The 56,164-nt window shown below is 70.8% G+C and carries 53 protein-coding genes (1 of these 53 cut by a window edge); 30 read left to right on the top strand and 23 right to left on the bottom strand.

Annotated features, from left to right (window positions below; genetic code table 11):
* Positions 1–48 precede the first annotated feature (48 nt).
* A complete protein-coding gene (locus ACFWBT_RS10920; RefSeq protein WP_385698136.1) occupies positions 49–813 on the bottom strand; it encodes a hypothetical protein in 765 nt (254 codons plus the stop codon).
* A gap of 197 nt (positions 814–1,010) precedes the next feature.
* Entirely contained in the window at positions 1,011–1,151 is a 141-nt protein-coding gene (locus tag ACFWBT_RS10925) for a hypothetical protein (RefSeq protein ID WP_385698138.1), read from the bottom strand.
* Positions 1,152–1,384: 233 nt separating this feature from the next.
* Between ACFWBT_RS10925 and ACFWBT_RS10930 the strand changes: the two genes are divergently transcribed.
* Together ACFWBT_RS10930 and ACFWBT_RS10935 are read left to right on the top strand one after the other, a co-directional pair.
* On the top strand, positions 1,385–1,744 hold the full coding sequence (locus tag ACFWBT_RS10930; RefSeq protein ID WP_385698139.1) for a hypothetical protein: 360 nt from the start codon (positions 1,385–1,387) through the stop codon (positions 1,742–1,744).
* A 150-nt stretch (positions 1,745–1,894) separates the two neighbouring features.
* On the top strand, positions 1,895–4,183 hold the full coding sequence (locus ACFWBT_RS10935) for a tetratricopeptide repeat protein (protein WP_385698224.1): 2,289 nt from the start codon (positions 1,895–1,897) through the stop codon (positions 4,181–4,183).
* Between the two features lie 271 nt (positions 4,184–4,454).
* Here the strand turns inward: ACFWBT_RS10935 and ACFWBT_RS10940 are convergent, their stop codons facing one another.
* Together ACFWBT_RS10940 and ACFWBT_RS10945 are read right to left on the bottom strand one after the other, a co-directional pair.
* A complete protein-coding gene (locus tag ACFWBT_RS10940) occupies positions 4,455–5,021 on the bottom strand; it encodes a hypothetical protein (RefSeq protein WP_385698141.1) in 567 nt (188 codons plus the stop codon).
* Between the two features lie 15 nt (positions 5,022–5,036).
* Positions 5,037–6,014 (bottom strand): hypothetical protein, encoded by a 978-nt coding sequence (locus tag ACFWBT_RS10945; RefSeq protein WP_385698143.1) that lies wholly within the window; start codon positions 6,012–6,014, stop codon positions 5,037–5,039.
* 641 nt (positions 6,015–6,655) lie between these two features.
* Between ACFWBT_RS10945 and ACFWBT_RS10950 the strand changes: the two genes are divergently transcribed.
* On the top strand, positions 6,656–7,687 hold the full coding sequence (locus ACFWBT_RS10950) for a DUF6215 domain-containing protein (RefSeq protein ID WP_385698144.1): 1,032 nt from the start codon (positions 6,656–6,658) through the stop codon (positions 7,685–7,687).
* A gap of 132 nt (positions 7,688–7,819) precedes the next feature.
* Here ACFWBT_RS10950 and ACFWBT_RS10955 read toward each other — a convergent pair whose 3' ends face one another.
* Together ACFWBT_RS10955 and ACFWBT_RS10960 are read right to left on the bottom strand one after the other, a co-directional pair.
* Positions 7,820–8,203 carry a VOC family protein gene (locus tag ACFWBT_RS10955; RefSeq protein WP_385698146.1) on the bottom strand — a complete coding sequence of 128 codons (384 nt, stop codon included), beginning with the start codon at positions 8,201–8,203 and terminating at the stop codon, positions 7,820–7,822.
* A gap of 5 nt (positions 8,204–8,208) precedes the next feature.
* Entirely contained in the window at positions 8,209–8,520 is a 312-nt protein-coding gene (locus ACFWBT_RS10960; protein ID WP_385698148.1) for a hypothetical protein, read from the bottom strand.
* An 86-nt stretch (positions 8,521–8,606) separates the two neighbouring features.
* Between ACFWBT_RS10960 and ACFWBT_RS10965 the strand changes: the two genes are divergently transcribed.
* A complete protein-coding gene (locus ACFWBT_RS10965; protein ID WP_385698150.1) occupies positions 8,607–8,807 on the top strand; it encodes a hypothetical protein in 201 nt (66 codons plus the stop codon).
* 167 nt (positions 8,808–8,974) lie between these two features.
* Here ACFWBT_RS10965 and ACFWBT_RS10970 read toward each other — a convergent pair whose 3' ends face one another.
* Both ACFWBT_RS10970 and ACFWBT_RS10975 read right to left on the bottom strand, forming a co-directional pair.
* On the bottom strand, positions 8,975–9,859 hold the full coding sequence (locus tag ACFWBT_RS10970) for a PhzF family phenazine biosynthesis protein (RefSeq protein ID WP_385698152.1): 885 nt from the start codon (positions 9,857–9,859) through the stop codon (positions 8,975–8,977).
* A 444-nt stretch (positions 9,860–10,303) separates the two neighbouring features.
* Positions 10,304–11,449 (bottom strand): Ku protein, encoded by a 1,146-nt coding sequence (locus tag ACFWBT_RS10975; protein ID WP_385698154.1) that lies wholly within the window; start codon positions 11,447–11,449, stop codon positions 10,304–10,306.
* A 53-nt stretch (positions 11,450–11,502) separates the two neighbouring features.
* On the opposite strand from ACFWBT_RS10975, the gene ligD reads away from it, so the two are divergent.
* Positions 11,503–12,384, top strand: a complete 882-nt coding sequence (gene ligD, locus ACFWBT_RS10980; RefSeq protein WP_385698155.1) for a non-homologous end-joining DNA ligase — start codon at positions 11,503–11,505, stop codon at positions 12,382–12,384.
* 37 nt (positions 12,385–12,421) lie between these two features.
* Here the strand turns inward: ligD and ACFWBT_RS10985 are convergent, their stop codons facing one another.
* On the bottom strand, positions 12,422–13,225 hold the full coding sequence (locus tag ACFWBT_RS10985) for a nuclease-related domain-containing protein (protein WP_385698156.1): 804 nt from the start codon (positions 13,223–13,225) through the stop codon (positions 12,422–12,424).
* Between the two features lie 99 nt (positions 13,226–13,324).
* Between ACFWBT_RS10985 and ACFWBT_RS10990 the strand changes: the two genes are divergently transcribed.
* The 7 genes from ACFWBT_RS10990 (at position 13,325) to ACFWBT_RS11020 (ending at position 20,437) form a co-directional block, all read left to right on the top strand.
* Positions 13,325–13,831 (top strand): dual specificity protein phosphatase family protein, encoded by a 507-nt coding sequence (locus tag ACFWBT_RS10990; protein ID WP_385698158.1) that lies wholly within the window; start codon positions 13,325–13,327, stop codon positions 13,829–13,831.
* 226 nt (positions 13,832–14,057) lie between these two features.
* Positions 14,058–14,888 carry a hypothetical protein gene (locus tag ACFWBT_RS10995; RefSeq protein ID WP_385698159.1) on the top strand — a complete coding sequence of 277 codons (831 nt, stop codon included), beginning with the start codon at positions 14,058–14,060 and terminating at the stop codon, positions 14,886–14,888.
* A gap of 8 nt (positions 14,889–14,896) precedes the next feature.
* On the top strand, positions 14,897–16,180 hold the full coding sequence (locus ACFWBT_RS11000; protein ID WP_385698161.1) for an ATP-binding protein: 1,284 nt from the start codon (positions 14,897–14,899) through the stop codon (positions 16,178–16,180).
* Positions 16,181–16,250: 70 nt separating this feature from the next.
* Positions 16,251–16,868: an SH3 domain-containing protein gene (locus tag ACFWBT_RS11005; protein WP_385698163.1), complete on the top strand. Its 618-nt coding sequence runs from the start codon at positions 16,251–16,253 to the stop codon at positions 16,866–16,868.
* 80 nt (positions 16,869–16,948) lie between these two features.
* Positions 16,949–18,325 (top strand): FtsW/RodA/SpoVE family cell cycle protein, encoded by a 1,377-nt coding sequence (locus ACFWBT_RS11010; protein ID WP_385698165.1) that lies wholly within the window; start codon positions 16,949–16,951, stop codon positions 18,323–18,325.
* Entirely contained in the window at positions 18,322–19,791 is a 1,470-nt protein-coding gene (locus tag ACFWBT_RS11015; protein ID WP_385698167.1) for a penicillin-binding transpeptidase domain-containing protein, read from the top strand. Before ACFWBT_RS11010 ends, ACFWBT_RS11015 begins: the two co-directional genes overlap by 4 nt.
* Positions 19,792–19,963: 172 nt before the next feature.
* On the top strand, positions 19,964–20,437 hold the full coding sequence (locus ACFWBT_RS11020; RefSeq protein ID WP_385698168.1) for a DUF3291 domain-containing protein: 474 nt from the start codon (positions 19,964–19,966) through the stop codon (positions 20,435–20,437).
* Between the two features lie 59 nt (positions 20,438–20,496).
* Here ACFWBT_RS11020 and ACFWBT_RS11025 read toward each other — a convergent pair whose 3' ends face one another.
* Positions 20,497–21,600 carry a ferritin-like domain-containing protein gene (locus ACFWBT_RS11025; protein ID WP_385698169.1) on the bottom strand — a complete coding sequence of 368 codons (1,104 nt, stop codon included), beginning with the start codon at positions 21,598–21,600 and terminating at the stop codon, positions 20,497–20,499.
* 140 nt (positions 21,601–21,740) lie between these two features.
* On the opposite strand from ACFWBT_RS11025, the gene ACFWBT_RS11030 reads away from it, so the two are divergent.
* The 5 genes from ACFWBT_RS11030 to ACFWBT_RS11050 all read left to right on the top strand — a co-directional run bounded on the left by ACFWBT_RS11030 (position 21,741) and on the right by ACFWBT_RS11050 (position 25,606).
* Positions 21,741–22,670 (top strand): diiron oxygenase, encoded by a 930-nt coding sequence (locus ACFWBT_RS11030; protein ID WP_385698171.1) that lies wholly within the window; start codon positions 21,741–21,743, stop codon positions 22,668–22,670.
* Between the two features lie 59 nt (positions 22,671–22,729).
* Positions 22,730–23,455 (top strand): TetR/AcrR family transcriptional regulator, encoded by a 726-nt coding sequence (locus tag ACFWBT_RS11035; RefSeq protein ID WP_385698172.1) that lies wholly within the window; start codon positions 22,730–22,732, stop codon positions 23,453–23,455.
* Positions 23,456–23,465: 10 nt separating this feature from the next.
* On the top strand, positions 23,466–23,786 hold the full coding sequence (locus tag ACFWBT_RS11040) for a hypothetical protein (protein WP_385698174.1): 321 nt from the start codon (positions 23,466–23,468) through the stop codon (positions 23,784–23,786).
* A 109-nt stretch (positions 23,787–23,895) separates the two neighbouring features.
* Positions 23,896–25,053 (top strand): NlpC/P60 family protein, encoded by a 1,158-nt coding sequence (locus ACFWBT_RS11045; protein ID WP_385698175.1) that lies wholly within the window; start codon positions 23,896–23,898, stop codon positions 25,051–25,053.
* A gap of 127 nt (positions 25,054–25,180) precedes the next feature.
* Positions 25,181–25,606, top strand: coding sequence for a hypothetical protein (locus ACFWBT_RS11050; RefSeq protein WP_385698177.1), 426 nt, complete (start codon positions 25,181–25,183; stop codon positions 25,604–25,606).
* Between the two features lie 8 nt (positions 25,607–25,614).
* On the opposite strand, the gene ACFWBT_RS11055 is transcribed toward ACFWBT_RS11050, so the two are convergent.
* From ACFWBT_RS11055 to ACFWBT_RS11080, 6 genes are all read right to left on the bottom strand, one after another.
* The gene (locus ACFWBT_RS11055; RefSeq protein ID WP_385698179.1) at positions 25,615–26,160 is read right to left on the bottom strand and encodes a hypothetical protein; all 546 of its coding nucleotides are present in this window, start codon (positions 26,158–26,160) and stop codon (positions 25,615–25,617) included.
* Positions 26,161–26,265: 105 nt separating this feature from the next.
* Positions 26,266–27,519: a styrene monooxygenase/indole monooxygenase family protein gene (locus ACFWBT_RS11060; protein WP_385698181.1), complete on the bottom strand. Its 1,254-nt coding sequence runs from the start codon at positions 27,517–27,519 to the stop codon at positions 26,266–26,268.
* A gap of 31 nt (positions 27,520–27,550) precedes the next feature.
* Positions 27,551–28,189: an ATP/GTP-binding protein gene (locus tag ACFWBT_RS11065; protein WP_266762685.1), complete on the bottom strand. Its 639-nt coding sequence runs from the start codon at positions 28,187–28,189 to the stop codon at positions 27,551–27,553.
* Positions 28,170–28,580 (bottom strand): DUF742 domain-containing protein, encoded by a 411-nt coding sequence (locus ACFWBT_RS11070; RefSeq protein ID WP_385698183.1) that lies wholly within the window; start codon positions 28,578–28,580, stop codon positions 28,170–28,172. The genes ACFWBT_RS11065 and ACFWBT_RS11070 overlap by 20 nt, the downstream gene beginning before the upstream one ends.
* Complete coding sequence (locus ACFWBT_RS11075; protein ID WP_385698184.1) at positions 28,577–29,080, bottom strand: roadblock/LC7 domain-containing protein; 504 nt, start codon at positions 29,078–29,080, stop codon at positions 28,577–28,579. Before ACFWBT_RS11075 ends, ACFWBT_RS11070 begins: the two co-directional genes overlap by 4 nt.
* A complete protein-coding gene (locus tag ACFWBT_RS11080) occupies positions 29,077–32,148 on the bottom strand; it encodes a nitrate- and nitrite sensing domain-containing protein (protein ID WP_385698186.1) in 3,072 nt (1,023 codons plus the stop codon). Before ACFWBT_RS11080 ends, ACFWBT_RS11075 begins: the two co-directional genes overlap by 4 nt.
* 370 nt (positions 32,149–32,518) lie before the next feature.
* On the opposite strand from ACFWBT_RS11080, the gene ACFWBT_RS11085 reads away from it, so the two are divergent.
* A complete protein-coding gene (locus ACFWBT_RS11085; RefSeq protein ID WP_385698188.1) occupies positions 32,519–33,307 on the top strand; it encodes a protein phosphatase 2C domain-containing protein in 789 nt (262 codons plus the stop codon).
* A 49-nt stretch (positions 33,308–33,356) separates the two neighbouring features.
* On the opposite strand, the gene ACFWBT_RS11090 is transcribed toward ACFWBT_RS11085, so the two are convergent.
* Complete coding sequence (locus tag ACFWBT_RS11090; RefSeq protein ID WP_385698189.1) at positions 33,357–33,875, bottom strand: MarR family winged helix-turn-helix transcriptional regulator; 519 nt, start codon at positions 33,873–33,875, stop codon at positions 33,357–33,359.
* Between the two features lie 301 nt (positions 33,876–34,176).
* On the opposite strand from ACFWBT_RS11090, the gene ACFWBT_RS11095 reads away from it, so the two are divergent.
* Positions 34,177–34,995: a lysozyme gene (locus ACFWBT_RS11095; protein ID WP_385698192.1), complete on the top strand. Its 819-nt coding sequence runs from the start codon at positions 34,177–34,179 to the stop codon at positions 34,993–34,995.
* Positions 34,996–35,108: 113 nt separating this feature from the next.
* On the opposite strand, the gene lon is transcribed toward ACFWBT_RS11095, so the two are convergent.
* Positions 35,109–37,523 carry an endopeptidase La gene (gene lon / locus ACFWBT_RS11100; protein ID WP_385698193.1) on the bottom strand — a complete coding sequence of 805 codons (2,415 nt, stop codon included), beginning with the start codon at positions 37,521–37,523 and terminating at the stop codon, positions 35,109–35,111.
* 298 nt (positions 37,524–37,821) lie between these two features.
* On the opposite strand from lon, the gene ACFWBT_RS11105 reads away from it, so the two are divergent.
* The 7 genes from ACFWBT_RS11105 to ACFWBT_RS11135 all read left to right on the top strand — a co-directional run bounded on the left by ACFWBT_RS11105 (position 37,822) and on the right by ACFWBT_RS11135 (position 46,921).
* On the top strand, positions 37,822–38,484 hold the full coding sequence (locus tag ACFWBT_RS11105; RefSeq protein ID WP_385698195.1) for a GNAT family N-acetyltransferase: 663 nt from the start codon (positions 37,822–37,824) through the stop codon (positions 38,482–38,484).
* A 531-nt stretch (positions 38,485–39,015) separates the two neighbouring features.
* Positions 39,016–39,294: a hypothetical protein gene (locus tag ACFWBT_RS11110; protein WP_385698197.1), complete on the top strand. Its 279-nt coding sequence runs from the start codon at positions 39,016–39,018 to the stop codon at positions 39,292–39,294.
* A gap of 451 nt (positions 39,295–39,745) precedes the next feature.
* Complete coding sequence (locus ACFWBT_RS11115) at positions 39,746–40,423, top strand: spermidine synthase (RefSeq protein ID WP_385698226.1); 678 nt, start codon at positions 39,746–39,748, stop codon at positions 40,421–40,423.
* A gap of 113 nt (positions 40,424–40,536) precedes the next feature.
* Positions 40,537–41,274, top strand: a complete 738-nt coding sequence (locus ACFWBT_RS11120) for a response regulator transcription factor (RefSeq protein ID WP_266762665.1) — start codon at positions 40,537–40,539, stop codon at positions 41,272–41,274.
* A gap of 62 nt (positions 41,275–41,336) precedes the next feature.
* A complete protein-coding gene (locus tag ACFWBT_RS11125; RefSeq protein WP_385698199.1) occupies positions 41,337–42,473 on the top strand; it encodes an ATP-binding protein in 1,137 nt (378 codons plus the stop codon).
* A gap of 281 nt (positions 42,474–42,754) precedes the next feature.
* Positions 42,755–46,552, top strand: coding sequence for a multifunctional oxoglutarate decarboxylase/oxoglutarate dehydrogenase thiamine pyrophosphate-binding subunit/dihydrolipoyllysine-residue succinyltransferase subunit (locus ACFWBT_RS11130; RefSeq protein ID WP_385698201.1), 3,798 nt, complete (start codon positions 42,755–42,757; stop codon positions 46,550–46,552).
* Positions 46,553–46,735: 183 nt separating this feature from the next.
* Positions 46,736–46,921 (top strand): DUF6104 family protein, encoded by a 186-nt coding sequence (locus tag ACFWBT_RS11135; protein WP_030190019.1) that lies wholly within the window; start codon positions 46,736–46,738, stop codon positions 46,919–46,921.
* 241 nt (positions 46,922–47,162) lie between these two features.
* On the opposite strand, the gene ACFWBT_RS11140 is transcribed toward ACFWBT_RS11135, so the two are convergent.
* On the bottom strand, positions 47,163–48,002 hold the full coding sequence (locus ACFWBT_RS11140; protein ID WP_385698203.1) for a hypothetical protein: 840 nt from the start codon (positions 48,000–48,002) through the stop codon (positions 47,163–47,165).
* A 165-nt stretch (positions 48,003–48,167) separates the two neighbouring features.
* On the opposite strand from ACFWBT_RS11140, the gene ACFWBT_RS11145 reads away from it, so the two are divergent.
* Both ACFWBT_RS11145 and ACFWBT_RS11150 read left to right on the top strand, forming a co-directional pair.
* Complete coding sequence (locus ACFWBT_RS11145; protein WP_385698205.1) at positions 48,168–49,166, top strand: DUF4097 domain-containing protein; 999 nt, start codon at positions 48,168–48,170, stop codon at positions 49,164–49,166.
* Position 49,167: 1 nt separating this feature from the next.
* Entirely contained in the window at positions 49,168–50,247 is a 1,080-nt protein-coding gene (locus ACFWBT_RS11150) for a helix-turn-helix transcriptional regulator (RefSeq protein ID WP_385698207.1), read from the top strand.
* 255 nt (positions 50,248–50,502) lie between these two features.
* Here ACFWBT_RS11150 and ACFWBT_RS11155 read toward each other — a convergent pair whose 3' ends face one another.
* From ACFWBT_RS11155 to ACFWBT_RS11170, 4 genes are all read right to left on the bottom strand, one after another.
* Complete coding sequence (locus ACFWBT_RS11155; protein ID WP_385698209.1) at positions 50,503–51,072, bottom strand: Clp protease N-terminal domain-containing protein; 570 nt, start codon at positions 51,070–51,072, stop codon at positions 50,503–50,505.
* Complete coding sequence (locus tag ACFWBT_RS11160; RefSeq protein ID WP_385698211.1) at positions 51,072–51,281, bottom strand: helix-turn-helix domain-containing protein; 210 nt, start codon at positions 51,279–51,281, stop codon at positions 51,072–51,074. Before ACFWBT_RS11160 ends, ACFWBT_RS11155 begins: the two co-directional genes overlap by 1 nt.
* A gap of 197 nt (positions 51,282–51,478) precedes the next feature.
* The gene (locus ACFWBT_RS11165) at positions 51,479–52,444 is read right to left on the bottom strand and encodes a zinc-binding dehydrogenase (RefSeq protein WP_356461337.1); all 966 of its coding nucleotides are present in this window, start codon (positions 52,442–52,444) and stop codon (positions 51,479–51,481) included.
* Positions 52,445–52,734: 290 nt separating this feature from the next.
* Positions 52,735–53,958, bottom strand: coding sequence for an NADP-dependent malic enzyme (locus ACFWBT_RS11170; protein WP_385698213.1), 1,224 nt, complete (start codon positions 53,956–53,958; stop codon positions 52,735–52,737).
* 538 nt (positions 53,959–54,496) lie between these two features.
* Here ACFWBT_RS11170 and ACFWBT_RS11175 point away from each other — a divergent pair.
* On the top strand, positions 54,497–55,453 hold the full coding sequence (locus ACFWBT_RS11175) for an ABC transporter substrate-binding protein (protein WP_385698215.1): 957 nt from the start codon (positions 54,497–54,499) through the stop codon (positions 55,451–55,453).
* Positions 55,454–55,491: 38 nt separating this feature from the next.
* A protein-coding gene (locus tag ACFWBT_RS11180) for an amino acid ABC transporter permease (RefSeq protein WP_385698217.1) crosses the window boundary here: on the top strand, positions 55,492–56,164 show its 5' portion. It continues 269 nt past the right edge of the window; the window shows 673 of its 942 coding nt (coding positions 1–673); its start codon is at positions 55,492–55,494; the stop codon falls past the right edge of the window.

Raw genomic sequence — 56,164 nt, forward strand, 5'->3', positions numbered from 1 at the left:
GCCGTTACCGCCGGCTCGGCCCCCACCAGCCCGCCAGCACCGCGGACATCACTTCACCACGACGTTGTCCCCGGACGACGTCGACGGCCCGGTGGTGGCGTTGCCGTAGTACACCCAGCGCCACGTACCCGTCTTGGAGGCCTTCACGGTCGTCCTGAGATCACCCGAGCCGTTCGCGTACACCTTCTTCACCGTGGTGTAGGAGGCGGTGCCGGCAGGCTTGAACTGCAGGCTCACCAGGCGGCCTCCGTAGGAGGCGTACTTCCTGGTCTCCCAGTTGGCCCGCGTGACCTTTCCGGTCACGGTGATGGTCCTGTCCTTGGACACCGGTTCGGGCGAGGCGTTGACGGTCAGGCGGGAGTTGCGCTTGACGTGGACCGTCAGCCCCTTGTCGTCGGTGTCACCACCGCCGCCCTCGAAGTACACCTCGGCCCCGACCTTCCAGGCCCCGGCCTCGCTGTTACGCATGTCCCACACGCTCGGGTCGAAGTACATCGTCTCGTTGAAGTCGCAGACGCCCGAGCTCACCTTGATGCAGTCGCTCGTCTCGACGGCGTGCCACAGCCGATCACCCGCACCACCGCGGTACAGGAACACCGCTGGCCACTTCCACTTGTGAGTGGTCGCCATCCGGAAGGAGGCGGGCGCCGCGACCTCCTTCGACACCCCGATCACAATCGGCTTGCCGCCGTTCACCTGGACACGGGTGAACGAGACCCCGCCCTCGGCCGCCCCGGCCGGCACCGCGGCCATGGCCGTGAACACCGCCGCCGCACCACCGGCCACGACGACTCTCCAGACCTGCTTCCCCACCTGATCCCCAATCTCCTTACGAAAATGCACCGAAGGCTCATCCCTCCAGCGCCCTACAGACAGCCGGCATCCACACGGGGTTGTACACCCGCGAATCACAATGGGGCATCAGACGATCTCCGCCTCCCGCGAGGCGGAGAGGCGATCCAGTACCTCAGCACCGAAGTCGCGCCGCTCCTGCGCGGTCAGTACACCGATCAAGGTAGGACCTGCCGGCCGCGGCGGCCGGAACGACCGGGATCGCGGACGGCGCCTACCTGGGTATCGCGTGCGTGGTCGCCGCCGAACCGGTCGTCCAGTTCGGCGAACATGTCCGCAGTGGTCTTGATGGCGGCCACGTCTCCGGGGCCGACACGGATTCCCTCCCGGCGCTGCCGAGGAACGGCCGGCTCGGGCGCCACCAGCCACCGGAGGGACGCAGTTCCCGGCCAAAGTCACTCCACCGGCCCCGCGGTGCCACAGTGCCCGTGGGTGGCCGGGCCGGATTCCGGCTTCTTCGGGTTGGTGCGGGCGTCGGCGTGCCAGCATGAATTGCTTGCGCGTGTGTTGGCGAGATGGCTCGGGGGCGAGTGTGCAGGCTGCGGTGCGGTGGCTGGTGGCGGTGGCGGGGTCGCTGGTGGCGTTTGGCGCCGTGGCGGTTCCATGGGCGGTGTCGTCGGAGGGGGGCGACGATCCGTGGGATGTGATCGGTCCGGTGGCCGGTGTGATCGCGGCGGGGGTTCTGGCAGCGCTGGGCTGGTGGGCGTCGCAGGCCGGCGGGTCGGGGACCCGTCGGGTTCGGCAGTCCGCGCGCGGCCGGGGCGGTGTCCGGCAGACAGGGGGCAGTGTGGGGAGCGGGGCGCCCGCTGGTGCGGTGGGTGAGGACGTGCGGCAGAAGGCCCGCAGCGACGGCGGCGGCGACATCGATCAGGTCGGCGGGAACCGCAGCTGAGTCAGGGGGCCGGTCGTGGAGCGTTCGGGGCAGCGCCGTATCTGGCAGCAGGCACGGGCGCAAGGAGATGCCATCCAGGTCGCGGGGGACATGCATGTGCATCCCCCAGCGGGCGGTCCCGGGCCCCGGGAACCGTCCGCCTGGCCGCGCGTGTTGGGAGCCATACCGCCGAGATCCTCCGGGTTCCAAGCTCGGGCAGAGGCGGCCCGGTTGCGTTCTTGGCTGGATGACGGAAGCGAGACGGGGGTGACGGGGCAAGTACTGAGCGGGCTGGGAGGGGTGGGCAAGACGCAGTTGGCGGCGGACTACGCCCGCTCAGTTCTGCACGCAAGGAAAGTCGACGTCCTGGTGTGGGTGAATGCGGCGAGCCGCGACGCGGTGTTGGTGGCCTTTGCTCAGGCGGGCGAGGTGCTGTGCCGGGCTGATGCGCGTGAGCGCGAGCGTGCCGCGGAGATGTTCCTCGGGTGGCTGGAGGCGGCTCCCGGGCACCCTCGGTGCCGCTGGCTTGTGGTGCTGGACGACGTGGTCGATCCCGGCGACCTGCACCGGCTGTGGCCACCACCCCACCCTCACGGGCGGACGCTGGTAACCACGCGGCGCCGGGACGCCGCTCTGGTCGGTGACGGTCGCCCCCGCGTCGACGTGGGCACGTTCACCTCCCAGGAAGCCACCTCGTACCTGACCAAAGCTCTGGACGTTCCCGAACGCCCCGCACAGCCTGTCGAGACTGCTGCGCTTGCCCGCGATCTGGGATTTCTGCCGCTCGCCCTGTCCCAGGCCGCTGCCTACCTCGTCGATACGGGGCAGGGCATCGCTGACTACCGGGCTCTGCTCGCAGACCGCACGCGTACCCTGGCTGACGCCGCCCCCGATCATCTGCCCGACGACCAAGAGGATGCAGTCGCGGCTGCCTGGTCCTTGTCCGTTGAACGGGCCGACTGCCTGCGCCCAGTTGGTCTCGCGCGGCCGATGCTGTGCTTGGCCAGCATGCTTGACCCCAACGGCATCCCCCAAGCCGTCTTCACCAGTACCTCGGCCTTGGACTACCTGGCGCTGACTCGAGCGCACACCCACCCCGGTGGCGTGCCTGCCCCGCATGCACCCGCTGGCGCCTCCTCAGCTCCGACGGCTCAGGACGCCGTTCTGGCCCTGCGCGCCGCGCATCGTCTCAGCCTGCTTGACCACACGCTGGACGACCACGTCAGAACCGTACGTGTACACCAGCTCGTCCAACGCGCCACCCGGGACAGTCTCCCTGCCGATGCCCGCCGTCACATGGCCCACGCGGCGGCTGACGCGTTGATGGACGCTTGGCCCGAGTCGGAACTCGACACCCGCTTCGCGCAGGCGTTGCGCGCCAACACCAGCGCCTTGGCACACCTGGCCGAAGGCGCAGATCTGTACTCCGACGGTGTTCACCACGTGCTCTACCGCGCCGGGAGAAGCCTCGGTGAGTCCGGGCAGTTCGCCGCAGCCGTTGACCACTTCCGCGCCCTGCACGAGAAGGCCGACCACTATCTCGGCGCCGACCACCCCGACACCTTGGCCGCCCGGAACAACTGTGCGTCGTGGCGTGGGGAGGCGGGGGATGCGGCGGGCGCCGCGGACGCCTTTGCGGAGCTGGTGTCCGACCGGCGGCGCGTGCAAGGCGCCGACCACCCCGACACCCTGGCCGCCCGCCACAACCTGGCTCGGTGGCGGGGAGAGGCCGGCCACATGGCCAAGGCGGCCGCCGCGCTCGCAGAGCTCGTGGAGGTTCAGTCGCGTGTGCAGGGTGCTGATCACCCCAACACATTGGCCGTCAGACACAGCCTGGCTCGCTGGCGGGGAGAGCTGGGGAATGCGGCGGGGGCCGCTGATGCTTTGACGGAATTGTTGGCGGACCAGTTGCGTGTGCAGGGTGCTGATCACCTGAATACATTGGCTGTCAGGCACAGCCTGGCTCGCTGGCGGGGAGAGCTGGGGAATGCGGCGGAAGCCGCAGACGCCTTGACGGAACTGTTGGCGGACCAGTTGCGTACTCAAAGCCCCACCCACCCGAACACGCTGGCCGTTCGGCACAGCCTGGCTCGCTGGCAGGGCGAGGCGGGGGATGCGGCGGGGGCGGCAGAGGCGTTCGCGGCGCTGGCGTCCGACCGACGGCGCGTGCAGGGCCCCGACCACCCCGACACCCTGGCCGCCCGCCACAACCTGGCCTATTGGCGGGGGGAGGCGGGGGATGCGGCGGGGGCGGCAGAGGCGTTCGCGGCCCTGGCGTCCGACCGACGGCGCGTGCAAGGCCCCGACCACCCCGACGCCCTGATGACCCAACGGGAAGTCCTGGCTTGGACGGAAAGGGCGAAGGGCGGTGGCATGCCGGAGGTCGAGGATCGGTTGCGGCTCCACGGGTGGGCGGCGCGGCTCTGGGCGAAGAGGCCGGCCCGGCCGACCCGACCGTGAGGGCTGTTCCTCTTGAATCGGGACCGGACCGGGAAAGGACCCTCGCCGCGGAATCGGGTCAGCCGACCGACGTGATGTCGGCTGCGCCGTCGGCCTCGCGGAATCCACCGGCCGGGGCAGACCGCGGGTCCCGAGTGCGGTCGGCTGAGCCATCGCCCGCCTCGCCGACGAAGAACTTCACCAGCTCAACGCCGTCCGGCCCGCGCGTCCAGTCGTCATCCCCTGACGAACCAGGCCGCCGTTGAGATCAACCATGGGCGCTCTCCCGAGGTCACGGGTGTGGCGTGGGCTGTGGGGACCGAAGCGCGGCAGGGGTGTCTCTCCACAGCGGGTGCTGCGGGTCATCGACCCACACCTGGAAGGACTCCCACCAGATCGTCACTGGCGCTTTCGGCGAATCAAGCTCGTCGGAACGGCCCAGCACGTTCACGTTGTAGATAGCGGCCCACAGGAGAACCAACGCGAAGGCGGCCATGGTGGAGACAGCGGCAAAGCCTTTGATGCGCCTGGCCAGAGCTCGCCCGGATGCCGTTGTCCAGTCCGTGACGTTCTCCACCCATTCACCGTACAGACGCAACGCCAGAGGAATACCCGATCCCTGGTCGATGAGCCGCATCGTGTACGCATACTCCGGGGCGAGCAACACGGTCCCGATGAGCCACGCGAGCTTCGGGCTTGTCCAGGCGACGATTTCTCCCAGCGGGGACACAACCCATCGCGCAGTGAGCCGAATCAGTACGACCCAGGCGATGATCAGTAGCGGCATGCGAATCGGATAGACGAACCACGAGAAGGCGTCCTGCCACACCTCCCACAGGTCCTTGAAGGGTTCGATCACTGGCGGCCGATCCCTCTATTCGTCCACGCGGTGTGCACGCTTTCCCTGGCCGCCCTCGTCGGGATCCGCGCTCTCGTTTGCATCGTCGAGGTCTTCGCCGCGGTTGTTGCGCCGGGCCCGACGGGCCCGAGGCTCCGGTCGCACCCGGTCGAGCTGGAGGGGGTCACCGGCGGGACGCGGCAGGGGTAGTTCGTGAGCCCCGCCCGGCAGAGACACGCCCAGTTGGGCCAGCAACTCGTGGACAGCCTGCGCCCGCTCGTGCTCCTCGCTGCCTTCCAGCGCATGCATAGCCTTGGCGACCTCCAATTGGGCGAGCAGCGCGAAACGCTTGTCATCGCGCATGTTGCGGTAGATCTCCAGGGCAACCTCTGGATTCTGGCTCATCACATGGGCGGTGATCCCGGTGTCGCCCTCCTCCAGGACCTCGGTGGCTTGGCTGCGCCGCATCTGCCCCAGCGCTCCGGCACGGAGAATCTCGGTGGCTCCAGGATCGGGACGCAGATCAAAGCTGATGTCCACGACCTCCAGCAGACCATCACCACTCTCACCGGTGAACTGCTCGCGCTCGAGGCGCTCCTCCAGCTCCCTCACGGCGTCGTACGCGCAGTCCTTCGCAGCGGTGCTGAGGCGAGGCACAATCAGGCGCCTGAGCAGCCGCTGCACATCGAATCGGCCCCGCTCCACCGCCAGTTTGGCATCGGCAATGCGCCAGTCGACATCGATGGTGCCGTGAAAGCGCAAGCCCTTGTCGGCGCTGTCGAGTTCAACAGCGAAAGACATGCTCTCCACCGCGACGTTGACAACCCAGTACTCGCTCGTGGGCCGGAACCACCGCTGTCCCGATGTAGGCAACTCCCCTTTGGGCAGACAGTGGAGCGCGGTGCCGAGGAGGACCACCACACACTCGCCCGCCCCGGGGCGGGCTGCTCCGGTGATGAAACGGGGGCGGTCCACGGGAAATGGGCCGCGTACGGGTCCGTTCGGGACGGCCACGTCAACTCCTCAGTCGGTGTTGTCCTTCAGCGCGGCGCATGCCGGGTCCGTGACGCCAAGACCGCAAGCCGTCGTTGGCCAGGGCGCGTAGCGCGAAAGCGGACGTTCTCTGGGCCGGACCTCTCCCACACTTGCACGTTGCTCTCGTCCTGACAGTTGCGTGTTCCGATTCGGATTCCGGCTGCCGATCGATCACGGTAGCGCCGAGTTCGTGACCACCACTCGTAGCTTTCGCGGACTCCCATTCCTGTCCCGGATCTGCTCCCATCGTGACCAGTTTCATCCGTGCCACGCCCCCTCTTGCGTGGCGGATGAGGGCGCTCGTTCCCTCGGCGGCGGGTAGCGAGCCGGCTGACGGCTCCGCTACTGCACAACCCACGCCTCCATGGTTCATGCCGTGCGTGGCATACCCCTACAAGGGCCGCAATAGCCCGGGGCGTAGATGGTGTTCCGCTGGGTGGTGTAGTCGGTCGGAGTGCCCGGAACGCCATGGACCGATTCCCGCGGTCGGTGCCGGACCTCACCCGGCGCCCGTTCACCCTGCGCCACACGGACAACTCTTGCTTCGGCAGGCCCTGCACGTGCCCGGAACTGTGGCTTCCGTCATGGCGAATGTGATCTTGTCCTGATGAGATCGCCGGATGCTCGGTTTCCTCCTCCGTCTCCTGCCCTTCTGGGTCCGCGAACCCCTGCTCATCGCGGTCGGGTCGGTTCTCGGCGTACGCATCATGTATCTCGCCTTCCGCGATCACGATCGGGTCGCGGCCGGTCTCGGCGTGGTGTTCATCGTGTTCACCGCAATACGCGTCTACGTGGTGATCCGGGCCCTGCGCGCACGCCGGAACCCGAGTCCGGCAGCCTCCGCGGACGGGGCGGCAGTCGACGCTGCCGCCCACACTCAAGCCCAAGCCCAAGCCCAGGCCCAGGCCCAGGCCGGAACCGGGCCGCGGCCCGGCCCGAAGACTCCGGAGAAGGAGCACAACGCATGGAGCCAGGCCGTCGCGGCCGTGGCCGTGTTCGGGGCAATCGCGGCCGTGCTGTGGCTGTCCCCACGCTTCGTGCCGTCCGACGACAACGCCGCGCAGCCCGCCTCGTGTTCGGGCGGGGCGCACGAGAAGCTTCCGAAGGCCTACAAGGACACACCCCGGCCTGTGACCGGTGAAGAGCTGTGCGAAGCGCTCAACCGGCCGGATCTGGCCGAGCTCCTTGGAACGCCCGGAGAGACCGCGACCTCTGTCTCCAGCACCAACAACACCGCTCTTCTGACTGCTGGGAGGGTCGCCCAGCCGGAGGCCGAGGTCACGTTCGACACGTACACCGTGAACGTCTCGGCCACTTACAACGAGCTGACGACCGACCAGTACGTGAACCTCATGAAGTTCGGGGACGAGCAGGACATCAAGACGCTTACGCTTCTCGGCCGGCCCGCGGTCCTCTTCTCGGATCACACCATGAAGATCGAGATCAATCTCGGGAGTGGTGGCGGATCCGGCGGACCGGTCGAACAAGGCCCGCTGGCCAGGACGCTGTCCATGGCCCTGGACCGTGATGACCGAGGCGGCTACTGCGACATCACCGTGTGGAGCAAGTCCGGAGCCCTCCCGAACGACAGCGCTCTCCTCGACGTCGCCGAGAAGGTCCTTGCGAGGATCCCCGAACGACCTGTCCGCTGAGACGCCGAGAACAAGCGCGAGTTCGGGTGCCGACAGTGACGGGCGAGCCCCGGCCACCTCGCTCGAAGGTCGGTGGTCTGCCACCTCGCTCGAAGGTCGGTGGTCTGGTGGCTCGGTGGCGGGGCGTGTGGGTCAGAGCGGCTGGAGCCGGGTGTGCAGGAGGCAGAACTCGTTGCCTTCCGGGTCGGACAGGACGTGCCAGCTCTCGGTTCCGGTCTGGCCGACGTCGGCCGGCCTGGCACCGAGGGAGAGCAGCCGTTCCAGCTCGGCGTCCTGGTCGCGGTCGGTGGCGTTGACGTCGATGTGCAGTCGGAGTTTCCCGGTCCGCGGGGCGTTGCTGGGGCTGAGGATGAGGGTGGGCTGCAGGCCCCCGAAGCCGACGTCGGGCGGCCCGATCTCGATGCTTCCGTCGTCCTCCCGGCCGAGTTCGACGTAGCCGAGGACCTCGCTCCAGAACGCGGCCAGCCGGTCGGGGTCGGCGGCGTCGATGACCAACTCGCTGATGCGGCATGCCATGCCCGTCAGTGTACGGAGGCGACCCGGCCGAGGACGTTCCGCCGCGAGCGCGCAGCGTTCGCGTCGCCCTCCAGCACGCGGCCCACGATCGGTTCCCTGGGGCTGCTCCCAGGAGGAGTGCCGGAGTACCTCGTGGAGGCGCCGGCTGTCTCGCCGTAGCCCATGGGCGACAGGCGACGGACGGCTTCAGGAGCCGTCCGAAGCGCCCTCGATGCCCGCTCGCGCAAGGTGCTCATCTCCTGGACGAAGGTGTCCGCGAGGTCGGCGAGTGCCGCCCGCTGCGGGCCGTACGAGCAGGCATTCTCAGGCCCGTGCAACCGCGGGACCCGGCGCCCCCTCCTACTGAGAAGATCGAGTCGCGCCTACGGAGAAGATCGAGGCGCGAACCATCAGGGGGAGATCCATGACCGTCATCGTGCTGCTCGGAGTTCTGCTGCTCGTCGTCGCGGGATGCGTGTGCGTGTACCGGGATGCCAGGGGTGGTGCCCCCCGATGGGTCCACGTCGTGGCGGTCGTGACGATCGCGGCCGGCGAGGTGCTGAGCAGTTCCAGCAAGCGCGGTCGCAGCAGCGGTGGTGGTGGCGGTGGTGGCGATGACGACTGAGCTCCGCCCGAGTGGCGCCCGAGGGCTTCTGAATCTGCGGGCGGCTGCCTCCTGGACCCGCTTCGCCCTCGCGGGCCGGGCGATCCGTACCCGTCGGTCAGTCGGTCTGCCGATCTGCCGCCCGCCGGTCGATCCGCCGCCCTTCGGTCCGGCCCCCAACCGCGTGGCTAGGCTTCGGACACCGTCCGCTCCTGGTCGACCCGCGCCGTTCCTCCCAGTCGGATCCGCTGCCCCTGGTGGCCGGAGGAGTATGCCGTCGCGCTGATCGTGGCGGGGTTGCCGAGTGCGTCGCCCATGTCGATGGTGAGCTCGGCTGTGCCCTGTCCGGCCAGGTGTGCGGCGAGGCAGGCGCCGCTGTTGGCGTTGGCGATGTCCTCCGGGACGCCGATCGACGGTGCGAACATACGGGCCGCCAGGGAGCCGGAGGGCGACGGCGGGGAGTAGGCGTACGCGCCCAGCAGGCCGAAGCGGTCGCAGGCGTCGCGGAGCCGGTCGAGGTCAGGGGTCAGTGCGGCGAGGGCCGCGCGGTCGGGAACGGGCACCAGGAGCCGTTCCCTCCCCAACGCGGCGACGCGCACGTCGGAGCCGGACTCGTCCGGCACCAGACCCAGGGCGGACAAGGCCAGGGTGCGTTCGGTCTCGGTCGGTTCGCGCAGGCCGACGGGGCCGGGGTCGAAGGCGGCGGCGAAGTGGACGCCACGCGGTTCGGACCAGCCGTCGAAGACGCGCGTCGATGTCCGCACGGTGGCCCGGCGGGGTGCTGGGGCGCCGTTGCGCGACGCGAGGTACGCCAGTGCGGCGACCGTGCCGTGGCCGCAGGCCGGCAACTCCCCCTCCGCGGTGAAGAATCGCAGGTCCACGATCGGTTCGCGGGTCTCGCCGGGGTGCACGCGGACGAAGACGGCGTGCGACGTACCCGATTCCACCGGCACCCGGCGCCGCTCCGCGTCACGCAGGCTCAGCGGCGCCTCCTCCAGCACCACCGCCGTGGGGCTGCCGCCCGAGCCGTCACGCAGGCAGGCACGGACGAGGGTCACGGACGGCCCTGTCACAGTTCGCCCTCCAGCCTGGCGTGCCCGGTCGTCCTTGAGCATGGCGTGGCCCGGTCGTCCTCCAGCGTGACCTTGCCCGGTCGACCTCCATCACGGCGTGCCCCAGTCGCCCTCCACCACGGCGTGACCCTCCGGTCGATCTCCGGTATGGCGCGGCCCGTTCGCCCTCCAGCATGGCGTGGCCCGGTCGCCCCGCACAACGCGGCGTGGCCCGTCTTCGCGCCCCTCTCCGCAGTGGGCACCCTCAGGGCACGGAAAGAGGCGGCCTCAAGGGCCTGTGCCGGCGGAAGACACCGAGCCCCATCCCGAACGCCTGAGCGCCGGAGTCCGGCACCGGGCGTCGAACACCGGAGTCCGACACCGGGCGCCTGAGCGCCGGAGTCCGGCGCCGGGCGTGAGGCACCACAGTCCGGCGACGAGCCCCGGACGTCCGGCGCCAGGGCGTTACGCGGACGCCCGCTTACGCGGTGCCGTCTTCTTCGTGGTCGTCTTCTTGGCGGCGGCCTTCTTGGCCGACGTCCGGGAGCCGGCCGTGCCGCCGGTCGACTTCGCGGTGGCACCGTCGGCCGTCTTGGCGGTCGTCTTGGCGGTCTTCTTCGCTGTCGACTTCTTCGCCGTCGACTTCTTGGCCGCGGCCTTCTTGGCCGCCGCCTTCTTCGCCGTGGACGTCGACTTCTTGCCGCCGACCTCCTTGGGCGCCGTACGGGCCGGTCCGCCGGCGGCGGACTTGCGGGACGGCAGGTGGGTGACCTCGGCGTCGTCGCCGGTCCCGGTGGTCTCCTCGGCCTCGTCGGTCTCCTCGCCCCGCGATTCCTTGGCCGCGCGCACGCTCTTCTCCAGGGCGGCCATCAGGTCCAGCACCTTGCCGCCGGACTTCTCCCCGGAGGGGGTGGCGGGTGCCTCGTGGCCCTCGGCCTTGGCGGTGACGAGTTCCTCGACGGCCTCGCGGTAGTCGTCGTGCAGGTCCGCGAGGTCGACCTCGCCGAGGGTGTCCATCAGGGCGTCGGCCAGGTCGAGTTCCTTGTCGCGGACGGTGACGTCGGCGTCCGGGGCGACCTCGTCGGTGGCCCGGATCTCGTCCGGCCAGAGCAGGCCGTGCATGGCGATCACGTCCCCGACGACGCGCAGCATGCCGAGCCGCTCCCGCCCGCGCAGCGCGAATTTCGCCACGGCGACCTTCTGGCTGCGCTTGAGGGCCTCGCGCAGCAGGACGTACGGCTTGGCGGCCGGGACGCCGTTCGCGGAAAGGTAGTACGCCGTGTCCATCTGGAGCGGGTCGATCCGGTCGGCCGGGACGAAGGCCACGATCTCGATCGTCCGGGCCGTCGGGATGGGGAGCGAGGCCAGATCCTCGTCCGTGATCGGGATCAGTGTGCCGTCCGCGTCCTCGTAGGCCTTGCCGATCTCCGCGGTCGAGACCTCGCTGTCCTCCAGTTCGCAGACCTTGCGGTAGCGGATGCGGCCGCCGTCGTCGAGGTGGATCTGGCGGAAGGAGATCGAGTGGCTCTCCGTGGCGTTCACGACCTTGATGGGGATGCTGACCAGGCCGAAGGAGATGGCGCCGTTCCAGATGGATCGCACGTGCAGCACCCTTCCGATCACTTTGAGCCGTTTTTGTGCCTTTTTCGTGGGATTCTCATCGTATGACGCCGATCACGGAGGTGGAGGGCAGAAGGCTCGCGCTCACCAACCTGGAGAAGGTCCTCCATCCGGCCACCGGCTTCACCAAGGGCGAGGTGCTGCACTACTACGCCACCGTGGCGGACGTACTGCTCCCCCATCTGCGTGACCGGCCGGTCTCCTTCCTCCGGTATCCCGACGGGCCGGACGGACAGGTCTTCTTCACCAAGAACGTGCCGCCCGGTACGCCCGCCTGGGTCAGAACGGCCGAGGTGCCGCGCACCGAGGGGCCCGCGCGCATGGTCCTCGTCCAGGACCTGCCCTCGCTCATGTGGGCGGCGAACCTCGTGACCGAGTTCCACACACCGCAGTGGACGATCGACACACCCGGGATCGCCGACCGGATCGTCTTCGACCTCGATCCGGGGGCGCCGGCGACGGTCGTGGAGTGCTGTGAGGTGGCGTTGTGGCTGCGCGAGCGGCTGGCCGCCGACGGGATCGAGGCGTACGCGAAGTCGTCCGGGTCGAAGGGGCTGCATCTGCTGGCCGCCGTCGCGCCGACCCCCTCCGCCGATGTCAGCGCGTACGCGAAGGAACTGGCCGTGGAGGCGGAGAAGGCGCTGCCCCGGCAGGTCGTGCACCGGATGACGCGGAGCCTGCGGCCCGGGAAGGTGTTCGTCGACTGGAGCCAGAACGCCGGGCGCAAGACGACGGCCACCCCCTACACGCTCAGGGCGCGGGCGGAGCCGACGGTCTCGGCGCCCGTGACCTGGGACGAGGTCGAGGCGTGCGGGACCCCGGACCGGCTGGTCTTCCGGGCGCCGGACATCGCTTCCCGCGTGCGGGAGTTCGGCGACCTGCTGGCCCCGCTGTTCGACCCGGAGCGCGCGAGCCCGCTGCCCTGAACGCCCCGGCGGAGCTCACGGAGCGTACGCGTCCGGCTCACACCCGCAGCCAGGTGTGCCGGTCCCGGGCCATCGCGTGCAGGGCCTCCACATCGGCCGGCTTGAGCACCCCGCCGAGCCGGGCGAGGCCCGCGAGGTCGGTGTCCCGCAGGACGCGGACCCCGCGCGGTGGTGCCGGCGCGTCGAGGCCGGCGGGGTCGGCCACGGCGAGGACGGCGTGGACCTCGGCCGTCAGGGCATGGGACGCGCGGTCGGCGCCCGCGCGGACCCGGCGGAGCAGCGGGTACGGTTCACGGCGCCCGACGGCGACCATCGGGTGGGCGACCCGGACGCGCTGCTTGCGGGCGTACAGAGCGTGGACGCAGAAGAGGCCGGCGGGGCCGATCGCCAGGTGGTGGACGCGGTCTCCGCCCGGGAGCGGGATCGAGTGCAGGGTGTGCCAGCCGCCCCCCTCCAGCCGGTCGAGGGCCGCGCCCACGGCCTGCTCGGCGGCGAGTGCGCGGCGGCGCGGGTCGGGGCGCAGCCGGTGCGCCGGGCCCGGGTCGCGGTCGAGGGCGATCAGCAGGGCCTCGCCGGGCCGGTTCGGCGCGAGATCGTCGTCCGGGTGGAGTGTCAGCCGGGCCAGCTCGGCCGGGGTGGGGACGGGGGGCGGCCCGACCGTCACCGGGCCGGTCAGGAACGGGCCCAGCGCATCGAGCACGTCCTCGCGCCGGTCCTCGCTGAGCAGGTTGACCCGGGCCGCCTCACGGTCGTACCAGGCGACGTTCCTCCCGTCGGTCAGGCACACGTACAGGCGCTCCTGTCCGTGGCGCCAGGCCGGTATGACGCGCAGTCGGTTCATGCACCATCACCCCACGACCATGGGAACAGGCGGGGTGCTCCAGGGGCAAGAACCCGGTTACCTTTGGGAGCAGTTGGGGGAGTTGGGTGGGAGGCCCCGTTGCGGACTCGCAGGAAGTATCCGGATGTTCCGTCCCCGGACAGCCCGTGGAGCGAGATCGTGCCCGGCCTGTGGATGGGCGGCCACGAGTTCGCGGGGCGTTCGGGACAGCCCGAATCCGCCGTCGTACGCGATGAGTTCGACCTGGTCCTGTCGCTGCTGCGGCTGCCGGGGCACGGGCCCGACCCGGGGGTCGAACACTATGTGTGGCCGATACCGGACGGGCCGTTGGACGGTACGCAGCTCACGGGGGTCATGCGGCTCGCGCGGGCCGCCGACGACGCGCTGGAGGACGGGCGCCGGGTGCTCGTCCGCTGCTATCACGGCTACAACCGCTCGGGGCTGGTCGTCGCGCACGCACTCGTCCTCGCGGGGCACACCACCGACGACGCGATACAGCTGATCAGGGCCCGACGCTCGCCCTGGGCACTGCACAACGAACTCTTCGTGGAGTACCTGCGGGCCGGGCTCACCACGGCTCGCCTCCTTGAGGAACTCGCGGAGTAGGAGCGCTCGGGCGCCTGGCCACGACCCGGGGGAACAAAAAGGACTTCCGTGTGAATGGTGAATAAGGTGTACGGGGCGACGGCCGGTCGTTCCGCGCCGTGCCCGATGGCCCGGCGCGGGCCCTCGTGGACGGCCACCGCGCCGACGGCAGCACTTCCTTCGCCGATCTCGTGCGGTAGCGGCGCGGCACCGCCCGCGGACGGGGCGGCCCGGACACAGGAGCGCAGTGACCCACAGCCGCCTCGCGCGCGGGACGGGCGACCCCCGGCGCGCCGTCCTCGCTGCCGCCGTCGCCGCCGTGCTGGCGGCGTCCCTGGCGGGGTGCGGCGACTCCGGCGCTCCGCGCGCCGCGGGCGCGACCTCCACCGCCGTCGGCCCGACCAGACTGTGGCCGCAGCTGCCGCCCGCCTCGACCCCCGCCATCGACTACGGCGAGGCGGACACCGAGACCGTCAAGGGCGTCACGGCTCCCGGCGACGACATCCACCAGGTCGATCCGGTGGCCGTGGTGCGCGCCGAGGTCGCCGCCCATCCGGACGACTACAGCGGGCCGCACGCGATGTACGCCCAGACGGTCCAGCAGCTCAAGGACTGCGGGGAGGGCGGCACGCGGGGCGGGAAGTGCCCGGTCCTCCAGGCGTACTACCGGGATCTCACGGGCGACGGGAAGGACGACATGGTGCTCGGCATCCGCTTCCCCGCCCACCAGTTGGCGGTACGCGTGTACGCGTTCCTGCGCCACCGGCTGGTGCAGGTCATGGGCACCTCGGACAGCGTGGTCAGCGTGGAACTCGCGGGCCGTGACGTGATCATCCGCTCGCCCTCGACCCTGCCGGGATACGAGTTCCGTACGGTCTGGTCCTGGGACCCGCACCAGAACGCGATGCTGGCGGCCCGCGACGAGATCCTGCGGGTCGGACCGCCGACGCCGCCGGGCCGACCCACGTCGGCACCGCCGACCTCCCCCTCCCTCACCCTCTCCCCCTCCGCCTCCGTCCCCGTCTCCGTCTCCGTCTCCGTCTCCCCCACGCTCTCCCCGTCCGCGAGCGGCTCATGAGGCGGTTCATGAGGCGGCCCCTGCGCCTGCCTCGGTGGACCGCCACCCTGACCTGGAAGGCGGCCGCGTTCATCGCGGTGATGTGCTGCGGACTCGCCGCCCTGCTGGGCGTCCTCGTGCATGTCTCGGTGACCGACCAGACCGTCGGCGAGGCGCGCGGCCGCGCGCTGGACCGGCTCACCGACGTCACGGCGGCCTACGAGGCGGGAGACCGGCTGCCGCCGGGCGCGGGCGTCGACCCGCCCGGGCTGCCCGCGCGGCTGCGGGAGCTGGCGGTGCACGGGAAGCGCGGTTCGATGGTCGGCGACCACGACACGCACCCCACGATGTGGGCGGCCGGGCCCGCCGACGGTGGACGCGCGCTGGCCGTCCAGTACGACTACGCCCAGGGCGCCCACACCATCGACGCGCTGGACCGGGCGATCGTGTGGTCGTCGGCGCTGGCGATCGGCGTGACGCTGCTGGTGGGGGCGTTCGCGGTGACCCGGGTGACCCGTCGGCTGCACGCGACGGCGCGGGTGGCGCGCCGGATCAGCGGAGGCGACCTGGACGCGCGCGTCAACGACCCGCGCGCCCAGGATCCGAAACGTCCGCAGGACGAGGTGGCCGCGGTCGCCGGCGCGCTCGACACGATGGCGTCGTCGTTGCAGGGCAAGCTGCTGAGCGAGCAGCGGTTCACCGCGGATGTGGCGCACGAGCTGCGCACTCCGCTGACCGGGCTGCACGCGGCTGCCGAACTGCTCCCGCCGGGGCGGCCGACCGAGCTGGTGCGCGACCGGGTGGCCGCACTGCGCACCCTCACCGAGGACCTTCTGGAGATCTCCCGTCTGGACGCCCGCAGCGAGCGTCTGGAGCTGGACTCGGAGCCGTTGGTGCCGCTGGCCGAGCGGGTGGTGCGCGCGTCGGGGTCCGACACCGCGGTCCGGGTGGTGCGGGGTGCGCGGGTCGAGACCGACCGGCGCCGGCTGGAGCGGGTGCTCGGGAATCTGGTGGCCAACGCCCACAAGCACGGCAGAGGGCCCGTGGTCCTGACCCTGGACGGCCCGGTCGTCACCGTCCGGGACCACGGGGACGGCTATCCGGACTACCTCGTGGAGCACGGGCCGCAGCGCTTCCGCACCGAGGGCGGTTCCAAGGGCCACGGCCTCGGCCTGACCATCGCGCTCGGCCAGGCGGAGGTCCTGGGCGCGCGCCTGGCGTTCGCCAACGCCCCGGACGGCGGAGCGGTGGCGACGCTGACGCTCCCTCAGAGCGGACGGGAGGAGCCCGGCGTCTCCGATGGCGGAGTGTGAACTGCGCTCTCCGGCTCCCGATCCTAATGTGGCGATAAGTCAGGTTCACCCCCTTTCCGGAGGAGCCCCCATGGCCCTGCGATCCACGTACACCCGAATCGGTATAGCGCTCGCCGCCGGCAGCCTCGTCGCCCTCGCCGCGGCCACCCCCGCCCTCGCCGACGGCGAGGGGGGCTCCGGAAGCGGTGGCATCCACGAGTGGAGCAACGGCGGCGGAGACGGCGGCACCGGCCAGACCTGGAACAACGGCGGTGGCGGCGGCGACGGCCGCGAACCGGCGACCGGTGGCGGCGGTGACGGCGGCAACGGCCAGACCTGGAACAACGGCGGTGGCGGGAACGGCCAGACCTGGAACAACGGTGGCGGCGGCAACGGCCAGACCTGGAACAACGGTGGCGGCGGCAACGGCCGCGAACCGGCGACCGGCAACAGCAACAGCCAGAACAACCCGCGCCTGTACAGGGGCAGGATCAGCGCCAGTGACGGGCTGCCCCTGCGCAGCGCCCCGACCCGCGGCAGCCAGCTGATCCGCGTCGCGCGGCACGGCGAGATCGTCTCCATCTACTGCAAGACCTCGGGCCAGAACGTCCAGGGCAACCCCCTCTGGTACCTCCTCACGGACGGCACCTGGGCCTGGGGCGCCGCCCGGTACATCGACAACATCGGCCCGGCCCCCCGCTGGTGCTGACACCCCCGAAGGCGAACCGGAACGGCCTGTCCGTCTTCACATAACGGGACATCGGGTCGCCCGCTTGCTACGTTCCGGACATGATCCAGCCCGGAATGTCCGGAACGGCCGTGGCGGCGGACCCGGCCCCTCCCGCCGAACGCCTGCCCAGGCGCCGTGGCATCGAGTTCACCCTCATCGTCGTCGCCGTCCTGCTCTGCGTGTACGGCTACTGCGCTGTCGGTCTCGCCAAGAACGGCACCCTCCCGCCCGGCGCCGCCGGTTACGGCGCCGGGCTCGGCGTGCTCGCGCTGCTCGCCCACGTCGCCGTGCGCCTCCGGGCCCCGTACGCCGACCCGCTGCTGCTGCCCATCGCCGTCCTCCTCAACGGCCTGGGCCTGGTGCTGATCTACCGGCTCGACCTGGAGACCCCGGCCGACCAGGCGGCGCCCATCCAGCTGATCTGGTCGACGCTCGGCGTCACGTTCTTCATCGTCGCGGTGCTCTTCCTGCGCGACCACCGGGTCCTCCAGCGCTACACCTACGTCTCGGTGGTCTGCGCGCTCGCCCTGCTCGTCCTGCCGATCTTCTTCCCGGCGGTGAACGGCGCCCGCATCTGGATCCGGATCGCCGGATTCTCCATCCAGCCGGGCGAGTTCGCGAAGGTGCTGCTCGCGGTGTTCTTCGCCGGCTACCTCGCCGCCAACCGCAACGCGCTCGCCTACAGCGGTCGCCAGATCTGGCGGTTCCGCCGACTCCAGCTGCCCACCGGCCGTGTCCTCGGCCCGATCGTGGCGATCTGGCTGCTGAGCGTGCTGGTCCTGGTCCTGGAACGGGATCTCGGCACGTCGCTGCTCTTCTTCGGCCTGTTCGTGATCCTGCTGTACGTCGCCACCGGCCGCACCGGCTGGATCGCGGTGGGGCTGCTGCTGGCCTGTGTCGGCGCGGTCGCCGTCGGCCGGCTGGAGCCGCATGTGCACAGCCGGGTGCAGGACTGGCTGGACCCCTTCGCGTCGATCGCCGCGGGCCAGGGTTCCAACCAACTCGCCCAGTCCCTCTTCGCGTTCGCGGCCGGCGGGACGCTCGGGACGGGCCTCGGGCTCGGCCACTCGATCCTCATCGGCTTCGCCGCCAAGTCCGACTTCATCCTGGCGACCGCAGGCGAGGAGCTCGGACTGGTCGGCCTGTCCGCGATCTTCCTCCTCTACGCCCTCCTCGTGGAGCGCGGCTACCGCGCGGGGCTCGCCCTGCGCGACCCCTTCGGCCGGCTTCTCGCGATCGGCCTCGCCTCGATCGTGGCCCTCCAGGTCTTCGTCATCGCGGGCGGCGTGACCGGCCTGATCCCGCTGACCGGCATGGCGATGCCCTTCCTCGCCCAGGGCGGCTCGTCGGTCGTCACCAACTGGATCATCGTGGCGCTGCTGATCCGGATCAGCGACTGCGCCCGCGGTCAGTACGACGGGACGCCGGCGCCATGACCAAGTACATCCGCCGGGCCATGGGCCTGTGTGCCGTCCTGCTGGTCGCCCTTCTGGTCAACGCGACCCGCGTCCAGGTCGTCCAGGCCCCGTCGCTCGACCACAACCCCGCCAACCGCCGTCAGGCGATCGCCCGTTACGGCCAGCCCCGCGGCGACATCGTCGTCGACGGCCGCGCGGTCACCGGCTCCAAGGACACCGGCGAGCAGCTCCGCTACGAACGGACCTACCGGGACGGCCCGTTGTACGCGTCCGTCACCGGCTTCGCCTCGCAGCTGTACGGGACGACGCTGCTGGAGAGCACCGAGGACGGCGTCCTGTCCGGCGCCGACCCGATGCTCGACCCGTTTCCGCTGCTGAACGACGTCACCCGGGCGCGGAACCCCGGCGGCGCGGTCGTCACCACGCTCGACGCGGCGGCGCAGCGCGCGGCCTACGAGGGGCTCGGCCCCCGGCGCGGGGCGGTCGCCGCGATCGAGCCGTCCACCGGCCGGATCCTGGCACTGGTCTCCACGCCGTCGTACGATCCCGCGGAGCTGTCCGGGACGGGGCCGGCCGCGTCGAAGGCGTGGGCGCGGCTGAACGGCGAGGACGACAAGCCGATGCTCAACCGGGCGATCCGGCAGACGTATCCGCCGGGGTCGACGTTCAAGGTGGTGACCGCCGCGGCGGCGCTGGACGCGGGCGTGGTGAGCGATGTGGACGAGCCGAGCAGGTCGCCGAACCCCTACCGGCTCCCCGGCACCACGACGAGGCTCACGAACGAGATCGAGGGCTGCGAGGACGCCTCCCTGCGGTACGCCTTCACCTGGTCCTGCAACACGGTCTTCGCGAAACTGGGCGTCGACGTCGGGCTCGACGCCATGACGAGGACGGCGGCGGACTTCGGCTTCAACGACCGCAGGCTGCGCATCCCCTTCTCGGTGGCGCCCAGCAATTTCGATATGCGGCTCGACAACGCGCAGTTGGCGCTCTCCTCCATCGGCCAGTTCGACACCCGCGCGACTCCGCTGCAGATGGCGATGATCTCGGCGGCCGTGGCCGGGGACGGCACGGTCAAGACGCCCTACCTGGTGGAGAGGACGACCACACGGGGTGGCGGAACGCTGGCCACGACCGGACCGCGGACCCTCCACCAGGCGATGAGCCCGTCGACGGCGCAGCGCATGCGCGAGCTGATGACGGACGTGGTGGAGGACGGCACGGGAACCGTCGCCGCCATCCCCGGCGCCACCGTCGGCGGAAAGACCGGCACCGCCCAGCACGGCATCGGCAACTCCGGTACCCCGTACGCCTGGTTCATCTCCTGGGCGCGGGCCGACGACTCCATGGAGCCCGCGGTGGCCGTCGCGGTCGTCGTGGAGGACGCGGCGGCGCGCCGGGGGGACATCACCGGGGGCGGGTTCGCGGGGCCGATCGCACGGGCGGTGATGGAGGCGGCGCTGGGGTCGCGACGGGGTGGGTGAAGGGGACGGCCGGGAGGCTGTTGAGGGGGTGGAAAAGGGGATGGCCAGGAGGGTGGACAAGGGAGTGGCGAGGGGATGGGTGGGGGACGGCGAGGGCGCGCGGGGAGGGGGCTTTCTCTCACTGCGTGAGACGGGGGTGTGACCGCCGCCCCGGCCGACCTAACGTTCGGTCATGACTCTATCGACAGCCTCGTACGAGCTCGCCCAGGTCAACATCGGCCGCCTCAAAGCACCTTTGGACGCACCCCTGTTGAAGGACTTCGTCGAAGCCCTCGACCCCGTGAACGCCGTCGCGGACGCGGCGGACGGATTCGTCTGGCGCCTGCAGAGCGACTCCGGCAACGCCACGGACGTTCCCGTCCTCGGCGACGAATGGCTGATCATCAACATGTCCACCTGGCGCGACGCGGACGCGCTGACGGCGTTCATGTACCAGGGGCGGCACCGTGAGCTGCTGACCCGCCGTCGTGAGTGGTTCGAGCGGCTGGAGGAGGCCATGGCCGTGCTCTGGTGGGTCCCGGCCGGCCACCGCCCGACGGTCGCGGAGGCGGAGTCGCGCCTGCTGCGTCTGCGTGAACACGGGCCCACACAGCACGCGTTCACCCTGCGGACGCCCTTCCCGCCGCTGGCGCCGGCCCTGCCCTAGGCACCCCCGGGCACGGCACCCTCGGCCGCTCCGGGGCCTCTACGGATCCCTACGGATCTCTACGGAGCCCCCTTCTCGATCATCTCCTCGACCTCCGCGACGCGTTCCCGTTCCTCCGTCGCGAACCGTTCCGCGTCCAGCTGTTCGGCGATCTCCTCGTCCTGGGCCATCAGGAGGTCCAGGTTGGAGTTGCCCATGTCGAAGACGCCCATGTCGACGTAGGCCTGCTGGAGGCGTTTGCCCCACAGGCCGATGTCCTTGACGCAGGGGACGATGCGGCTGAAGAGCAACTGGCGGAAGAGGTGCAGGAATTCGGAGTGTTCGCTGTACTCCTCGGCCTCCGCCTTCGGGATGCCGAAGTTCTCCAGGACCTCGACGCCGCGCAGCCGGTCCCGCATCAAGTAGCAGCCCTCGATGACGAATTCCTCGCGTTCCCGCAGTTCGGCGTCGGAGAGCTGCTTGTAGTAGTCGCGCAGGGCCATGCGGCCGAAGGCGACATGCCGCGCCTCGTCCTGCATCACATAGGCCAGGATCTGCTTCGGCAGCGGCTTGTCGGTGGTGTCCCTGATCATCCCGAAGGCGGCCAGGGCCAGACCCTCGATCAGGACCTGCATGCCCAGGTAGGGCATGTCCCAGCGGGAGTCGCGCAGGGTGTCGCCGAGCAGGGCCTGGAGGTTGTCGTTGATCGGGTAGAGCATGCCGATCTTCTCGTGCAGGAAGCGGGCGTAGACCTCCGCGTGCCGGGCCTCGTCCATGGTCTGGGTGGCCGAGTAGAACTTGGCGTCCAGGTCGGGGACCGATTCGACGATCCGCGCCGCGCAGACCATGGCCCCCTGTTCGCCGTGCAGGAACTGGCTGAACTGCCAGGAGGCGTAGTGCTTGCGCAGTTCGCCCTTGTCCCGGTCGGTCATCTTCGCCCAGTGCGGGGTGCCGTACAGGGTCATCGCCTCGTCGGGGGTGCCGAGCGGGTCGCGGGGGTCGACCTCCAGGCCCCAGTCGATGCGCTTCTGGCCGTCCCACTGTTTGTCCTTGCCCTTCTGGTAGAGGGCGAGCAGCCGGTCACGACCGTCGTCGTACTCCCAGCTGAAGCGTGCCGCCCCCGAGGCCGGTATCTGCCAGAGGGGATCTCCCGAGTCCGTGGCGTACAGCTCATGCGTCGGCATACTTCGCAGGCTCACACGGAGTAGACGCGTCGTCAACAAGTCCGGCACAGGGGATTGACGAGCTTGCTGACAAGCAGTCTCATAAGTGGTGACCGCCGGTAACTCCTGAAGCGATCCCGTACGACGAGGTGGGAACAGCCATGACGACGGTGCCCGAAGCCGATGTGCTCCGTGACGCGCTCGGTCTGCTCAAGGACCGGGAGCAGGTGGCCGAGCGCCTCCTCGACTCGTCCGCCAAGCACTCCTTCGACCCCGACAAGGAGCTCGACTGGGACGCGCCCTTCGAGGAGGGCAAGTGGTTCTGGCCGCCCGAGCTGGTGTCGCTGTACGACACCCCCCTGTGGCGGCGGATGGGCGAGGAGCAGCGGATCGCCCTCTCCCAGCACGAGGCGGCCGCGCTGGCGTCGCTGGGCATCTGGTTCGAGATCATCCTGATGCAGCTGCTGGTGCGGCACATCTACGACAAGGCGGCTACGAGCGCGCATGTGCGGTACGCGCTGACCGAGATAGAGGACGAGTGCCGGCACTCGAAGATGTTCGCCCGGCTGATCACCCGCGGGGGCACCCCGTACTACCCGGTGAGCCGGGCGCATCTCAACCTGGGCAGGCTCTTCAAGACCATCTCGACCACACCTGGTTCCTTCACGGCCACGCTGCTCGGTGAGGAGATCCTCGACTGGATGCAGCGGCTCACGTTCCCGGACGAGCGGGTGCAGACCCTCGTCCGGGGTGTCACGCGGATCCACGTCGTGGAGGAGGCCCGGCACGTCCGCTACGCCCGGGAGGAGCTGCGGCGGCAGATGGTCACGGCGCCGCGGTGGTCCCAGGAGTTCACCCGGATCACGTCGGGCGAGTTCGCCCGCGTCTTCTCGGTGGCCTTCGTCAACCCCGAGGTCTACACGAACGTCGGCCTCGACAGGCGCGAGGCCCTGGCCCAGGTCAAGGCCAGCGGGCACCGGCGGGAAGTGATGCAGACCGGGGCCAGGCGGCTGACCGACTTCCTGGACGACATCGGGGTGCTGCGGGGAGCCGGGCGGCGGCTGTGGAAGTCGTCGGGGCTGCTGGCCTGAGCGGCTCCCGCGGGGTCGGTGCCGGGCTGCCCCGGACCAGGGCGGTTACGCTGCCCGACATGACCTCGCAGGCTCCTATCCCCGCATACCGTCGGCTCAGCGTCGAGGAGCGGCGCAGTCAACTGCTCGAAGCCGCGCTGTCCCTGTTCGCTCAGCGGGTGCCCGAGGAGGTCTCGCTGGACGATGTGGCGGAGGCGGCCGGGGTGTCGCGGCCGCTGGTGTACCGGTACTTCCCGGGCGGCAAGCAGCAGTTGTACGAGGCCGCCCTGCGGTCCGCCGCCGAGGAGCTGGAGCACTGCTTCGCGGAGCCTCCGGAGGGGCCGCTCACCGAGCGGCTCTCCCGGGCCCTGGACCGGTACCTCGCGTTCGTGGACCAGCACGACGCCGGGTTCAGCGCGCTGCTGCAGGGCGGGAGCGTCATCGAGACCTCGCGGACCACGGCCATAGTCGACGGGGTCCGCAGGGCGGCGGCGGAGCACATTCTCGATCATCTGGCGGTGAGGGATCCCGGGCCCCGGCTGCGGATGACCGTACGGATGTGGATCACGGCCGTGGAGGCCGCCTCGCTGATCTGGCTCGACGAGGACAAGGAACCGCCGCTGGACGAGCTGCGGGACTGGCTCGTCGAGCAGTTCGTGGCCGCGCTCGTGGCGAGCGCGGGGCGCGATCCGCAGACCGCGGCGGTGGTCCGGGCCTCGCTCGCGATGGAGAGCCCGGACGGCATCGTGGGGGCACTGGTCCGCCGGGTGCTGCCCGTTGTCGGGGATGCGGCCCACCTGCTGTGACACTGGTCCGGTGAAGAGCGAAGACACCCCCTTTGTCGGCGGCCCGCTGGACGGGCGCGTCCTGCCGGTCCTCCTCGGGATCACCGGTCACCCGCCGAAGACGTACCGGGTTCCGGTGCCCGACGCGGACGGCGGGAAGCCCACCGTGCTGGTCTACCGGCGCGTCCAGGCGGCGACGAGCAAGCGGCTCGGGCTGCACCAGGGGTGGAAGTACGAGTACGCCCCCGAGGGCGACGCGTCGGAACGCCGGTTCAAGTGGCCCTGGTCATCGGGCACGCACGGCAGCCGGGGCAGGAGCGACGCCACGCCGGACGGCAACGCCGACGAGTGACCTTCTTGGGCCGAAGCGGTCACCCGGCGCGCGCCCGGGACGCGGTCGCCCCATCCTGCCGGTGCGAGACGGGTGGTGGACGGACCACCCCGGCACCGGAGGTGATGACGTGTCAGCAAGGCTTCTGCGTCTGGTCTGTACGGGGGCGATCGCGGCCGGAGCGCTGCTCTCGCCCGCGCCCGCCGTGGCCGTTCCGGAGCCCGGCCCGGGTTCCGGAACCGATGCTCAGCGGTCCGTAGCCTCGCTGCTGACGGATCTTCAGCGGCTGTACCGGGACGCCGAACGCGCCACCGAGACGTACAACGGGACCGCCGAGAAGCTGAAGAAGAAGCGCGCGGAGGTCGGCAGGCTCGACGCCGGACTCGCCAGGGCCCGCCTCTCCCTGCACGACAGCCGCGGCGCCGCGGGGCGGCTGGCCCGGCAGCAGTACCAGAGCAGCGGCGAGATCTCCACGTACGTACGGCTGCTGCTCGCCCGGGATCCGCAGCACGCCCTCGACCAGGGGCACCTGATCGGGCAGCTGTCGCTGGAGCGGGCCGAGACCGTGCAGCGGGTGACGGGCAGCGAGCAGCGGATCGACGTGCTCGCGCGCGCGGCCCGGAAGGCGCTGGACGGTCAGCTCTCCCTCGCCGCACGGCAGAAGAAGGAACGGGACGAGGTGCGCGAGCGGCTCGACGACGTCCAGAAGCTGCTCGCCTCACTGACCGCGGAGCAGCTCGCCGAACTGGACAGGTTCGAGAAGTCGGGGACGGCCACGGCCCAGAAGAAGATCATGGCGTCCGGCGCGCTCAGCAGCGTACGGCCGCCGTCGCGGGAGGGTGAGGAGGCGCTGCGCTACGCCGTCGAGCAGATCGGGAAGCCGTACGAGTGGGGCGCCGAGGGCCCGGCGGCCTACGACTGCTCGGGACTGACGTCACAGGCCTGGGAGCGGGCGGGCCGGCCCATCCCCCGCACCAGCCAGGAACAGTGGGCCCGGCTCCCGAAGATCCCGCTGAACGAGCTGCGTCCGGGCGATCTGGTGATCTACTTCCCCGAAGCCACGCACGTCGCCCTCTACCTGGGGGACGGGATGGTGGTGCAGGCACCGCGGCCCGGGTCGAAGATCAAGGTGTCGCCCATCGCGGCGAACCCGCTGCTGGGCGCCGTGCGTCCCGATCCGGACGGGTCGCCCCTGGGGCACTTCACGCCGCCGAAGCTCCCCGAGGGCGCCACGGAGGGACCCGACGAGGGCTACGCCTCGCTCACGCCGGACACCGGGACGAGCTAGTGCCGCGACAGGCAACGTTCGCCCCGTCGCGACTCCCGTCACGCACTCTCGCCGCACCGGCCAGGACCGGCGCGGCCGGAAGCCCGCCGGGATCGAACGGAACGCGAACCCCGGGCGTCCTGGGACCATGAAGACATCGCACCGAGCCGCCGCCCTGCTCCTGAGCGCCGGGCTGCTGCTCACCGGCTGCTCGTCCCTGACCGACACCCCGACCGCCGAGGGGTACCACGGCCCCACCCTGCCCGCCCGCCCCGGCGTCACGCGGGACGCCTGGCAGGAAGGGCCGGCGAAGCCCGTGCAGCACAAGCCGTACCCGTACGACATCTCTACGCACTGCGGGGTCAAGTGGGTCGAGTTCGGGGGCCGTTGGTGGGTGCTCGACACGGTCTTCCCCGGCGTCGAGCAGGTCAAGGGGAAGCGGCCCTCGCCGTACACCCAGTGGCTCTCCGGATACATGACCCTGATCGGCCCGGACACCGCGAACTTCGACGCCGCCGGGATGCCCACCCTGCAGTTCGTCCCGGCGAAGAAGAACCCGCCCGGCTGCGAGTAGAGCTTCCCCTACCCCCGGGCGATCGCCAGGAGCCAGGCCACCGGGAGGGTGAGGATGCCGAGGGCGATGGCGCCGATCAGGGAGGCGAGCCAGACGAAGACGTAGTTCTCGCCACTGAGGAGGCGTCCCCGGCGGGCGGAGGTGAGCAGCCAGTGGCCGGGCAGGCCGAGGGTGGCTGCCGTCCAGCCGGCGAAGGTGACGTATTCGGAGGCGGCGAGCGGCGAGGGCTCGAAAACCGCGTCGCCGACGAGTCGGACGTCGCGCCGGGTGCCCGGCCGGAGGTCGTCGGAGGCGGAGCGGAGCAGGATCGGCCGCGCCGCCGTCGCACGGGCGGACGAGGACGCGGAGGACGGCGTGTACGTCCCCCGGCACTGGGTGTCGGTGTCCTCCATCCCCTCGTAGCAGCCGGCGACCACGAAGGTGCCGGTCGGTCCCGCGATGCCGGTCAGCGCGGCCAGCCGGGCGCCGAACAGCAGCCAGACCACGGCCACGCATCCCACAAGCCACAGCACGGCGAGCCCGCCGACCGCCCGCCAGGACCACGTCGGGCCCATCCGCTCCATACGACGCCCCCGCCACCCGGTCATCCGTCCGAGGGCGCCCTACCCGGCAGCGACACCGCGGAACCGCACAGGCGTGCGGAGCAGGTCAGACGCAGGTCATGCTCCGGCGACCGACGCCAGGTACGCGCCCGTCTTCTCCGGGTCGAAGAAGAAGTTCTCGAAGTCGGCCGGGTTGTTGAAGCCGTTGGCGAAACGGTCGGCGACGGGCGGGAGTTGGCCCGCGGCGCCGATCAGGTTGAGGACGTGCTCCGGCGGGACGCCCAGCATCGCGTTGGTCCACTTGGTGACGTGCTGCGCGGTGTCCCAGTAGCGGTCGAACGTCGCCTGCATCCACTCCTCGTCGAAGGGCTTGTCGCCCTGCTCGACGATCGAGGCGAGGTAGGCGGCGGCGCACTTGGCGGCCGAGTTGGAGCCCTGACCGGTGATCGGGTCGTTGGCCACGACGACATCGGCGACACCGAGGACCAGTCCGCCGCCGGGAAGGCGGCCGATCGGATTGCGGACGGTGGGGGCGTACCGCCCGGACAACGTGCCGCCCGCGTCGGTCAGTTCGACGTTGGTGGCCCGCGCGTACTCCCAGGGCGTGAACCGCTCCATGAGCTCCAGGGTCAGGGAGAGGTGCTCGGCCGGGTCCTTCACGCCGTTGAAGACGTCGAGCGGGCCGCCGGGTATGCCCTCCCAGAAGAGGATGTCGGCGCGTCCCGAGGTGGTGAGGGTCGGCATGATGAACAGCTCACCGACCCCGGGCACCAGGTTGCAGCGGACCGCGTCGTAGTCGGGGTGCTCCGGACGCGGGCCGAGGCCGTGCACATAGGCCACCGCGAGGGCGCGCTGCGGCTCGGTGTACGGGGAGCGGGAGGCGTCGCGGCCGAACATCGAGACGAGTTCGCCCTTGCCCGCCGAGACGAGGACCAGGTCGTACGCGCGGGAGAAGTAGTCGAGGTCGGAGACCGCCGCGCCGTGGATGACCAGCTGGCCGCCGCGCTGCGCGAACGTCTCCATCCAGCCGGCCATCTTGACCCGCTGGTCGACCGACTGCGCGTACCCGTCGAGCTTGCCGACCCAGTCGATCGCGCGCTGCGAGGGGCCCGGGTCGAAGGAGCCCGGGGCCGCGACCGAGACGCCGAGCCCTTCGATCTTCGGGGCCTGCGACTCCCAGAAGTTCAGCTGGAGATCACGCTCGTGCTGGAGGGCCGTGTCGAACATGCACTGCGTCGACATGACCCGGCCGGACCGGATCTCGTCCGCCGTCCGGTTCGACATCAGGGTGACCTCGTACCCCTGCGACTGGAGGCCGAGGGCGAGCTGGAGTCCGGACTGACCGGCTCCGACGACGAGTATCTTCCGCATGCGGGTTGCTTCTCCTAGGACTTGGGCGTCCCTATTCGGGGCTGACGTCGAGCGCGTGACCGACCAGGGCGAGCAGGGTCTCGACGACCGAGATCCGGCGGCGCGCGTCCATGATCATGACAGGTATGTGCGGAGGAACCGTGAGGGCTTCGCGCACGTCGTCCGGCTCGAACCGGTCGCTGCCGTCGAAGTGGTTGACGGCGACGACGTACGGCAGTCCGCAGCTCTCGAAGTAGTCGAGTGCCGGGAAGCAGTCCGAGAGACGGCGGGTGTCGGCGAGGACCACCGCACCGATCGCGCCGCGCACCAGGTCGTCCCACATGAACCAGAACCGCTGCTGGCCCGGCGTACCGAAGAGGTAGAGCACCAGGTCGTCGTCGAGCGTGATGCGCCCGAAGTCCATGGCCACGGTGGTGGTCAGCTTCTCCGGCGTACCCGTGAGGTCGTCGGTGTCCTCGCTCGCCCGGGTCATCAGCGCCTCCGTCTGGAGAGGCGTGATCTCCGAGACGGAGGTGACGAGCGTGGTCTTGCCGACGCCGAAGCCGCCCGCCACCACGATCTTCGTGGCGATCGGCGCGCGCGTGCGGTCCGTCTGCCAGGCCTGCAGATTCTCCTCGTCGTCGAGGAGGGGGGCGACGCCAGGTTCGGCGTCAGAGACGACGGAGTCCACTCAGCACCCTTTCCAGCAGAGCGCGGTCCGGCTGTCCCGGGCCGTGACCTGTTCCGTACACACGGATCTTTCCCTGGTCCGCCAGGTCGCTCAGGAGCACTCGGACCACTCCGAGCGGCATCCTGAGGAGGGCGGCGATCTCGGCCACCGTACGCATCCGGCGGCAGAGTTCGACGATGGCCCGCATCTCGGGCATCACCCGGGTGGTGAGCGAGCCGTTGGTCAGCTCCTTGCGCGCCTCCGGGGCGTCCAGCGCGGCCACGAACGTCTCCACCAGCAGGACGTGGCCGAAACGCGTCCGTCCGCCGGTGAGCGAGTACGGGCGTACCCGGGCGGGCTTGCGGTCGCCGCCGCGCACGGGGAGCCTCGAAACACCGTTCGACACGGTCATCGGGTACTCCCGAGCGCCTCGGCCTCTAGGGATTTTCGGAGCTCGATGCGCAGCTCGGGGGTCAGGACGTGTCCGGCCCGGCCGACGAAGAGCGCCATGTGGTACGCCACCACGCTCATGTCGCAGTCCGGGGAGCCGTGCACTCCGAGCAGCGAGCCGTCGCTGATCGCCATGACGAAGAGGCTGCCCTCGTCCATCGCGACCATCGTCTGCTTGACACCGCCGCCGTCCATCAGCTTGGCGGCGCCGATGGTGAGGCTGCCGATGCCGGAGACGATGGTGGCGAGGTCCGCGGCGGAACCCTTGGGGCCGGTGGGCCTGGTGCTGTCGGCCGTCCGCGCCTCGGCGTTGCGGCCGGGGTCGGAGGAGAGCAGCAGCAGGCCGTCGGAGGAGACGACCGCGACCGACAGGAGGCCCGGCACCTCCTCGACGAGATTGGTCAGCAGCCAGTGCAGGTTACGTGCTTCGCTGCTCAGGCCGAAGGTACTGGTCGCGGTCAACTGCTTGCCTCCTCGACTGTGCCCCCCGATGCTTCTACGTCCTGTGCGTTGAGCAGGTGCGCCGAGGACGCGGGTCCTGCGGGAGCGTGTGCGGCGGCCACGGGTTCCGACGGGGTGGGTGCGTCGGGCGTGGGGGTCTCCGCCGTCCGGTCGGCGATCTCGGCCTCCACGTCGCGACGGCCCTCGATCGCGCCCCGGTGGAAGCCGCCCAGCCTGCGGCGCAGGGCATCGGCGTCCACGCCGCCCACGCGCGGCCGCGGGGCCGCGGCGGGGGCGGAGATCTTCGGCGTCCGCTTGGGCAGGCCCTTGTCGGTGAGCCGGGGGTCATCGTCGGGCGCGCGCTCGTGGCTGTCGGGGCCGATGGCGTAGGGGTCGGTGCCGGCCTCCGCACGCGGGGCCGGCACCGGAGCGGGCTCGGCGACACCGGGGGCCGTCCCAACCGCGGCGAAGCCGGGAGCGGGCTCGGCGAGGTCCGCGGCCGCCTGCGGGGCGAGGCCGGGGTCCGACTCGGGCGGGACTGCCGCCGTGGCTTCCGGGGCGAGGGACTCGGGTGCCGGGGCCTCGGGTGCCGGGGCCTCGGGTGCGGGAGATGCCGTGCCGGAGGTGTCCGGTGCGAGGGCTTCCGGCGCGAGGTCCGGGAGCAGCAGCTCCATCGTGGTCTCGGGCGTGAGTTCGGGCTCCGGCTCGGTGGCCGGCCGGGGCTCGCGGGGTGCCGGGACGACCGGGGTCTGCGCGGCCTGCTCGGGCGCGGTCACGGGCGCCTGCCCGGGAGCGGGGTCCGCCTCGGGCCCGGCGTCCCGTACGGCCGCCTGGGCCGCCGCGATCAGCGGGTCCACGTCACCGGCCGGGATCGACGCGGCGAGGACCGAACGGCCGCGCAGGACGTTGGAGTTGGCCTCGGCGTCGGCGCCGGGCAGGGCGACCTGGGGAGCGGCGCCGACAATCCGGGTGGTGGCGGGGACGGTGGACGCGGGCGCGGCTGCCAGCAGCGCCTTCGGGAGGACGACCACGGCGGCCACACCGCCCTGCTTCTGCTCGCGCAACTGCACCCGTACGCCGTGCCGGTGGGCGAGCCGGGCCACCACGTACAGGCCGAGCCCGAGTCCCTCGCCGCTCTCCTGGTCGTACGTGTCCTCCGGATCGAACTCGTCGAGGCGGGCGTTGAGGTGGCTCATCCGCTCGTCGGTCATGCCGATGCCCTCGTCCTGCACGGAGAGCATCACCTCGCCGCTCTCCAGCAGCCAGCCGGAGACCTCGACGGGCACGTCGGGCGGCGAGAACGAGGTGGCGTTCTCCAGGAGTTCGGCCACCAGGTGGCTGAGGTCGTCGGCGGCGAAGCCGGCGATGTGCGCGTGCGGCGGCAGCGCGGAGATCCGCACCCGCTCATAGCGCTCGATCTCGCTGACCGCGGCCCGTACGACATCGACGAGCGGCACCGGGCCCGCGTGGTGCTGGACGTGCTCGGCGCCCGCGAGGACGAGGAGGTTCTCGCTGTGCCGCCGCATGACGGTGGCGAAGTGGTCGAGCTTGAAGAGGGTGGCGAGGCGGTCCGGGTCCTGCTCGCGGTCCTCCAGGCCCTCGATGACGCCGAGCTGGCGCTCGACGAGGCCGAGGGTGCGCAGCGCGAGGTTGACGAAGGTGCTGTGAATGGTGCCGCGCACCTGCTGCAAGTGGGTTGCCGCCTCGGCGAGTTCGCCGCGCAGCTTGTCGCGCTCGTCGGCCATCAGCTGGCGCTGGCCGATGAGGTGCTTGCGGTCGCCTTCGAGGGTGCCGATCCGCTCGTGGAGCGTGGCGGCGTGCGTGTGCAGCGCGTTGACGGAGCGGACGACCTGGGCGAACTCGTCGTTGCGGCCGGTGAACTTGACCGGTTCGTGGGAGTCCGGGTCGGCGGCGAGCCGGGCCGAGCCGAGGCGCAGGACGGCGAGCGGCCGGGTGAGGGTGCGGGCCATGGCCATCGCGACGCCGACCGCGACGAGCAGCAGGAGACCGAGGGCGGTGACGCGGATCTCCAGCGCGGTGACGTCGTCGTCCCGCAGCAGTTCGAGGTCCTTCGTGCGGTGGTCGTTGAGGGAGGCCTCGGCCCCGCGCATCAGCTCGATCCGGGCGGACAGCGCGGCGTCCAGCTTCTTGGTGCCGGTGTCGAGCGCGGAACCGGAGAGCTTCGGCTGGCCGGTGAGGCTCGCCAGGTACTTGTCGGCGGAGGCGACGTCGGGGCCGGTGACGGTGGAGTCGTAGGACGCCACGGCCTTCTTGGGCGCGGTCTCGCGGAAGTCGGCGATGGCCGCGTCGGAGCGGAGGCGGGCCTGCTGGGCGGCGGCGCTCAGCGCGTCGCGCTGCTTGGTGTCGGCGTCCGACGAGGTGTTCGTGGTCGTCGCCAGACCGGTGATGGGGTCGATCACGGTCTGGGTGGTGCGCGGGATGCCGAGGGCCGCGAGGAGCAGTCCGCGGGCGGCGGCGGACTGCTGGACGGCGGTGTCCAGTTCGGCGAGGGCGTGTGCGCCGGAGCCCGCGCGCAGCGGCGTCCGGTCGGCCAGGTCCTCGGCGAGGGCATGGAGTTCGGTGATGGCCTCGGAGTACGCCTGGTGCGTTTCGAGGGCGGTGCTCTTCCCGGTGAGCGCCGCTCGTCTGAGGGCCGCGACGGCGTCGAGGTCCTTCAGCAGCGCGGCGGGGGCGTCGTCGTCGGCGCGCAGTTCGTCGACCTGCCGGTCGACCCGGGCGCTGCGCTGTTCGGAGGGCGCCTTGGCCTTGGGCCGGCCCGCGGCGACGTACGAGGTGACGTCGTCGCGCTCGTCGGCCAGCGCGTGCGCGAGGGTCAGCGCCTGCTGGGTGCGCTGGGAGAGCGTCACCAGGTGCTGGGAGTCGTTCAGTTGTTGCGAGGCGGACAGCACTGTGGGCGCGCCGGCTCCGGCGATGGCGGCCGCGACGACCGCCACGGCCACGATCAGCCGGTTGCGCACGTGGGCGGTCCTGCCCCGGCCCGTGGAGTCGACGGCGTCGCCGACGGCGCCACCCTCTGTGGAGTTGGAGGCCGTCTTCTTGCCTGTGCGCCTCGGCCGCGTCTTCTGCACCGGTGCTCGCATTCCTGACTCGTGTACCCATTTGGGGCCCGGGTGACGTCCCGTCAATCGCGGCGTACGCCCGGTACGGCTCCCGACCCTCCCAGTGCCGGTGGGCAGTGGTCCCGCATCATCTGACCCGCCACCCGAAGGAGTGAACATCGGAGGGGAGTTGGCGGGCAAGTTTCCGGAGCGCGCGCGAGGGGCTTGCGCGGCGGGCCGGTTGGACGTCGGGGACGGGCTTTGGCAGTATTCGCCGCCACGCGTTGCCGGAGTCGATCATTCCATGCCAAACCTGGCGCCTGAGCTGCTGGTCCGCGCGATCGTGCGACCGTTGCCGCCGTTTCGGGGACCTTGTGAAGGGCTCGTGCAGACTGACGGGATGCGCACTGAACTCGTCTCGGAGCCCGGTGACCCGGACCGCCCCAATGAGGACTTCGCATCGGTCGGACTTCCCGCTTCAGGACAGGGCGGTTCACTGGTGGTGCTGGACGGGGTGACACCCCCGCGCGGCGGCTACGGCTGTGTTCATCCGGTCGCCTGGTTCTCCACCCGGCTCGGCGGGGCACTGACCGAACTGTCCGTTTCGCAGGGGGATTTGCCCCTGCCGGAGGTCCTGTCGCGGGCGATCGGCCGGGTGGCCGAGGCGCACGCCGGCACCTGTGACCTTTCTCACCCGCGCACACCCCAGGCAACCGTCGTCCTCGCACGGTGGTCCCCGTCCGACGTCGAGTACCTGGTGCTCTCCGACTCCGCCCTGCTGGTGGAATCGCCCGCCGGTGAGGTGACCGCCCTGCTGGACGACCGCCTCTCCCGCCTCCCTCGCTCCTCGCTCGCCACGGACGCCGTCGCCGACGCCACCGTCCGCAACAGGGAGGGCGGCTTCTTCACGGCGGCCGCGGACCCCTCGGTGGCCGCCCGCGCGGTGACAGGCACACTCCCCCGCGCCTCCGTCCGCGCCCTGGCGGCCCTCACGGACGGCGCCACCCGCTGGGTGGAGCGGTTCCACGGGGGCGACTGGGCCGACCTGTTCGCCCTCGTCCGCGACGAGGGGTCCCCCGCCCTCGTCGAGCGCGTCCGGGGTCTGGAACGCGCGGACGCGCCGGAGGGGTCGCGGCCTCGGCGGGGCAAGAGGCACGACGACGCGACGGTGGTGTTCGTGGAGCTGTGAGGCGACACGGGGGGCCGCGAGAGGACGGGAACGGCGGCCGGCCGGTGGGCTACTTCTCCATGCCGAGGTTCAGCTGGTGCAGCAGCCGGGCGAGTTCCGCGACCTCGTTCTGGTCCCAGTGGGCGAGTTGGCTGACGTAGCGGGCGCGGCGGGCCTCGCGGACGCTGGTGACGCGGCCGCGGCCCTCCTCGGTGAGGTGGACGAGCCAGGCGCGGCCGTCCGCGGGGTCGGGTTCGCGCGCCACGAGGCCCAACTCCTCCAGGGCGCGCAGCTGCCGGGACATGGTGGCCTTGCCGACGCCGATGTAGGCGGCGAGTTCCGTGGCGCGCTGCCGTCCGCACTCCTCGAGGCGGACGAGCAGTCCGTACGCGGCGGACTCCAGGTCCGGATGGACCTCGCGGGCCATCTCCCCCTGGTTGGCGCGGGCGCGGCGCAGGAACACGGTCAACTCGCGTTCCAGGGAAAGGAACTCGCGCTCCGCGCCGCCGTGCGTCGCGGGCCGGTCCACACCATTTCCCGACACGTCGGATGCGACCGGACGTCCGCCGTCGTTTCCGTGCTCGTGCACGTCAGCACCCCTGACCCGGTTTCCCGATCCTGAAAGTTTCTGCCAGAACTCGCCGTTGCCGCAGCTCCGCCAGTATTTCGCAGGCGTAGACCAACGGCAGCCTCCGGCCCCTCTTCCCACGCCGTCGTCTACGTGCGTAGCTTCTTTATCAGAACCTTATTCGCTGGCATGCGCACGCCACCCCAGGTCAAGGACGACCTGATCCCCCCTTCGGCACGCGTGCCCGCGCTCTCCCCCCACCGAGCTCCGGCGAGCTCCACCGAGCCCCTCCGGAGTTCCATCGCCCTTCGGAGGCACGCACATGCCCGTGCACAGATCCGGAACGGCCCACCGCCTGCGCGTGCTCGCGGTAGGAACCCTGCTCGCCGCCTTCTCCCTCCTGTACTCCCTCCCCTCCTCCGCCGCCGACACCCCCGCCCGGGGTTCCGCCCGGATGGGCATCGGGGTCATCGCCCATGACGGCCAGGACGGCACGCCGTCCACCGGTGACGCCACCCGGACGGAAGGCGTGGACGTCTCCGGGTACCAGGGCAACGTCGCCTGGTCGACGCTGTGGAGCAGCGGGGTCAGGTGGGCCTACACCAAGGCGACCGAGGGGACGTACTACACGAACCCGTACTTCGCCCAGCAGTACAACGGCGCGTACAACGTCGGCATGATCCGAGGCTCGTACCACTTCGCGACCCCGGACACCACGACCGGCGCCACCCAGGCCAACTACTTCGTCGAGCACGGCGGCGGCTGGTCCAGGGACGGCAAGACCCTGCCCGGCGTCCTCGACATCGAGTGGAACCCGTACGGGGCCGCCTGCTACGGCAAGACACAGAGCGCGATGGTCAGCTGGATCAGCGGCTTCCTCACCCAGTACAAGGCCCGCACCGGGCGCGACGCGGTGATCTACACGGCCGCCACCTGGTGGACCCAGTGCACCGGCAACTACGGCGGCTTCGCCTCCGCCAACCCGTTGTGGATCGCGCGCTACGCCTCCGATCCGGGGACGCTCCCCGCGGGCTGGGGCTACTACACGATGTGGCAGTACACCTCGTCCGGCCCGACGGTCGGGGACCACGACAAGTTCAACGGCGCCCTGGACCGCGTGGTGGCCCTCGCCAACGGCTGACCCGCGCAGGACGTGCGGCGCGGGCACCTGACGTACCGCGCACGCGCCTGACGTACGGCGAAGGCCCGGGCCTCCCTCACGGGACCCGGGCCTTCCCCTCCGATGGGCGTCCGTCACGCCGCCACCGGAACCTCCGGCACGGCGCCGTTCGTCGCCGGCGCGAGTGCCAGCTCCAGGACCTGGCGGACGTCCGTGACGGCGTGGACGTCGAGCTTGTCCAGGACCTCGGCCGGGACGTCGTCCAGATCGGCCTCGTTGCGCTTCGGGATGATCACGGTCGTGACACCCGCCCGGTGCGCGGCGAGCAGCTTCTGCTTCACACCGCCGATGGGCAGGACACGGCCGGTCAGCGAGACCTCGCCGGTCATGGCCACGTCGGTGCGGACCAGCCGGCCCGACAGGAGCGACGCCAGGGCGGTCGTCATCGTGACGCCCGCGCTCGGGCCGTCCTTGGGGACGGCGCCCGCCGGGAAGTGGATGTGCGCTCCCCGGTCCTTCAGGTCACCGACGGGCAGTTCGAGCTCCGCTCCGTGCGAGCGCAGGAAGGAGAGCGCGATCTGTGCCGACTCCTTCATCACGTCGCCCAGCTGACCGGTGAGGGTCAGACCCGCCGCGCCCGTCTCCGGGTCGGCCAGCGACGCCTCCACATAGAGGACGTCACCGCCCGCGCCGGTCACGGCCAGACCGGTGGCGACACCGGGCACCGCCGTACGGCGCTCGGCCGGGTCCTGAGCGGACTCGGGCACATGGTGCGGGCGCCCGATGAGCCCGCGCAGGTCGGCGTCGGTCACCGTGAACGGCAGCTCCCGCTCGCCCAGTTCGTGCTGGGCCGCGACCTTGCGCAGCAGCCGGGCGATGCCCCGCTCCAGATTGCGCACGCCCGCTTCCCGGGTGTACTCCCCGGCGAGCCTGCGCAGCGCGCTCTCCGCGAGGACGACCTCGTCCTTCTCGAGACCGGCCCGCTCCAGCTGACGCGGCAGCAGGTGGTCCCGGGCGATGACGACCTTCTCGTCCTCGGTGTAGCCGTCGAGGCGGACCAGCTCCATGCGGTCGAGCAGGGCCTCCGGGATGGCTTCGAGCACATTGGCCGTGGCCAGGAACACGACGTCGGAGAGGTCGAGTTCGACCTCCAGGTAGTGGTCGCGGAAGGTGTGGTTCTGCGCCGGGTCGAGGACTTCGAGCAGCGCCGCAGCCGGGTCGCCCCGGAAGTCGGAGCCGACCTTGTCGATCTCGTCGAGCAGGACCACCGGGTTCATCGACCCGGCCTCCTTGATGGCGCGGACGATCCGGCCGGGCAGCGCGCCGACGTACGTACGGCGGTGTCCGCGGATCTCGGCCTCGTCCCGTACGCCGCCGAGGGCGACACGGACGAACTTGCGGCCCATGGCGTGCGCAACGGACTCGCCGAGCGAGGTCTTGCCGACGCCGGGCGGGCCGACGAGCGCGAGCACGGCACCGCCGCGCCGGCCGCCGACGACTCCGAGACCGCGCTCGGAGCGCCGCTTGCGCACGGCGAGGTACTCGGTGATGCGCTCCTTCACGTCCTCCAGCCCGGCGTGCTCGGCGTCGAGCACGGACTGGGCGCCCTGGATGTCGTACGCGTCCTCGGTCCGCTCGTTCCACGGCAGCTCCAGGACGGTGTCGAGCCAGGTCCTGATCCAGCTGCCCTCGGGCGACTGGTCACTGGACCGCTCCAGCTTCTCGACCTCCTTGAGGGCGGCCTCACGGACGTTCTCCGGAAGATCGGCGGCCTCGACGCGGGCGCGGTAGTCGTCGGACTCGTCCTCGCCGTCCTCGCCCTTGAGGTCGCGCAGTTCCTTGCGTACGGCTTCGAGCTGGCGCCGCAGCAGGAACTCGCGCTGCTGCTTGTCGACGCCCTCCTGGACGTCCTTGGCGATGGACTCGGCGACATCCTGCTCGGCGAGGTGCTCGCGGAGCTGCTCGGTGGCGAGCTTCAGCCGGGCCACGGGGTCGGCGGTCTCCAGCAGCTCGACCTTCTGCTGGACGGTCAGGAACGGTGAGTAACCGGAATTGTCGGCAAGGGCGGAAACATCGTCGATCTGCTGCACCCTGTCCACGACCTGCCAGGCGGCGCGCTTGCGCAGCCAGCTGGTGGCCAGGGCCTTGTATTCCTTCACCAGGTCGGCGACCCGGCCGGGCAGGGGGTCGGGCACCGTCTCCTCGATCCGGGTGCCCTCGACCCAGAGCGCGGCACCGGGACCGGTGGTCCCCGCGCCGACCTGCACGCGCCCGCGCCCGCGGATCAGCGCGCCCGGGTCGCCGTCGGCCAGCCGGCCGACCTGTTCGACGGTGCCGAGCACTCCGGTGCTCGCGTAGGTCCCGTCGATGCGTGGCACCAGGAGTACCTGAGGCTTGCCGGGCGTTGACCGGGCAGCGGCCTGGGCGGCCTCCACCGCGGCACGCACATCGGTGTCGTTCAGATCCAGCGGAACCACCATCCCGGGCAGCACGACCTCGTCGTCGAGCGGCAGCACGGGCAGGGTGAGTGATGCGGACGTCGAAGCCATGATCTCCCCTTCGGCAGTCAAGTTGAGCTATGCCGACTCAATGCACGAAGGTCCCCCAATGTTCCCCTGGGACTGTTCGCTCTGAGCGATCACTTCCGACCGGCCGCAGCCCCCCGCGCATCACCGCTGGTCATCAGCGGTCCGCGGGGTCGGATCCGGTCGAGCGGGAGGCCGCCGCCCGAGCGCCCTTCAAGGGGGTGGCGCGACGCCGGGCCGCCCTGGCATCATCACCGGGCAGGTAATGGTCTACGTCCTGTAGTGGCCATTACATGACCGGAAGCGAGCGCAGGGGGCAGCGGTGGACAGGATCGTGCGGGCGTGGGTGGACGGATGGGTCGTCTCGCGCGGGGCGGCGCCGCCCGTCGTCGAGGGATGGGGGTACACGATCGACGTGGGACAGAAGGGGCACGTGACGCGCCATGTCCTCGGGGCGACGAACGACCGGGTCGAGGAGGCCCCGGTCCGCAAGGTCGCGGACGCGGTGACCGCGGCCGGAGTCTGGCTCAAGGTCTTCGCCGAGCCCTCGGACGTCCGGCCCTGGCTCGGCGCGGGCTGGTGGATCGACCCCGAGCCCGGCTACCTGATGTCCGTGCCCCTGACGGACGCGGGCGGCGCCACCCCGGACGATGCCCTTCCCCCCGGCTACCGGCTGCGCACCTGGACCCGCGGTGGCGTCACGCGCGCCCTGGTCACGGCGTCGGACGGCTCCTGGGCGGCCCGCGGCCAGATCGCCCCCACGGGCGGGACGGCGGTCGTCGACCAGATAGAGACGTCGGTGGAGCACCGGCGGCGGGGGCTCGGCCGCTTCGTCGTGCGGACCCTCACCCGCGTCGCCGCGGACCAGGGCGCCGGGACCGGAGTCCTGGCGGGGACGCCGGAGGGGCGGGCGCTGTACGAGTCATTGGGGTGGCGGGTGGAGGCACCCCTGCTGAGCGGGCACTTCGTCGGGGACCGGCCCTAAGGGCTGTCCCGTACTCCCCGGTGGGTCAGCGCACGGTGTCAGATGCGGTGCATCGCAGGGCGGAGGGTCGTCCTCATACGGGGGGAAATGCGGGTGACCCGACAACGCGGCGTGGGGGTCCCGCCCTGCTCGAAGGGCTTGGGAGAGTGCCGTAGCTGTCGTCGTGCGTCCGCCGGGGATCCGTAGCTGTCGTCGTGCGTCCGCCGGGGATCCGTAGCTGTCGTCGTGCGCCCGCCGGGGATGACGGGACGGCCCTGGGAACTGGATTCCTCGAACGGCGTACGCACGTCTCTCCGGAAGAGACGAGTCGGTGGTGTGGGTCTCCCCCGTGACCAGGGTCGGGCTCACATGGCGAGCCGACCTGGTGCGCGGCGGCTGGCACGGACGATCGTCGTACGTCGCCGGCGGCTCCGGTCACCCGTCACCCCCTCGCCGTCCACCAGGGCGGCACCTCCCGCGACGCGGGCTGCACGGCCGCTCGGGCTGTTGATCGGGATGCGAGGTGGCCGCCTGCCGTTGGAAGGTGGAGTCATGAACCATCACCACCCCCAGCACACGATCGACATCGACAGCCGGCTCGTCACCACCGGCGCCGTGCTCACCGTGACCGGTGCCGTAGTGGCGTGCACCGGCATGGTCATCGCGGCGGTCGCCGTGTTCTCCGCAGGTCGGCGCCTGATCCGCGACATGGATGTGCCCCCGGCCCAGCAGGCGGCCATCAAGTGGCAGCAGGCCAAGGAGGCGTCCCGAGCGGGCATGCAGGCCTGGCAGTCCGCGTCCGACGCCCAGAACGGCTCGCTCACCAACTAGCGGGCCCCGCCCACGTCTCTTCGAGGGACAGAGGGCCGCGCGGTCGCTCTGTCCCTCCGGGTCGCCTCCCCGGCTCTTCGACTCCTTCTTCCACGCCGGCTCACTCGCCTTCCCCGAGGACGGGTTGAAGGACATCCCGCGACTGCTGAACGCGGCGCCCGGACGGGTGTGCGTCAACCTCGAACGGCCTGTCGCCCTCCCCGAGATCGCCGACCGGGCCGCCGCCCCGATCGCCGACCTCGGCGCGAGCGGCACGGCGCCCCTCGACGTCGCCTTCGGGTGGGCGACGACCCAGGCGCGGCCGCCCATCGGCCCGCCGCGCTCGTTGGCGGCGGCGCGGGCGTCGCGTCCGACGTGCCCGACGACACGCGGGATCCGGCGTTCCCCTGGGAGCCGGGCCCCGGGCGAAATTCCGGCCGGCCGTTCCGGTGAAACTGCCAGGATGGCGGCCATGACTGCCTCGTACGACATCCCTGTGGTCATCGACCGCCGCCAAGGCCCGTACGGCGAGGTCGTGTTGCGGCGCCACGGCGCGCTGCTGCAGATCATCGCCAACGGGTGCTTCCTGATGGACACGTCCGACGGGCGTTCCGAGCGACTGCTCGTGGACGCGGCGTACGACGCCCTGGACGGGCGCCCCGAGCCGAGTGTGCTGATCGGCGGGCTCGGCGTCGGCTTCTCGCTCGCGCACGCGGCCGCCGACCCACGCTGGGGGCGCATCACGGTGGTCGAGCGGGAGCGGGCCGTCATCGACTGGCACCGGGACGGCCCGCTCGCCGGACTCACGGCCCGGGCGCTCGCCGACCCGCGCACGGAGATCGTCGAGTCCGATCTCGTCGAGTACGTCAATGAGATCTCCGACACGTTCGACGCGTTGTGCCTCGACATCGACAACGGACCCGGCTGGACGGTCACCGAGGGCAACGCGGGCCTGTACGGAACGTCCGGACTGGCAGGCTGCGCAAGGATGTTGAAGCCGGGCGGCGTGCTCGCCGTGTGGTCGGCGCAGCCCTCTCCGGAATTTGAAGGATCCTTGCGGAATGCCGGATTCCAGCGGATCCGTACCGAAGAGATCCCTGTTGCCCGGGGCGTTCCCGACGTGGTGCACCTCGCGGTAAGGCCTGGATAGCCGAGGCACGGCGACTGCCCGTACCCTGCTTGCCTGACGCGGATCATTCAAGCGTCAAGCGCAGTCATGGGATCACCCCACGGATTCCGGAAAGCACACTTCAGGGGCGGGCGATGGAGCAGACACACACCTCCCAGAACGGCACGGCGGCGACCCAGGGCGCTCAGCGCCGGGTATTGGTCGTCGAGGACGACCCGACGATCGTCGACGCCATCGCGGCCCGCCTGAGAGCCGAGGGATTCCTCGTGCAAACCGCGGGCGACGGTCCGGCCGCCGTCGACACCGCCGAGGCCTGGCAGCCCGATCTGCTGATCCTCGACATCATGCTGCCCGGCTTCGACGGACTGGAGGTCTGCCGCCGCGTGCAGGCCGCCCGCCCGGTGCCGGTGCTGATGCTCACCGCGCGCGACGACGAGACCGACATGCTGGTCGGGCTCGGCGTCGGTGCCGACGACTACATGACCAAGCCGTTCTCGATGCGTGAGCTGGCCGCCCGCGTGCACGTCCTGCTCCGCAGGGTCGAGCGCGCGGTGGTCGCGGCCTCCACGCCGCGCAGCGGCATCCTGCGCCTCGGCGAGCTGGAGATCGACCACGCGCAGCGCCGGGTCCGGGTGCGCAGCGAGGACGTGCACCTCACTCCCACCGAATTCGATCTCCTCGTCTGCCTCGCGAACACGCCGCGTGCCGTACTCTCGCGCGAGCAGTTGCTCGCCGAGGTGTGGGACTGGGCGGACGCCTCCGGCACCCGCACCGTCGACAGCCACATCAAGGCGCTGCGTCGCAAGATCGGTGCCGAGCGGATCCGTACGGTGCACGGCGTGGGCTACGCACTCGAGACCCCGACTCCCTGAGCCGGGGCTCCGTCGGAACGTCGGGACCCGCGTGATCGGGACCTGCGTGAGGGGCTGATGTGATGAGCGGACTCGGAGAGAGAGGACGCGGGCTCGGCGAGCGCGCGTCCGGGGAGCGCAGGAGCGCGGGCCCCTGGGGCGGTGTACGGCCCTTCTCGATCAAGACCAAACTGGGCGCGCTGGTCGTCATCTCCGTGCTCATCACCACGGGTCTGTCGATGATCGCGGTGCACACCAAGACGGAGCTCCGCTTCATCACGGTCTTCTCGATGATCGCCACCCTGCTCATCACGCAGTTCGTGGCGCATTCGCTCACCGCGCCGCTGGACGAGATGAACGCCGTGGCCCGCTCCATCTCGCACGGCGACTACACCCGGCGGGTGCGTGACGACCGGCGGGACGAGCTGGGCGACCTGGCCCAGACGATCAACCTCATGGCGGACGAGCTGGAGGCCCAGGACCGCCAGCGCAAGGAACTCGTGGCGAATGTCTCGCACGAGCTGCGCACCCCCATCGCCGGCCTGCGCGCGGTCCTGGAGAACGTCGTGGACGGCGTCTCGGCGGCCGACCCCGAGACGATGCGCACGGCGCTGAAGCAGACGGAGCGGCTCGGGCGGCTGGTGGAGACCCTCCTCGACCTGTCCCGGCTGGACAACGGCGTCGTGCCGCTGCGCAGGCGCCGCTTCGAGGTGTGGCCCTATCTGTCCGGTGTGCTGAAGGAGGCCAACATGGTCGCCTCCGCGCGCGCGGACATCGCCTCGGGCTCCGGCAGCCACACCCGCACGGACGTCCACCTGCACCTCGACGTGTCCCCGCCGGAGCTGACCGCGCACGCGGACCCGGAGCGGATCCACCAGGTCGTGGCGAATCTCATCGACAACGCCGTCAAGCACAGCCCGCCGCACGGCCGGGTGACGGTGAAGGCGCGGCGCGGCGCCTACCCCGAGTCGCTGGCCCTGGAGGTCCTGGACGAGGGGCCCGGAATTCCGAAGTCGGAGTGGCACCGCGTCTTCGAGCGGTTCAACCGGGGCGGGGTGCCCGCGCCGCACGGTCCGGGCAGCGACGGCGGTACGGGTCTGGGCCTGGCCATCGCCCGCTGGGCGGTCGATCTGCACGGCGGACGCATCGGCGTGGCCGAATCCCAGCGGGGCTGCCGGATCCAGGTCATCCTTCCGGGACTCCCTCCTCTGCCAAGTTGACGTAAAGTTCGAACCGGAGCCGCAAGATCCGTCGCTGTCGCCGCCGGCGTACACGTGTGATCAGGCACAGGGCCGCGTGAGTCACGCCGTGCCCCCCGGTCGACGTACCCATTCCGAAGCGGAACCCCGCTTGTTTCCCGCCATTTCCACAGCCGAAACACGGATTCCGATGTGACTTGCGCGACGTTGGACGGGCCCGGCCTGACCTTCTCGGCCAGGGAGGCGTAGCCTTTATTCCCGCTGTCCATCACCTTGTGAAGCGGAAGAGGGCGGTTGCCGCCGTGTCGTCACAGTCCCCCAGTAACTCGAGCATCTCGACCGATGACCAAGCCGCCGGGAAGAACCCCGCGGCCGCCTTCGGTGCCAACGAGTGGCTCGTCGACGAGATCTATCAGCAGTACCTCCAGGACCCGAATTCGGTAGACCGAGCCTGGTGGGACTTCTTCGCCGATTACAAGCCCGGCGCGGCCGCAGTACCCGCCGCCTCGGGTGCGGCGGGTACTGCGGCCGCGGGGGCCGCAGGGACCACCACGTCCGCGCCGGCCGCCCCCGTGGCGCCCGCGGCTCGCCAGGCTCCTCCCCAGGCCGCGCCCGCGCCCGCTCCGGCAGCCGCTCCCGCGGCTCCGAAGCCCGCCGCTGCGGCCCCGGCTCCCGCGAAGGCCGCTCCGGCCGCCGCGCAGCCGAAGGCCGCTCCGGCGACCGAGGCGCCGGAGGGCCCCGAGTACGTCACCCTGCGTGGCCCCGCCGGTGCCGTCGCGAAGAACATGAACGCCTCGCTGGAGCTGCCCACGGCCACGTCCGTGCGCGCGGTCCCGGTGAAGCTGCTCTTCGACAACCGCATCGTCATCAACAACCATCTGAAGCGCGCCCGGGGCGGGAAGATCTCCTTCACCCACCTCATCGGGTACGCGATGGTGCAGGCCATCAAGGCCATGCCGTCGATGAACTGGCACTTCGTGGAGAAGGACGGGAAGCCCACCCTCGTCAAGCCTCCGCACGTCAACTTCGGCCTCGCCATCGACCTGGTGAAGCCCAACGGTGACCGCCAGCTGGTCGTCGCGGGCATCAAGAAGGCCGAGACGCTGAACTTCTTCGAGTTCTGGCAGGCCTACGAGGACATCGTCCGCCGCGCCCGTGACGGCAAGCTGACGATGGACGATTTCACCGGCGTCACGGTCTCGCTGACCAACCCCGGCGGCCTCGGCACCGTCCACTCCGTCCCGCGTCTGATGCCCGGACAGTCGGTCATCATGGGCGTCGGCTCGATGGACTACCCGGCGGAGTTCCAGGGCACCTCCCAGGACACCCTGAACAAGCTCGGCATCGCCAAGGTCATGACGCTCACGTCGACCTACGACCACCGGGTCATCCAGGGCGCCGCCTCCGGCGAGTTCCTGCGCGTCGTGGCGAACTCCCTGCTCGGCGAGACCGGCTTCTACGACGAGGTCTTCGAGTCGCTGCGGATCCCCTACGAGCCGGTCCGCTGGCTCAAGGACATCGACGCCAGCCACGACGACGACGTCACCAAGGCCGCCCGTGTCTTCGAGCTGATCCACTCCTACCGGGTCCGCGGCCACGTCATGGCCGACACCGACCCGCTGGAGTACCGCCAGCGCAAGCACCCCGACCTGGACATCACCGAGCACGGCCTCACGCTCTGGGACCTGGAGCGCGAGTTCGCCGTCGGCGGCTTCGCGGGCAAGTCCCTGATGAAGCTGCGCGACATCCTCGGTGTGCTGCGCGACTCGTACTGCCGCACCACCGGCATCGAGTTCATGCACATCCAGGACCCGAAGCAGCGCAAGTGGATCCAGGACCGCATCGAGCGCCCGCACACCAAGCCGGAGCGCGAGGAGCAGCTGCGCATCCTGCGCCGTCTGAACGCGGCGGAGGCCTTCGAGACCTTCCTGCAGACGAAGTACGTCGGCCAGAAGCGCTTCTCCCTGGAGGGCGGCGAGTCCGTCATCCCGCTCCTCGACGCCGTCATCGACAGCGCCGCGGAGTCCCGGCTGGACGAGGTCGTCATCGGCATGGCCCACCGCGGCCGCCTGAACGTCCTCGCGAACATCGTCGGCAAGTCGTACGCGCAGATCTTCCGCGAGTTCGAGGGCAACCTCGACCCGAAGTCGATGCACGGCTCCGGCGACGTGAAGTACCACCTGGGCGCCCAGGGCACCTTCACCGGCCTGGACGGCGAGCAGATCAAGGTCGCGCTGGCCGCCAACCCGTCCCACCTGGAGACGGTCGACCCCGTCATCGAGGGCATCGTCCGCGCCAGGCAGGACATCATCAACAAGGGCGGCACGGACTTCACCGTCCTGCCCGTCGCCCTGCACGGTGACGCGGCCTTCGCCGGCCAGGGTGTGGTCGCCGAGACGCTCAACATGTCGCAGCTGCGCGGCTACCGCACGGGCGGCACGGTCCACATCGTCATCAACAACCAGGTCGGCTTCACCGCCGCCCCGGAGTCGTCGCGCTCCTCCATGTACGCCACCGACGTGGCCCGCATGATCGAGGCGCCGATCTTCCACGTGAACGGTGACGACCCCGAGGCCGTCGTCCGTGTCGCGCGGCTGGCGTTCGAGTTCCGTCAGGCGTTCAACAAGGACGTCGTGATCGACCTCATCTGCTACCGCCGCCGCGGACACAACGAGTCCGACAACCCGGCGTTCACGCAGCCGCTGATGTACGACCTGATCGACAAGAAGCGCTCGGTGCGCAAGCTCTACACCGAGTCCCTGATCGGTCGCGGCGACATCACCCTCGAAGAGGCCGAGCAGGCGCTGCAGGACTTCCAGGGCCAGCTGGAGAAGGTCTTCACCGAGGTCCGCGAGGCCGTCGCGCAGGCGCCCGAGGCTCACGTCCCGGACGTCCAGGCCGAGTTCCCGGTCGCCGTGTCCACCGCGGTCTCCCAGGAGATCGTGAAGCGGATCGCCGAGTCCCAGGTCAACATCCCGGACAACGTCACCGTGCACCCGCGGCTGCTCCCGCAGCTCCAGCGCCGTGCGTCGATGATCGAGGACGGCACGATCGACTGGGGCATGGGCGAGACCCTCGCCATCGGTTCGCTGCTCCTGGAGGGCACGCCGGTCCGGCTGTCCGGCCAGGACTCGCGCCGCGGCACCTTCGGCCAGCGTCACGCGGTGCTGATCGACCGGGTCACGGGCGAGGACTACACCCCGCTCCAGTACCTCTCGGACGAGCAGGCCCGCCTGAACGTCTACGACTCGCTGCTCTCCGAGTACGCGGTCATGGGCTTCGAGTACGGCTACTCGCTGGCCCGCCCGGACGCGCTGGTGATGTGGGAGGCGCAGTTCGGCGACTTCGTCAACGGCGCCCAGACGGTCGTCGACGAGTACATCTCGGCCGCCGAGCAGAAGTGGGGCCAGACGTCCGGCGTCACCCTGCTGCTCCCGCACGGCTACGAGGGCCAGGGCCCGGACCACTCCTCGGCCCGGATCGAGCGCTTCCTCCAGCTGTGCGCGCAGAACAACATGACGGTCGCCCAGCCGACGTCCCCGTCGAACTACTTCCACCTCCTGCGGTGGCAGGTGCACAACCCGCACCACAAGCCGCTGGTGGTCTTCACCCCGAAGTCGATGCTGCGCCTCAAGGCCGCGGCCTCGAAGGCGGAGGAGTTCACGTCGGGTCAGTTCCGCCCGGTCATCGGCGACGACTCGGTCGACGCGGCCGCCGTGCGCAAGGTCGTGTTCTGCGCCGGCAAGCTGTACTACGACCTGGAGGCCGAGCGGAAGAAGCGCGGCTCCACGGACACGGCGATCATCCGTATCGAGCGCCTGTACCCGCTGCCGGGTGCCGAGCTCCAGGCGGAGATCGCCAAGTACCCGAACGCCGAGAAGTACCTGTGGGCCCAGGAGGAGCCGGCGAACCAGGGTGCCTGGCCGTTCATCGCGCTCAACCTGATCGACCACCTGGACCTGGCGGTCGGCGCGGACGTCCCGGGCGCCGAGCGCCTGCGCCGCATCTCGCGTCCGCACTCCTCCTCCCCCGCCGTCGGTTCCGCGAAGCGGCACCAGGCGGAGCAGGAGCAGCTGGTGCGTGAGGTGTTCGAGGCCTAGGCCCGCGGCACGGCGGTACGCATCGCCTGTACGACGACGGAGACCCGGTTCCCTTCGCAGGGGGCCGGGTCTCCGGTTTGTGCCGGGCGGGGGCCGGTCCCGCTCCGGGCTCGGGGAGCCCCGCGCCCCCGCCTATCCTTTTGTCCAGCGTTTCTTTTCCCTTTCACCGACGGAGCACCCGCCATGTACTTCACCGACCGCGGCATCGAGGAACTTGAGAAGCGGCGCGGCGAGGAAGAGGTCACCTTCGAGTGGCTCGCCGAGCAGCTGCGTACGTTCGTCGACCTCAACCCGGACTTCGAGGTACCGGTGGAGCGGCTGGCGACCTGGCTGGCCCGGCTGGACGACGAGGACGAGGACGAGGAGTAGACACTCCGGCGCCGCTTCTCGGGGTGGGGTGGGGGGGGTGTCGGGTCCGCTCCGGGCGGGGCGTCCGGGGCCGGTGCGGCAGGGCGCCGCGCCTGCGTGGCCACGCGTCCATGCCTGTGTGGCCAAGCGTCCGCGCCCGCGTGGCGGGGCATCCGAACCCGCGCGGCAGAGCGACCGGTCCCCGCGCTGGGGCGGCTCGATCCCCGGGAGAGCGGGCCCGCTCCGGGGAACCGCGGTCGCGTCAGTCGAAAGCGCGCAGACGGTCGTACGCCAGGCCGAGGACGCCGCGGAGCATCAGGACCGCGCCGGCGACGATCCAGCCGCCGCTGCGGCGCCGTACGCCCCAGGCGGTGAGCGGGAGGCCTACGGCCAGCTGGGCCGCGGCGAGGGTGCGCGCCCTCGGACCGCGCAGCCAGGGCCCGAGGCCGCCGCTCTCCACGACGTCGAGTTCGGCGCCGACGGCGGCACGCCAGCCGGTCCACTCGATCTGCTCGGCGTCGGGCCGGATCCAGGCCGCGTCGCGGAGCCGGTCCGCGGACCGGCCGGGTTCGAGCCCGGCCGGAAGGGCCAGCCCCGCGCGCGTGAGGACCGCGAGCAGCCCGCTCACGCGCGCGTGGGCGTCGGCCGCCGGATCGGGCTGCGTCAACGGTTCCAGGGACTGCATGTCGAGCACCGGGTCGAGGCCGAGGCGTGCGGCGAAGGTGCGCATCGCCTCGTCCTCGCCGACCGGGGTGCCGTTCGCCAGCCATTCGTAGCCCACGGTGCGGCGGAAACCCGAGGCCAGGGTGAAGCCGCTGCGGTCGGTGTCCCACCACAGGGCGAGGACGGGCCAGGGGGCGCCGACGGCGAGCGCCGCGGCCCAGCCGGTGAGCACCCGGTCGACGGGTTCCTCGCCGTGCTGCCAGGGCCTGCCCTCGGGGACCAGCACGCTCCACTCGGGCCCCGCCCCGGCGAGCAGCATCCGCTCGCGCAGCAGCTGGGCGGCGGGACCGACCGACTCGGGACGGGCCCGGCAGAGGAGCAGGGCGCCGGGGGCCTGGACCGGGTGGTCGTCCCGGGACGCGCCGGAGGCAGTCGACATAGCCCCACTTTAGGGCGATTTGGCCACATCGACGCAGCGATGATCCCCAGAATGGGTGTCTTGACTTTCCGTATCCGCGATATATCGTGAATAGCGGAAGACGCGATATGGCGCGTCGAGTTCGGATTCGCGTGCGGGTCCGGTCCGGTCGAGGAGGTCTGCACCATGTCCGAGTGGTCCGTGGCAGAGCCGAAGAAGCTCTCCTTCGACGACCCCGTGACGACGCTGCGCGTACGCGTCGTCAACGGAACAGTGAACGTCGTGGGGACCGACGAGGGTTCCGCCCGGCTGGAGGTGTCCGAGCTGGAGGGCCCCCCGCTCCAGGTGATCCAGGAGGGCGGCACGCTCACGGTGGCCTACGAGGACCTTCCCTGGAAGGGCTTCCTCAAGTGGCTGGACCGCAAGGGCTGGCGCCGTGCGGCGGTGGTCTCGCTGGCCGTCCCGACCGGCACGCGCGTCGAGGTGGGCGTCGTCGGCGCCGCCGCCGTGGTCTCCGGGGTGGACGGACGGGTCGAGGTGAAGGGTGTCACCGGCGACACGACCCTCGTCCGCGTCGCCGGCCCCGTTCGGGTGGACACCGTCTCCGGGAACCTGGAGGCCCAGGCCGTCACCGGCGACCTCCGCTTCCACTCGGTCTCCGGCGACCTGACCGTCGTCGAGGGCTCCGGCACCTCCGTGCGGGCCGAATCGGTGAGCGGCTCGATGATCGTGGACCTGGACGCCACGGGCGCGCCCACCGACGTCCAGCTGTCGAACGTCTCGGGCGAGATCGCCATCCGGCTCCCCCACCCGGCGGACGCCGAGGTGGAGGCCAACACCGCGAGCGGCACCGTCTCCAGCGCCTTCGAGGACCTGCGGGTCAACGGCCAGTGGGGCGCCAAGAAGATCACCGGCCGCCTCGGCGCGGGCAACGGCAGGCTGAAAGCGGTGACCGTCTCGGGCTCCATCGCCCTGCTGCGCAGGCCCCCGGCGGAGGACGAGCCGTACGACGAGGCTCCGGAACCCCGGGACGCGGCCCCGCCGACCGGCCCCGGCGACACCGCCGGCCACGCCACCGGCGACACGACGAGCGGCACCGCCACCGGCATGGAGCGCGACACCGTCGGAGACGATGCCGCCGAAGGCCGGCCGGCCGACACCCCGACCGACAAGAAGGTGCTCTGACATGGCTCCCGTCTTCGCCCACGGCCGACTGCGCCTCTATCTCCTCAAGTTGCTGGACGAGGCGCCGCGCCACGGGTACGAGGTGATCCGCCTCCTGGAGGAGCGTTTCCAGGGCCTGTACGCACCCTCGGCGGGCACCGTCTACCCCCGGCTGGCGAAGCTGGAGGCCGAGGGACTGGTCACGCACACCTCCGAGGGCGGCCGCAAGGTGTACGCGATCACCGACGCGGGCCGCGCCGAACTGGCCGACCGCAGTGGCGAGCTGGCCGACCTGGAGCTGGAGATCCGCGAGTCGGTCGCGGAGCTCGCGGCGGAGATCCGCGCGGATGTCCGGGGTGCGGCCGGTGACCTGCGCCGCGAGATGCGGGCGGCGGCCACGGAGGCCCGGCGTGGATCCAAGGGCGGCGCCGGGGCGAAGCAGTACGACGCCCCGCCGGGCGAGTCCGGCGGCCCCGACGACTACCAGGACAAGGAGTCGTGGCGGGCGGCGAAGGAGGAGATGCGCCGCGTCCGGCAGGAGTGGAAGGAGCAGGCCCGCCGGGCGAAGGACGAGAGCCGCCGCGCCCGCGACGAGGCACAGCGCGCCCGCCGCCAGGCCAAGGAAGCGCAGGAGAAGGCACGCGCCCAGGCCCAGGCGGAGATGCAGCGCATGGCCCAGCGCGTCCAGGACCAGGTCCAGGACCACTTCGCGCGAGGCGACTGGCCGACGGGCGTCCGTGAGGGACTGACCGAACTGGCCAAGGAGTTCGGCGACTTCGGAAAGAACTTCGGCAAGGACCTGGGGAAGGACTTCGGCAAGGAGTTCGGCTTCGGCCGCACCGCCTCCGGAGCGCCCGCGGAGCCGGAGTACACGACCACCCCGGAGGACTTCCCCGCCGCGTACGAACCGGCCTGGGCCCACGAGGACTCCACCGGCGATCCCGGCCGCGATCTGGATCGCCTGCTGGACCGCTTCCGCGACGGCATCCGTGACGCATCCCGTGATCACGGCGTCTCGGAGGATCAACTCCGGGACATCCGCAGCCACTTGTCCGCGGCGGCGGCTCACATCGGATCGACCCTGCGGAGCAAGCGGCCGTAGCCTTTCCGCGCTCTCTCCAGGGGCCGCACGAATCGGCGGGGACTGTGGACACAGCCCCCGCCGGCCCCCAGGCACTGACCGGCACAGACGGGCGCGGACCGGAACTGCCTGACACGGACCGACACAGAACGACTCGGACCGTCTCAGACCGTCTTTCGTCGGCTCCCGTCGACCTCCACGGATCGCATCGACGGCGAAGTCCGCACCTCGCCGGGCCTTACCGGCCTGCGCCGGCCGTGCGGCACGGGCCTCGCCTCACCCGGCCTCGGCCACGCCGCCCTCCCCGTACAGGACCCTGGTCACCGACTGGTAGGTGACGCCGTGATCGGCCAGCACCTCGCCCGCGACCCCGCCCCGCAGGGTGATCGCCAGCAGGAGGTGCTCGTCCCCGATGTGGCGGTCCCGTCGGGAGAGAGCGACCCGCAGGGCCCGCGTCAGGACATCCTTCGCCCCCTGCCCGAAGGGCCGGCGCCAGGACCGTCGGCCGTTCCCGGCGCGCTTGCCCGACCCCAGCGCCCCCTCCCCGTGCGCCTCCTCGATCCGGGAGACGATCTCGGACAGGTCGATACCGAGCCCGGACAGGGCGTCCGCGTCGGCGCGCGACAGCCCGCCCCGGCGGCGCGCCTCGGCGAGGTCCCGCTCCAGCGACTCCCGGACCCCCGCCGCCCCGAGCGACGTCAGGGCGAAGGAACCCCGGCTGCCCTCCCGGTCGAGGAGGGCCAGCAGCAGGTGCTCCTCCTCGACGGTCTCGGCCCCGACCCGCTCGGAGTGCGACACCGCCTCCTCTACGACGGCACGCGCATCCTTCGTGAAGCGTTCGAACATCACTGCCTCCCGTACTTCTTGTGCACGGCCTGCCTGCTCACTCCGAGTTCCGCGGCGATCTCCTGCCACGACCAGCCCTGATGGCGCGCACTGCGCACCTGTACCGCTTCCAACTGCTCCAGCAGCCTCCGCAGCGCGGAGACCGCTCGCAGCCCGACCCGCGGATCGCGATCACCCGCGCGCTCGGCAAGATCCGTTGCTTCGGTCATGACGTCAACCTACGTTGACAGACACTCCTTGTCAACCAGCATTGACACCCGTGCCGGGCCCGGCACGCACCACCGCCAGGACACACGAAACGGCGGGCCCGGAAATCCGGACCCGCCGCGATACGACACGTCTCCGAAGCCGGCCGGCAACGGACCCGCCCCAGGGCGTCGGCCGCGCGTCCGCGCGGCCCGGGGCATCAGCCCGCGGTCAGCACGATCTTGCCGAACTGGTCGCCGGACTCCAGCCGTTCGAACCCCTCACGGGCCCGGTCGAGCGGAAGCACCTCGTCGATGACGGGCCGCACACCGGTGGCCGCGCAGAACGCCAGCAGATCCTCCAGCTCGTCCTTCGTCCCCATGGTGGAGCCGACCACCTTGAGTTCGAGGAAGAAGATCCGCGTCAGTTCGGCGTGCGAGGGCCGGTCGCCGCTGGTGGCACCCGAGATGACGACGGTGCCGCCGGGACGCAGCGACTTGACCGAGTGCGACCAGGTGGCGGCGCCGACCGTCTCGATGACGGCGTCCACCCGCTGCGGCAGCCGCGCCCCGGACTCCAGCGCCTCGACGGCACCGAGTTCGAGCGCCCGCTTCCGCTTGGCCTCGTCACGGCTGGTGGCGAAGACCCGCAGCCCGGCGGCCTTCCCGAGCACGATCGCGGCGGTGGCCACGCCTCCGCCCGCACCCTGCACGAGCACGGAGTCGCCGGGCCGTACCCCGGCGTTGGTGAACAGCATGCGGTAGGCCGTCAGCCAGGCGGTCGGCAGGCAGGCGGCCTCCTCGAAGGACAGCTCCTTGGGCTTCGGCAGGACGTTCCACGCCGGTACGGAGACCTGCTCGGCGAAGGTGCCCTGGTAGCGCTCGGTGAGGATGGACCGGGGCTCCTTGGGGCCGACCCCGTGCCCGCTCTGGCCGATGACGGAGTGCAGGACGACCTCGTTGCCGTCCTCGTCGATCCCGGCGGCGTCGCAGCCGAGGATCATCGGCAGCTTGTCCTCGGCGAGGCCGACGCCGCGCAGTGACCACAGGTCGTGGTGATTGAGGGAGGCGGCCCGTACGTTCACGGTCGTCCAGCCCGGCCTCTGTTCGGGGGCCGGACGTTCCCCCAACTCCAGGCCGTTCAGCGGCTGGTCACGGTCGATTCGGGCGGCATAGGCAGCGAACATGACCTCGACGATAGGCTCCGCCCCCGGCCGGGGGAACCGCCTCTCCGTGTGACACGCCCCGCAGCCCCGGTGCGAGGCCCGTCACGCGCAGGCCTCGATCCCCGGACGCGCAAGGTTCAGCCCTCCGGCGTTCGAGGAGGGCCCGGCGGAGCCCCGGGTACGGGACGGGCGGGGACGGGCAGGGGTGGAGGGGGCGAAGAAGGCGAAGAACCACCCGCTCAGACGCTCCCGCGGGTAAAAAACCGGCCCCGCCGGAAACCTCCCGGCGGGGCCAAGCAAGGCACACCACGTCAGCGGCGGGCGACGCCCTCCGCACGGGCGGCCGCGGCCACCGCCGCGGTCACCGCCGGAGCCACCCGCTCGTCGAACGGCGAGGGAATGACGTAGTCCGCGGCGAGGTCGTCCCCGACGACCGCGGCCAGCGCGTCGGCGGCGGCGATCTTCATGCCCTCGGTGATCCGGGAGGCCCGGACCTGGAGCGCACCGGCGAAGATCCCCGGGAAGGCCAGCACGTTGTTGATCTGGTTCGGGAAGTCCGACCGCCCGGTCGCGACGACGGCCGCGTACTTGTGGGCGATGTCGGGGTGCACCTCGGGGTTCGGGTTGGCCATCGCGAAAACGAAGGCGCCCTCCGCCATCGAGGCGACCGCCGGCTCCGGCACCGTACCGCCGGAGACCCCGATGAAGACGTCGGCGCCCGCGAGCGCCGTCTCCAGCGAACCGGAGATCCCGGCCCTGTTGGTGATCTCCGCCAGCTCCCGCTTGACGTCCGTCAGGTCGTCCCGGTCGCGCGACACGACGCCCTTGCGGTCGGCGACCGCGACATCGCCGAGGCCCGCTTCCAGCTGGAACTGGGCGATGGCGACTCCGGCCGCGCCCGCGCCGGAGATCACCGCGCGCAGGTCGCCGAGCGAGCGCCCGGTCAGCCTGGCGGCGTTCCGCAGGGCCGCGAGGGTGACGACCGCTGTCCCGTGCTGGTCGTCGTGGAAGACGGGAATGTCCAGTCGCTCCTGGAGCTTCCGCTCGATCTCGAAGCACCGCGGTGCCGAGATGTCCTCCAGATTGATGCCGCCGAAGGAGGGAGCGAGCCGGGCCACCGTCTCGACGATCTCGTCGACGCCGGTGCAGGCGAGGGCGATCGGCACCGCGTCCACGCCACCGAACTGCTTGAACAGGATGGCCTTGCCCTCCATGACGGGGAGCGAGGCCTCGGGGCCGATGTCACCGAGCCCGAGCACTGCCGTTCCGTCGGTCACCACAGCGACCACGGACGACTTCCACGTGTAGTCGTGGACGAGTTCCGGCTGCTCGGCGATCGCGCTGCACACCTTCGCGACGCCGGGCGTGTACGCCAGGGACAAGTCGTCCTTGTCGCGGACGGGCACCGTGGCTTGCACAGCCATTTTGCCGCCGCGGTGCAGCGCGAAAGCCGGGTCGAAGGCATCGAGGGGCTCGGCCCCGCCTTCGTGATCCGTACTGCTGTCGCTGCGAGGATTGACGATCTCCGCTGCCACTTTGTTTTACCCCTTAAGTCTTCATTGTCTGAGGGTGACCACTCCTGGTTGAGGGGTGGGCGGGCACCGCGCAGACCCTGCCGCCGTGGTTGCGTACGGGCGGTGCGCGACGGGCGCGCCGCACACGCGCCCTGAGCCCCGGATGAGGGGTGTAAAGAACCTTCTTACCCGACGGACCATGTCGAGGACGAGTCCATAACGTCAAGATCACACATCGGTGAGATGACTCATGCCTTGATCCATTGACACATCAGGACATGTCCCCGTTCGGTCGCGAGTGCGGCGTAGCCGCCGTTCACATCGCGCGATACGCCGAAGATCTTCCGGCCGGAAGGAGGGATTCCCGCACAACATCCGGCCTTGTCGTACCGACCGGTAGCGGTTCGGAGGTCACCCGTTATCCGATTTTGACATAGCGGGCACCCTGAATGCCGCAGTCCGAATGGCAAGATGCCGTCATTACACGAGGTCGCGACACTCGAAGGTGTGTGTTCTCGTCGACCTATCGGCTACTCCCTCATCCGCCGGAGGAACCCTCATGACCGCACGCACCACCCGTCGTACCACCGCCGCGCAGTCCCGGATAGCAGCGGTCGGTGCGATCGCGGTCGCCGGCGCGCTGATCCTCACCGGCTGCGGTGACCAGACCAAGAACGACTCGGGCGACTCGTCCGCGAGCACCAGCTCGGCGCCGCTGGCCGACAAGCTGCCCAAGGCCATCCGCGACGCGGGCGTCATCAAGGTCGGTTCGGACATCGCCTACGCGCCCGTCGAGTTCAAGGACAGCTCCGGCAAGGTCGTCGGCATCGACCCCGACCTGGCCGCGGCGATGGGCAAGCAGCTCGGGGTGAAGTTCGACTTCCAGAACGGCACCTTCGACACGCTGCTCACGGGTCTGCGCTCCAAGCGGTACGACATGGCGATGTCCGCCATGACGGACACCAAGGACCGCCAGGAGGGCATCGACTCGGACACCGGCAAGAAGGTCGGCGAGGGTGTCGACTTCGTCGACTACTTCACCGCCGGTGTGTCCATCTACACCCCCAAGGGCAAGACGCAGAACATCAAGACCTGGGCCGACCTGTGCGGCAAGAAGATCGCGGTGCAGCGCGGCACGGTCTCGGAGGACCTCGCCAAGTCCGAGTCCAAGAAGTGCACGGGCGGCAAGAAGATCGCCATCGAGGCCTACGACAACGACCAGCAGGCCCAGACCCGGCTGCGTGGCGGTGGCGCCGACGCCGGTTCCTCGGACTTCCCGGTCGCCGCGTACGCGGTGAAGACCTCGGGCGGCGGCAAGGACTTCGAGATCGTCGGCGACCAGGTCGAGGCGGCGCCGTACGGCATCGCGGTCGCCAAGTCCAACACGCAGCTGCGGGACGCCCTCCAGGCCGCCCTGGACGCCATCATCAAGAACGGCGAGTACGACAAGGTCATCGCCAAGTGGGGCGTCGACGCCGGCGCCGTCAAGACGGCCGTGGTCAACGGCGGCAAGTGACCGCGGAACCGAGCGGGCACTGAAAGGCAACAACTCCCGTGACTGTTGACATCGACAAGACGGCGGGCCCGGAGGACACTCCCCCGGCCGGACCGGAAGCCATCAAGGCGATCCCGGTCCGGCACTACGGGCGGTACGTCTCCGCGGTCGTCGCGATCGCGCTCCTGGTCGCCGTGATCTACGCGTTCTCCCAGGGACAGATCAACTGGGGAGCCATCCCCGACTACTTCTTCGACCAGCGCGTCATCGACGGCGTCCTCAAGACGTTGCTGCTGACATTCCTCTCGATGGTGATCGGCATCGGCGGCGGCATCCTGCTCGCCGTGATGCGGCTGTCGAAGAACCCGGTGACCTCGTCCATCGCGTGGTTCTACATCTGGTTCTTCCGCGGTACGCCGGTCCTCGTGCAGCTGGTGGTCTGGTTCAACCTGGGCCTGGTGTTCACGTACATCAACCTCGGTCCGATCTACAAGGACTACTGGTCCAGCTTCATGACGCCGCTGCTGACGGCGCTGCTGGGCCTGGGCCTGAACGAGGCCGCGTACATGGCCGAGATCTGCCGGGCCGGTCTTCTCTCGGTCGACGAGGGCCAGACCGAGGCCTCGCAGGCCCTGGGCATGAGCCACAGCAAGACCCTGCGCCGGATCGTCATCCCGCAGGCCATGCGGGTGATCGTGCCCCCCACGGGCAACGAAGTCATCAACATGCTGA

The organism is Streptomyces sp. NPDC060027 (assembly GCF_042737005.1).
Taxonomy (GTDB): domain Bacteria; phylum Actinomycetota; class Actinomycetes; order Streptomycetales; family Streptomycetaceae; genus Streptomyces.

Bases quoted from the DNA above. Each gene is read 5' to 3' on its own strand.
- ACFWBT_RS11155 (WP_385698209.1), bottom strand. From the start codon at position 51,072: ATGTTCGAACGCTTCACGAAGGATGCGCGTGCCGTCGTAGAGGAGGCG.
- ACFWBT_RS11020 (WP_385698168.1), top strand. From the start codon at position 19,964: ATGACTCTATCGACAGCCTCGTACGAGCTCGCCCAGGTCAACATCGGC.
- ACFWBT_RS11070 (WP_385698183.1), bottom strand. From the start codon at position 28,580: ATGACCGTGTCGAACGGTGTTTCGAGGCTCCCCGTGCGCGGCGGCGAC.
- ACFWBT_RS11010 (WP_385698165.1), top strand. From the start codon at position 16,949: ATGATCCAGCCCGGAATGTCCGGAACGGCCGTGGCGGCGGACCCGGCC.
- ACFWBT_RS10950 (WP_385698144.1), top strand. From the start codon at position 6,656: ATGCTCGGTTTCCTCCTCCGTCTCCTGCCCTTCTGGGTCCGCGAACCC.
- ACFWBT_RS11085 (WP_385698188.1), top strand. From the start codon at position 32,519: ATGCGCACTGAACTCGTCTCGGAGCCCGGTGACCCGGACCGCCCCAAT.
- ACFWBT_RS11025 (WP_385698169.1), bottom strand. From the start codon at position 21,600: ATGCCGACGCATGAGCTGTACGCCACGGACTCGGGAGATCCCCTCTGG.
- ACFWBT_RS11000 (WP_385698161.1), top strand. From the start codon at position 14,897: ATGAGGCGGCCCCTGCGCCTGCCTCGGTGGACCGCCACCCTGACCTGG.
- ACFWBT_RS11015 (WP_385698167.1), top strand. From the start codon at position 18,322: ATGACCAAGTACATCCGCCGGGCCATGGGCCTGTGTGCCGTCCTGCTG.
- ACFWBT_RS11035 (WP_385698172.1), top strand. From the start codon at position 22,730: ATGACCTCGCAGGCTCCTATCCCCGCATACCGTCGGCTCAGCGTCGAG.
- ACFWBT_RS11175 (WP_385698215.1), top strand. From the start codon at position 54,497: ATGACCGCACGCACCACCCGTCGTACCACCGCCGCGCAGTCCCGGATA.
- ACFWBT_RS11165 (WP_356461337.1), bottom strand. From the start codon at position 52,444: ATGTTCGCTGCCTATGCCGCCCGAATCGACCGTGACCAGCCGCTGAAC.
- ACFWBT_RS11120 (WP_266762665.1), top strand. From the start codon at position 40,537: ATGGAGCAGACACACACCTCCCAGAACGGCACGGCGGCGACCCAGGGC.
- ACFWBT_RS10955 (WP_385698146.1), bottom strand. From the start codon at position 8,203: ATGGCATGCCGCATCAGCGAGTTGGTCATCGACGCCGCCGACCCCGAC.
- ACFWBT_RS11110 (WP_385698197.1), top strand. From the start codon at position 39,016: ATGAACCATCACCACCCCCAGCACACGATCGACATCGACAGCCGGCTC.
- ACFWBT_RS11005 (WP_385698163.1), top strand. From the start codon at position 16,251: ATGGCCCTGCGATCCACGTACACCCGAATCGGTATAGCGCTCGCCGCC.
- ACFWBT_RS11150 (WP_385698207.1), top strand. From the start codon at position 49,168: ATGGCTCCCGTCTTCGCCCACGGCCGACTGCGCCTCTATCTCCTCAAG.
- ACFWBT_RS11030 (WP_385698171.1), top strand. From the start codon at position 21,741: ATGACGACGGTGCCCGAAGCCGATGTGCTCCGTGACGCGCTCGGTCTG.
- ACFWBT_RS11055 (WP_385698179.1), bottom strand. From the start codon at position 26,160: ATGGGCCCGACGTGGTCCTGGCGGGCGGTCGGCGGGCTCGCCGTGCTG.
- ACFWBT_RS11160 (WP_385698211.1), bottom strand. From the start codon at position 51,281: ATGACCGAAGCAACGGATCTTGCCGAGCGCGCGGGTGATCGCGATCCG.
- ACFWBT_RS11135 (WP_030190019.1), top strand. From the start codon at position 46,736: ATGTACTTCACCGACCGCGGCATCGAGGAACTTGAGAAGCGGCGCGGC.
- ACFWBT_RS10965 (WP_385698150.1), top strand. From the start codon at position 8,607: ATGACCGTCATCGTGCTGCTCGGAGTTCTGCTGCTCGTCGTCGCGGGA.
- ACFWBT_RS11125 (WP_385698199.1), top strand. From the start codon at position 41,337: ATGAGCGGACTCGGAGAGAGAGGACGCGGGCTCGGCGAGCGCGCGTCC.
- ACFWBT_RS11115 (WP_385698226.1), top strand. From the start codon at position 39,746: ATGACTGCCTCGTACGACATCCCTGTGGTCATCGACCGCCGCCAAGGC.
- ligD (WP_385698155.1), top strand. From the start codon at position 11,503: ATGACGCCGATCACGGAGGTGGAGGGCAGAAGGCTCGCGCTCACCAAC.
- ACFWBT_RS11095 (WP_385698192.1), top strand. From the start codon at position 34,177: ATGCCCGTGCACAGATCCGGAACGGCCCACCGCCTGCGCGTGCTCGCG.
- ACFWBT_RS11145 (WP_385698205.1), top strand. From the start codon at position 48,168: ATGTCCGAGTGGTCCGTGGCAGAGCCGAAGAAGCTCTCCTTCGACGAC.
- ACFWBT_RS11060 (WP_385698181.1), bottom strand. From the start codon at position 27,519: ATGCGGAAGATACTCGTCGTCGGAGCCGGTCAGTCCGGACTCCAGCTC.
- ACFWBT_RS11140 (WP_385698203.1), bottom strand. From the start codon at position 48,002: ATGTCGACTGCCTCCGGCGCGTCCCGGGACGACCACCCGGTCCAGGCC.
- lon (WP_385698193.1), bottom strand. From the start codon at position 37,523: ATGGCTTCGACGTCCGCATCACTCACCCTGCCCGTGCTGCCGCTCGAC.
- ACFWBT_RS10985 (WP_385698156.1), bottom strand. From the start codon at position 13,225: ATGAACCGACTGCGCGTCATACCGGCCTGGCGCCACGGACAGGAGCGC.
- ACFWBT_RS11050 (WP_385698177.1), top strand. From the start codon at position 25,181: ATGAAGACATCGCACCGAGCCGCCGCCCTGCTCCTGAGCGCCGGGCTG.